This is a genomic window from Pseudomonas sp. C2B4 (assembly GCF_013359695.1).
Classification (GTDB): domain Bacteria; phylum Pseudomonadota; class Gammaproteobacteria; order Pseudomonadales; family Pseudomonadaceae; genus Aquipseudomonas.
The window spans coordinates 93,651-151,321 of the sequence record NZ_JABFMU010000003.1 but is presented as its reverse complement, the minus strand read 5'-3'; the positions used below and the strand labels follow the sequence as shown (position 1 = coordinate 151,321).

48 protein-coding genes, 2 tRNA genes and 1 pseudogene are annotated in these 57,671 nt (G+C 60.2%); 34 read left to right on the top strand and 17 right to left on the bottom strand.

The features are described 5' to 3' along the window. The first annotated feature begins 97 nt into the window (after window positions 1-97). Entirely contained in the window at window positions 98-709 is a 612-nt protein-coding gene (locus HNQ83_RS03775; RefSeq protein ID WP_175387730.1) for a trimeric intracellular cation channel family protein, read from the top strand. Here HNQ83_RS03775 and queG read toward each other — a convergent pair. Next, entirely contained in the window at window positions 691-1,770 is a 1,080-nt protein-coding gene (gene queG / locus HNQ83_RS03770; protein ID WP_175387729.1) for a tRNA epoxyqueuosine(34) reductase QueG, read from the bottom strand. The genes HNQ83_RS03775 and queG overlap by 19 nt on opposite strands. Window positions 1,771-1,833: 63 nt before the next feature. Here queG and HNQ83_RS03765 point away from each other — a divergent pair, with 63 nt between their 5' ends. From HNQ83_RS03765 to HNQ83_RS03710, 12 genes are all read left to right on the top strand, one after another. Further along, window positions 1,834-3,333 carry an NAD(P)H-hydrate dehydratase gene (locus HNQ83_RS03765; RefSeq protein ID WP_175387728.1) on the top strand — a complete coding sequence of 500 codons (1,500 nt, stop codon included), beginning with the start codon at window positions 1,834-1,836 and terminating at the stop codon, window positions 3,331-3,333. Next, the gene (tsaE, locus tag HNQ83_RS03760; RefSeq protein WP_175387727.1) at window positions 3,321-3,791 is read left to right on the top strand and encodes a tRNA (adenosine(37)-N6)-threonylcarbamoyltransferase complex ATPase subunit type 1 TsaE; all 471 of its coding nucleotides are present in this window, start codon (window positions 3,321-3,323) and stop codon (window positions 3,789-3,791) included. Before HNQ83_RS03765 ends, tsaE begins: the two co-directional genes overlap by 13 nt. Continuing rightward, entirely contained in the window at window positions 3,792-5,222 is a 1,431-nt protein-coding gene (locus tag HNQ83_RS03755) for an N-acetylmuramoyl-L-alanine amidase (RefSeq protein WP_175387726.1), read from the top strand. It abuts the gene before it with no gap. A gap of 8 nt (window positions 5,223-5,230) precedes the next feature. Continuing rightward, window positions 5,231-7,129, top strand: coding sequence for a DNA mismatch repair endonuclease MutL (gene mutL, locus HNQ83_RS03750; RefSeq protein WP_175387826.1), 1,899 nt, complete (start codon window positions 5,231-5,233; stop codon window positions 7,127-7,129). Next, complete coding sequence (miaA, locus tag HNQ83_RS03745; protein WP_175387825.1) at window positions 7,129-8,100, top strand: tRNA (adenosine(37)-N6)-dimethylallyltransferase MiaA; 972 nt, start codon at window positions 7,129-7,131, stop codon at window positions 8,098-8,100. The genes mutL and miaA overlap by 1 nt, the downstream gene beginning before the upstream one ends. A 95-nt stretch (window positions 8,101-8,195) precedes the next feature. Further along, entirely contained in the window at window positions 8,196-8,456 is a 261-nt protein-coding gene (gene hfq, locus HNQ83_RS03740) for an RNA chaperone Hfq (RefSeq protein ID WP_007902656.1), read from the top strand. A gap of 12 nt (window positions 8,457-8,468) precedes the next feature. After that, window positions 8,469-9,770, top strand: coding sequence for a ribosome rescue GTPase HflX (gene hflX / locus HNQ83_RS03735; protein WP_175387725.1), 1,302 nt, complete (start codon window positions 8,469-8,471; stop codon window positions 9,768-9,770). A 96-nt stretch (window positions 9,771-9,866) separates the two neighbouring features. Beyond that, window positions 9,867-11,039 (top strand): FtsH protease activity modulator HflK, encoded by a 1,173-nt coding sequence (gene hflK, locus HNQ83_RS03730; protein ID WP_175387724.1) that lies wholly within the window; start codon window positions 9,867-9,869, stop codon window positions 11,037-11,039. Continuing rightward, entirely contained in the window at window positions 11,039-11,908 is an 870-nt protein-coding gene (hflC, locus tag HNQ83_RS03725; RefSeq protein WP_175387723.1) for a protease modulator HflC, read from the top strand. The genes hflK and hflC overlap by 1 nt, the downstream gene beginning before the upstream one ends. A gap of 312 nt (window positions 11,909-12,220) precedes the next feature. Continuing rightward, window positions 12,221-13,408: an ATP phosphoribosyltransferase regulatory subunit gene (locus tag HNQ83_RS03720; protein ID WP_175387722.1), complete on the top strand. Its 1,188-nt coding sequence runs from the start codon at window positions 12,221-12,223 to the stop codon at window positions 13,406-13,408. Between the two features lie 54 nt (window positions 13,409-13,462). Then, window positions 13,463-14,755, top strand: coding sequence for an adenylosuccinate synthase (locus HNQ83_RS03715; RefSeq protein ID WP_095192127.1), 1,293 nt, complete (start codon window positions 13,463-13,465; stop codon window positions 14,753-14,755). Window positions 14,756-14,893: 138 nt separating this feature from the next. Continuing rightward, window positions 14,894-16,828, top strand: a complete 1,935-nt coding sequence (locus HNQ83_RS03710) for a methyl-accepting chemotaxis protein (RefSeq protein ID WP_175387721.1) — start codon at window positions 14,894-14,896, stop codon at window positions 16,826-16,828. Window positions 16,829-16,944: 116 nt separating this feature from the next. On the opposite strand, the gene HNQ83_RS03705 is transcribed toward HNQ83_RS03710, so the two are convergent. From HNQ83_RS03705 to HNQ83_RS03690, 4 genes are all read right to left on the bottom strand, one after another. Continuing rightward, window positions 16,945-18,513: an iron ABC transporter permease gene (locus HNQ83_RS03705; protein ID WP_175387720.1), complete on the bottom strand. Its 1,569-nt coding sequence runs from the start codon at window positions 18,511-18,513 to the stop codon at window positions 16,945-16,947. Continuing rightward, the gene (locus HNQ83_RS03700; RefSeq protein ID WP_175387719.1) at window positions 18,513-19,523 is read right to left on the bottom strand and encodes an extracellular solute-binding protein; all 1,011 of its coding nucleotides are present in this window, start codon (window positions 19,521-19,523) and stop codon (window positions 18,513-18,515) included. Before HNQ83_RS03700 ends, HNQ83_RS03705 begins: the two co-directional genes overlap by 1 nt. A gap of 281 nt (window positions 19,524-19,804) precedes the next feature. After that, window positions 19,805-19,891: transfer RNA gene (locus tag HNQ83_RS03695), tRNA-Leu, on the bottom strand. A 166-nt stretch (window positions 19,892-20,057) separates the two neighbouring features. Then, window positions 20,058-20,144, bottom strand: a tRNA-Leu gene (locus HNQ83_RS03690). A gap of 225 nt (window positions 20,145-20,369) precedes the next feature. Between HNQ83_RS03690 and rnr the strand changes: the two genes are divergently transcribed. The 11 genes from rnr (at window position 20,370) to HNQ83_RS03635 (ending at window position 37,280) form a co-directional block, all read left to right on the top strand. Further along, window positions 20,370-22,997 carry a ribonuclease R gene (gene rnr / locus HNQ83_RS03685; protein ID WP_175387718.1) on the top strand — a complete coding sequence of 876 codons (2,628 nt, stop codon included), beginning with the start codon at window positions 20,370-20,372 and terminating at the stop codon, window positions 22,995-22,997. Then, complete coding sequence (gene rlmB / locus HNQ83_RS03680; RefSeq protein WP_175387717.1) at window positions 22,994-23,761, top strand: 23S rRNA (guanosine(2251)-2'-O)-methyltransferase RlmB; 768 nt, start codon at window positions 22,994-22,996, stop codon at window positions 23,759-23,761. The genes rnr and rlmB overlap by 4 nt, the downstream gene beginning before the upstream one ends. A 306-nt stretch (window positions 23,762-24,067) precedes the next feature. Beyond that, on the top strand, window positions 24,068-24,490 hold the full coding sequence (gene rpsF, locus HNQ83_RS03675) for a 30S ribosomal protein S6 (RefSeq protein WP_095192121.1): 423 nt from the start codon (window positions 24,068-24,070) through the stop codon (window positions 24,488-24,490). 28 nt (window positions 24,491-24,518) lie between these two features. Continuing rightward, window positions 24,519-24,749, top strand: a complete 231-nt coding sequence (gene rpsR, locus HNQ83_RS03670; RefSeq protein ID WP_002551829.1) for a 30S ribosomal protein S18 — start codon at window positions 24,519-24,521, stop codon at window positions 24,747-24,749. Window positions 24,750-24,785: 36 nt separating this feature from the next. Further along, window positions 24,786-25,679 (top strand): hypothetical protein, encoded by an 894-nt coding sequence (locus HNQ83_RS03665; protein ID WP_175387716.1) that lies wholly within the window; start codon window positions 24,786-24,788, stop codon window positions 25,677-25,679. Window positions 25,680-25,698: 19 nt separating this feature from the next. Continuing rightward, complete coding sequence (rplI, locus tag HNQ83_RS03660; RefSeq protein ID WP_007939577.1) at window positions 25,699-26,145, top strand: 50S ribosomal protein L9; 447 nt, start codon at window positions 25,699-25,701, stop codon at window positions 26,143-26,145. Between the two features lie 133 nt (window positions 26,146-26,278). Beyond that, the gene (gene dnaB, locus HNQ83_RS03655) at window positions 26,279-27,676 is read left to right on the top strand and encodes a replicative DNA helicase (RefSeq protein ID WP_093227177.1); all 1,398 of its coding nucleotides are present in this window, start codon (window positions 26,279-26,281) and stop codon (window positions 27,674-27,676) included. A gap of 191 nt (window positions 27,677-27,867) precedes the next feature. Further along, a complete protein-coding gene (locus HNQ83_RS03650; RefSeq protein ID WP_175387715.1) occupies window positions 27,868-30,171 on the top strand; it encodes a YgiQ family radical SAM protein in 2,304 nt (767 codons plus the stop codon). A gap of 368 nt (window positions 30,172-30,539) precedes the next feature. Continuing rightward, window positions 30,540-33,815, top strand: coding sequence for a transglutaminase family protein (locus tag HNQ83_RS03645; protein ID WP_175387714.1), 3,276 nt, complete (start codon window positions 30,540-30,542; stop codon window positions 33,813-33,815). Between the two features lie 88 nt (window positions 33,816-33,903). After that, window positions 33,904-36,390 carry a circularly permuted type 2 ATP-grasp protein gene (locus tag HNQ83_RS03640; RefSeq protein WP_175387713.1) on the top strand — a complete coding sequence of 829 codons (2,487 nt, stop codon included), beginning with the start codon at window positions 33,904-33,906 and terminating at the stop codon, window positions 36,388-36,390. Beyond that, the gene (locus HNQ83_RS03635; protein ID WP_175387712.1) at window positions 36,390-37,280 is read left to right on the top strand and encodes a transglutaminase family protein; all 891 of its coding nucleotides are present in this window, start codon (window positions 36,390-36,392) and stop codon (window positions 37,278-37,280) included. The genes HNQ83_RS03640 and HNQ83_RS03635 overlap by 1 nt, the downstream gene beginning before the upstream one ends. An 11-nt stretch (window positions 37,281-37,291) precedes the next feature. Here the strand turns inward: HNQ83_RS03635 and HNQ83_RS31070 are convergent. The 3 genes and pseudogenes from HNQ83_RS31070 to HNQ83_RS03625 form a co-directional block, all read right to left on the bottom strand. Further along, window positions 37,292-37,369, bottom strand: a pseudogene (locus HNQ83_RS31070) (outer membrane lipoprotein carrier protein LolA); the annotation flags it as partial. Between the two features lie 131 nt (window positions 37,370-37,500). Continuing rightward, entirely contained in the window at window positions 37,501-37,680 is a 180-nt protein-coding gene (locus tag HNQ83_RS03630; protein ID WP_090328546.1) for a hypothetical protein, read from the bottom strand. A gap of 68 nt (window positions 37,681-37,748) precedes the next feature. Next, window positions 37,749-38,336: a TIGR00730 family Rossman fold protein gene (locus HNQ83_RS03625; RefSeq protein WP_175387711.1), complete on the bottom strand. Its 588-nt coding sequence runs from the start codon at window positions 38,334-38,336 to the stop codon at window positions 37,749-37,751. 345 nt (window positions 38,337-38,681) lie between these two features. On the opposite strand from HNQ83_RS03625, the gene azu reads away from it, so the two are divergent. Next, a complete protein-coding gene (azu, locus tag HNQ83_RS03620; RefSeq protein WP_175387710.1) occupies window positions 38,682-39,128 on the top strand; it encodes an azurin in 447 nt (148 codons plus the stop codon). Window positions 39,129-39,310: 182 nt separating this feature from the next. On the opposite strand, the gene nadE is transcribed toward azu, so the two are convergent. From nadE to HNQ83_RS03605, 3 genes are all read right to left on the bottom strand, one after another. After that, entirely contained in the window at window positions 39,311-40,138 is an 828-nt protein-coding gene (nadE, locus tag HNQ83_RS03615; RefSeq protein ID WP_175387709.1) for an ammonia-dependent NAD(+) synthetase, read from the bottom strand. Window positions 40,139-40,142: 4 nt separating this feature from the next. Beyond that, the gene (pncB, locus tag HNQ83_RS03610; RefSeq protein ID WP_175387708.1) at window positions 40,143-41,369 is read right to left on the bottom strand and encodes a nicotinate phosphoribosyltransferase; all 1,227 of its coding nucleotides are present in this window, start codon (window positions 41,367-41,369) and stop codon (window positions 40,143-40,145) included. A gap of 215 nt (window positions 41,370-41,584) precedes the next feature. Next, a complete protein-coding gene (locus tag HNQ83_RS03605; protein ID WP_175387707.1) occupies window positions 41,585-42,496 on the bottom strand; it encodes a LysR family transcriptional regulator in 912 nt (303 codons plus the stop codon). Window positions 42,497-42,671: 175 nt separating this feature from the next. On the opposite strand from HNQ83_RS03605, the gene HNQ83_RS03600 reads away from it, so the two are divergent. The 9 genes from HNQ83_RS03600 (at window position 42,672) to HNQ83_RS03560 (ending at window position 52,696) form a co-directional block, all read left to right on the top strand. Further along, window positions 42,672-44,162 carry an aldehyde dehydrogenase family protein gene (locus tag HNQ83_RS03600; protein ID WP_175387706.1) on the top strand — a complete coding sequence of 497 codons (1,491 nt, stop codon included), beginning with the start codon at window positions 42,672-42,674 and terminating at the stop codon, window positions 44,160-44,162. 187 nt (window positions 44,163-44,349) lie between these two features. Then, entirely contained in the window at window positions 44,350-45,633 is a 1,284-nt protein-coding gene (locus tag HNQ83_RS03595) for an FAD-binding oxidoreductase (RefSeq protein ID WP_175387705.1), read from the top strand. Between the two features lie 363 nt (window positions 45,634-45,996). Next, window positions 45,997-47,130, top strand: a complete 1,134-nt coding sequence (locus HNQ83_RS03590) for an ABC transporter substrate-binding protein (protein ID WP_175387704.1) — start codon at window positions 45,997-45,999, stop codon at window positions 47,128-47,130. A 171-nt stretch (window positions 47,131-47,301) separates the two neighbouring features. Next, entirely contained in the window at window positions 47,302-48,216 is a 915-nt protein-coding gene (locus HNQ83_RS03585) for a branched-chain amino acid ABC transporter permease LivH (RefSeq protein ID WP_175387703.1), read from the top strand. Window positions 48,217-48,219: 3 nt separating this feature from the next. Continuing rightward, window positions 48,220-49,503 (top strand): high-affinity branched-chain amino acid ABC transporter permease LivM, encoded by a 1,284-nt coding sequence (gene livM / locus HNQ83_RS03580; protein WP_175387702.1) that lies wholly within the window; start codon window positions 48,220-48,222, stop codon window positions 49,501-49,503. Beyond that, window positions 49,500-50,372: an ABC transporter ATP-binding protein gene (locus HNQ83_RS03575; RefSeq protein WP_175387701.1), complete on the top strand. Its 873-nt coding sequence runs from the start codon at window positions 49,500-49,502 to the stop codon at window positions 50,370-50,372. The genes livM and HNQ83_RS03575 overlap by 4 nt, the downstream gene beginning before the upstream one ends. Then, window positions 50,369-51,085 carry an ABC transporter ATP-binding protein gene (locus HNQ83_RS03570; protein ID WP_175387700.1) on the top strand — a complete coding sequence of 239 codons (717 nt, stop codon included), beginning with the start codon at window positions 50,369-50,371 and terminating at the stop codon, window positions 51,083-51,085. Before HNQ83_RS03575 ends, HNQ83_RS03570 begins: the two co-directional genes overlap by 4 nt. 327 nt (window positions 51,086-51,412) lie before the next feature. Then, complete coding sequence (locus HNQ83_RS03565) at window positions 51,413-51,634, top strand: hypothetical protein (RefSeq protein WP_256668847.1); 222 nt, start codon at window positions 51,413-51,415, stop codon at window positions 51,632-51,634. 291 nt (window positions 51,635-51,925) lie between these two features. Next, window positions 51,926-52,696 carry an SDR family oxidoreductase gene (locus HNQ83_RS03560; protein ID WP_175387699.1) on the top strand — a complete coding sequence of 257 codons (771 nt, stop codon included), beginning with the start codon at window positions 51,926-51,928 and terminating at the stop codon, window positions 52,694-52,696. Between the two features lie 93 nt (window positions 52,697-52,789). Here the strand turns inward: HNQ83_RS03560 and HNQ83_RS03555 are convergent, their stop codons facing one another. The 6 genes from HNQ83_RS03555 to HNQ83_RS03530 all read right to left on the bottom strand — a co-directional run bounded on the left by HNQ83_RS03555 (window position 52,790) and on the right by HNQ83_RS03530 (window position 57,396). After that, entirely contained in the window at window positions 52,790-53,917 is a 1,128-nt protein-coding gene (locus tag HNQ83_RS03555; RefSeq protein ID WP_175387698.1) for an AGE family epimerase/isomerase, read from the bottom strand. Window positions 53,918-54,084: 167 nt separating this feature from the next. Then, entirely contained in the window at window positions 54,085-54,657 is a 573-nt protein-coding gene (locus tag HNQ83_RS03550; RefSeq protein ID WP_175387697.1) for a HupE/UreJ family protein, read from the bottom strand. Window positions 54,658-54,684: 27 nt separating this feature from the next. Beyond that, window positions 54,685-55,299, bottom strand: coding sequence for an urease accessory protein UreG (gene ureG, locus HNQ83_RS03545; RefSeq protein WP_077045358.1), 615 nt, complete (start codon window positions 55,297-55,299; stop codon window positions 54,685-54,687). A 23-nt stretch (window positions 55,300-55,322) separates the two neighbouring features. After that, window positions 55,323-55,997, bottom strand: a complete 675-nt coding sequence (locus HNQ83_RS03540) for an urease accessory protein UreF (protein WP_175387696.1) — start codon at window positions 55,995-55,997, stop codon at window positions 55,323-55,325. Continuing rightward, entirely contained in the window at window positions 55,994-56,494 is a 501-nt protein-coding gene (gene ureE / locus HNQ83_RS03535; RefSeq protein ID WP_175387695.1) for an urease accessory protein UreE, read from the bottom strand. The genes HNQ83_RS03540 and ureE overlap by 4 nt, the downstream gene beginning before the upstream one ends. A gap of 269 nt (window positions 56,495-56,763) precedes the next feature. Next, a complete protein-coding gene (locus tag HNQ83_RS03530; protein WP_175387694.1) occupies window positions 56,764-57,396 on the bottom strand; it encodes a TetR family transcriptional regulator in 633 nt (210 codons plus the stop codon). Window positions 57,397-57,671: the final 275 nt, after the last annotated feature.

Sequence of the window (57,671 nt, the reverse complement as noted above, 5' to 3'; positions counted from 1 at the left end):
TCACGGCACAACCGCGCGAGATGAAGTGCTTGGGTGCGCTCTTTTGGTGCTTGGGTGAAGTGAGTAGACTGCGCGCCTTTCTGCAAGGACCGCCACCATGTTGCTGATGCTTTACCTGATCGCCATCACCGCCGAAGCCATGACCGGCGCCTTGTCTGCGGGCCGTCGCGGCATGGATTGGTTTGGCGTGGTGCTGATCGCGTGCGTCACGGCGTTGGGTGGCGGTTCCGTGCGCGACGTGCTGCTCGGTCACTACCCGCTGACCTGGGTCAAACACCCGGAGTATCTGATCCTCACGACCATCGCGGCGATGTTCACGGTGTTCACCGCCCGCTGGATGCGTCATTTGCGCTCGCTGTTTCTGGTGCTGGACGCCGTCGGTCTGGTGGCATTCACCCTGATTGGCTGCATGACCGCCCTGGAAATGGGCCACGGCATGCTCGTTGCGTCGGTCAGCGGCGTGATCACCGGCGTTTTCGGCGGCATCCTGCGCGATATTTTCTGCAATGACATTCCGCTGATTTTTCGCCGTGAGCTCTACGCCAGCGTCTCGTTCGCGGCGGCGTGGTGCTACATGCTGTGCCTTTGGCTGAACCTGCCGGGTGAGCAAGCGATACTGATCACACTATTTGGCGGTTTTCTGCTGCGCTTGCTGGCGATCCGTTTTCATTGGGAAATGCCCAAGTTCGTCTATAACGACGAGGCCTGACGGTCGGCATGTTGCTGCAACGCCCATTCGACATGTTCACGCACCATCTCGGATGGATAATCGCGCCGCGCTTTTAAAGCCTCCAGAACCGGAATCGTTGACGGCGCATTGCCCAGCCCGACCGCCAGATTGCGCAACCAGTTTTCATAACCTGTCCGCCTTAGGGGCGAGCCTTCAGTGCTGCTCAGAAACCTGGCCTCATCCCACATGAACAGCGCGGCCAGATCGGCGTTGTCCAGGTTGTGCCGTGGCTTGAAATCGCTTTCGCCGGACGGGCGGGCGAAGCGGTTCCACGGACAGACGATCTGGCAGTCATCGCAGCCGAACACCCGGTTGCCGATCAGCGGCCGCAGTTCTTCAGGAATCGCGCCCTTGAGCTCGATGGTCAGGTAGGAAATGCAGCGTCGGGCGTCCAGCACGTAGGGGCCGATGAAGGCATTCGTCGGGCAAATGTCGAGACAGGCGCTGCAACGACCGCAGTGTTCGGTGGCGTGGGGCGGGTCCACCGGCAGGGGCAGATCGACGAACAGTTCGGCGAGGAAGAAATAGCTGCCGGCCTTGCGATTCAAGACCAGGGTGTTTTTGCCGATCCATCCAAGGCCGGCCTGCTCCGCGATGGCTTTTTCCAGCACCGGGGCGCTGTCGACAAAGGCGCGGTAACCGAACGGACCAATTACGGCCTGAATTTTTTCCGCCAGTTGTTGCACGCGTTTACGGATCAATTTGTGGTAATCGCGGCCCAAGGCATAACGCGAAACGTAGGCTTTTTCCGGTTGGGCCAGCAACTGCGCCATTTTGGTGTCGCCCGACAGGTAATCCATGCGCAGCGAAACCACGCGCAAAGTACCGGGTACAAGCTCATCCGGGTGCGAGCGTTTGCTGCCATGGGCGCCCATGTAGTCCATTTCGCCGTGGTAGCCGGCGTCGAGCCAGCGCTGCAGGTGTTGCTCGTGCTCCCCCAGGTCGAGGCCGCTGATGCCGACTTGCTGGAAGCCCAGCTCACGGCCCCAGTCCTTGATGGATTGGGCGAGGGCGGGCAGGTCTGTGGTAATAGCGGGCATGAGGCGAGAGAAACCGGAGCTGAGGTGCGTATAATTCTGCCAGACATCGGAGCCCGAAGACGCATGCCGCACACTAAAGATGATTTACCCGACGCGCTGTACAGCGCTGCGCAGGTCCGAGGGCTCGATGCGAGCCTGATCGCGGCCGGAACAAAGGGTTTCGAATTGATGCAGCGGGCTGCGCGGGCCACCTGGCGTGCGTTGGTCCGCCAATGGCCGGCGGCGAGCGAATTGACAGTGGTTGCCGGTCACGGCAATAACGCGGGCGACGGGTATCTGGTGGCGGTGCTGGCCAAGCGAGCCGGATGGACGGTGCGGGTCCTGGCGGCGGGCGATCCGCAGCAGTTGCGTGGTGATGCAGCATCGGCCCATGCCGAAGCGGTGTCCGAAAACGTCTTTATCGACGCCTGGACGGCGAACTCCGAATTGCGCGGCCTCGTGCTGGACGCCTTGCTGGGCACCGGCCTGGCCGGTGACGTGCGTGAGCCGTATGCCAGTGTCATCGCCTCGATCAATGCTGGTGGGCTGCCGGTAGCTGCGGTGGATATCCCTTCCGGGCTGTGTGCCGATACGGGGCGAATCCTTGGTTGCGCAGTGCGCGCCGATCTGACCGTCACGTTCATCGGCTTGAAACTGGGTTTGTTCACCGGAGACGCGGCGGATGTGGTGGGGGCGCTGGTCTTCAACGACTTGCACGCTGATCCGCAGCTGCTGGAAGACGCGCCGACCAGCGCCCGTCGCCTGACGCCTGGCAATCTGCCGCGCCTGGCTTGCCGGGCCCCAACCTCTCATAAGGGAATGTTCGGCCATGTACTGCTGATCGGTGGTGATCGCGGACTGGGTGGCGCGATCCTGCTGAGTGCGCAAAGTGCACTGCGCGGCGGCGCCGGCATGGTCTCGCTGGCGACCCGCCCGGAACATGTTCCGGCGGCACTGGCGAGAATCCCGGAAGTCATGGCGCTGGGGACTTCGTCGGCCAATCAGCTCATGGGCTTGCTGGAAAAGGTTTCTGTAATGGTCGTCGGGCCGGGGCTTGGTCAGGGGGCTTGGGGGCGCAGCCTGTTGTCGGCCGCCGCCAATGCACCACTGCCGCAGGTTTGGGACGCCGATGCACTGAATCTGTTGGCCGAAGAGCATGTGAAGTTGCCCAAGGTCAGTGTGATGACCCCGCATCCGGGTGAAGCTGCGCGTTTATTGGGCGTGAGTACGGCTCAGGTTCAGGCCGATCGCCCGGCGGCGGCCCGTGCGTTGAGCAAAAAATATACAGCGGTCGTGGTGCTCAAGGGCGCCGGCAGCCTGATCGCCAGTCCCGACGGACGGCTGGCGGTGTGTCATCAAGGTCATCCGGCCATGGCCACCGCCGGTTTGGGCGATGTTTTGGCCGGTCTGGTCGGCGCATTGCTGGCCCAGGGCATGGGCCCGTTCGATGCGGCCTGCCTGGCGGTCTGGCTGCACGCCAATGCCGGTGAGCAACAAGGTAAATTCGGCCGCGGGCTGGCGGCCAGTGATCTGATACCAGCCATTCGTCAGTTGTTGGAGGAGCTCGCACCGTGTCTGAAGTAACCCTGTACCTGGCTGATGAAGAGGCGATGACCGCATTTGGCACACGCATCGCCCAAACCACGAAAGGGCACGGCCTGATCTTTCTCGAAGGCAACCTGGGGATGGGCAAAACCACATTGTCCCGGGGCATTATCCGTGGGCTTGGGCACGTTGGGGCGGTAAAAAGTCCTACCTTTACCTTGGTCGAGCCCTACGAGATCGGTGAGATCCGCGCCTTCCATTTCGACTTGTATCGCCTGGTCGATCCGGAAGAGCTGGAATTCCTCGGCATTCGCGACTATTTCGAAGATGACGCCCTGTGCCTGATCGAATGGCCTGATAAAGGTGCAGGCTTTTTGCCAAAGCCCGACCTGACCATTACCATTAGCCCGCAAGGCAGCGGGCGTTCGCTGAAAATTTTATCCCAGGGCTCGCGTGGCGAGTCGTGGTGTGCCGCATTGGCATTGGAATCCAAATAGATGATGGGGTTAGGTATGCGCTTTCGCGCGTTGGTTGCTGCCGTAGGGGTATTGTTTTTGGCGGTGACCGTCGACGCTGTGGCCGAGACGAAGGTCAACAGCGTTCGCCTGTGGCGGGCGCCGGACAACACACGGCTGGTGTTTGACCTGACCGGTCCCGTGCAGCACAGCGTCTTTACCCTGACAGCCCCGGATCGCCTGGTCATCGACATCAATGGCGCGACCCTGGGTGCACCTTTGAACGTCAATAGCGCGAATACACCGATCACGGCCATGCGCTCGGCCCAGCGCACGCCAACCGACCTGCGGGTGGTCATCGACCTGAAAAAGGCCGTCACCCCGAAAAGCTTCTCGCTGGCCCCTAATGCCCAGTATGGCAACCGATTGGTGGTCGACCTGTTCGATAACCCGTCCGACGCTGCACCGCCGCCTGCGCCGACGCCGTCGGTGGCCACGGTGCCGGCCGTACCGGTCACGCCGACGGAACCTGCAATCAAGCTGCCCCCGGCACCAGCAGGCAAGCGCGACATCATCGTGGTGATCGATGCCGGTCATGGCGGTGAAGACCCGGGTGCTTCCGGCTCTCGCGGTCAGCGCGAGAAAGACGTGGTGCTGCAGATCGCCCGCGAACTGCAGCGTCAGGTCAACGGCATCAAGGGCTTCCGCGCCGAATTGACCCGCACCGGTGATTACTTCATCCCATTGCGTGGGCGTACCGAAATCGCCCGCAAGAAGGGCGCCGACCTGTTCGTCTCGATTCACGCCGACGCCGCGCCTTCGGCCGCCGCTTTCGGTGCCTCGGTATTCGCCCTGTCTGATCGCGGCGCGACGTCTGAAACCGCCCGTTGGCTGGCGGACAGTGAAAACCGCTCCGACCTGATCGGTGGTGCCGGCAACGTCAGCCTCGATGACAAGGACCGCATGCTCGCCGGCGTGCTGCTCGATCTGTCGATGACGGCGTCCCTGACGTCCAGCCTGAACGTCGGTCAGAAAGTCTTGAGCAACATCGGTCGGGTCACGCCGCTGCACAAGCAACGGGTGGAACAGGCCGGGTTCATGGTGCTGAAGTCGCCGGATATTCCGTCGATCCTGGTGGAAACCGGGTTCATCTCCAACGCCAACGAAGCCTCGAAACTTGCAGCGGCCAGCCACCAGCAGGCACTGGCACGTTCCATCAGCAGCGGCGTGCGGCAGTTCTTCCAGCAAAACCCGCCACCGGGCACTTACATTGCCTGGCTGCGTGATTCCGGGAAGATCGCTCAAGGCCCGCGTGATCATCGCGTGAACCCGGGCGAGACGCTGGCAATGATCGCCGTGCGTTATCAGGTCTCGCCGGCCACGCTGCGCAGTGCCAACAACCTGGCGAGCGACGAGCTCAAAGTCGGTCAACATTTGACCATCCCTGGCACTGAACTGGCGGCCAAAGAATGAACCAGGTGCTGACCAACGCTGCTCGCATCGAGCTGCTCAGCCCGAGGCTGGCGAACCAGATTGCCGCTGGTGAGGTCGTTGAGCGCCCGGCGTCGGTGATCAAGGAGTTGCTGGAAAACAGCCTCGACTCCGGCGCCAAGCGTATCGATGTCGATGTCGAGCAGGGTGGCGTCAAGCTGCTGCGGGTGCGCGACGATGGCAGCGGTATCTCCGCCGACGACCTGCCGTTGGCCCTGGCGCGACATGCCACCAGCAAAATCCGTAATCTCGAAGACCTCGAGCAGGTCATGAGCCTGGGTTTTCGCGGTGAGGCACTGGCGTCGATCAGTTCCGTGGCACGCCTGACCCTGACTTCCCGTACCCGTGATGCCGATCAGGCCTGGCAAGTCGAGACCGAAGGTCGCGACATGGCGCCCCGCGTGCAACCGGCGGCGCACCCGGTGGGCACCTCTGTTGAAGTTCGCGACCTGTTTTTCAATACGCCGGCGCGACGCAAGTTTCTCAAGACCGAAAAGACCGAATTCGATCATCTCCAAGAAGTGATCAGGCGTCTGGCCCTGGCGCGCTTCGACGTGGCATTCCATTTGCGTCACAACGGCAAGACCATCCTCAGCCTGCATGAAGCCCGCGATGATGCGGCTCGTGCCCGACGGGTGTCGGCGATTTGCGGTCCCGGTTTCCTGGAGCAGGCGCTGCCGATCGAAATCGAGCGCAATGGTCTGCATCTGTGGGGCTGGGTCGGGCTGCCGACGTTCAACCGTAGCCAGGCGGACTTGCAGTATTTCTTCGTCAACGGCCGTGCCGTGCGCGACAAGTTGGTGGCCCACGCGGTGCGCCAGGCGTATCGCGACGTGCTGTTCAATGGTCGTCACCCGACATTCGTGCTGTTTTTCGAAGTCGATCCGGCGGGCGTTGATGTCAACGTGCACCCGACCAAGCACGAAGTGCGTTTCCGTGATGGACGCATGGTCCATGATTTCCTTTACGGCACCCTGCACCGCGCCTTGGGCGATGTACGGCCAGAGGATCATCTGGCGGCACCGGTTGCGACAGCCGTTGTTCGGCCTACAGGCCTCGAAGCCGGTGAGTTTGGTCCTCAGGGTGAAATGCGTCTGGCCGCCAATGCGCTGCTGGAGCAACCTCAGGCACAGCCATCCATTAATACGCCAGCCGGCTCGGGTGCAGGTGCGGGTTATCAGTATCAATACACGCCGCGTCCGCAGTCCGCTGTTCCGGTGGCTGAAGCCCAGGCGGCCTATCGCGAGTTCTTTGCGCCGCTGCCCGAGGCCAATGCGGCATCACTGCCGGCCGGACAGGGCGATATTCCACCGCTGGGTTATGCGCTGGCGCAGCTCAAGGGTATCTACATTCTTTCGGAAAATGCCCAGGGTCTGGTGCTGGTGGACATGCACGCCGCTCACGAGCGGATCATGTACGAACGGCTGAAGGTCGCGATGGCCAGTGAAGGTCTGAGCGGTCAGCCACTTCTGGTACCCGAGTCGCTGGCGGTCAGTCAGCGTGAAGCCGATTGCGCCGAAGAACACGTCGCCTGGTTCAAGCGCCTGGGCTTTGAACTGCAGCGTCTCGGTCCGGAAACGCTGGCGATCCGGCAGATTCCGGCCCTGCTCAAGCAGGCCGAAGCCAATCGACTGGTCGGTGATGTGTTGGCTGATCTGATGGAGTACGGCACCAGCGACCGGATTCAGGCGCACCTGAACGAACTGCTGGGGACCATGGCTTGCCACGGCGCGGTTCGCGCGAACCGGCGCCTGGCCCTGCCGGAAATGAACGCTCTGCTGCGCGATATGGAAAACACCGAGCGCAGCGGTCAATGCAACCATGGCCGACCGACCTGGACCCAACTGGGTCTGGACGATCTGGACAAACTGTTTTTGCGCGGTCGTTGATGAGCCAGCACCCACCTGCGATTTTCCTGATGGGCCCGACCGCGGCCGGCAAGACCGACCTGGCCATCGAGCTCACCAAGGTTCTGCCTTGCGAACTGATCAGCGTTGATTCGGCGCTGGTTTACCGTGGCATGGACATCGGCACCGCCAAGCCGTCGAAAGAGCTTTTGGCGCAATTCCCACACCGTTTGATCGATATTCTCGACCCGGCTGAAAGCTATTCGGCTGCGGATTTTCGTCGTGACGCCCTCGAAGCAATGGCCGACATCACCGCGCGCGGAAAAATTCCGCTGTTGGTAGGCGGCACAATGCTCTACTACAAGGCTTTGCTCGAAGGTCTGGCCGATATGCCGGCCGCCGATCCGGAAGTGCGCGCACAGATCGAAGAAGAAGCTGCACGCCTTGGTTGGCAAGCCCTGCACGATCAATTGGCGGCGATCGATCCGGTGTCTGCCGCGCGCATTCATCCGAACGATCCGCAGCGACTCAGTCGAGCGCTGGAAGTTTATCGCGTCAGCGGTCAAAGCATGACTGCCCTTCGTTTGCAACAATCTGCGCAAAGTACTGAAGCAGCCGCTTCGGGACGGCAACAATTGCCCTATACTGTCGCGAACTTGGCGATTGCTCCGGCAAATCGCCAGGTATTGCACGAGCGAATTAAACAAAGATTCACTTTAATGTTGGAACAGGGATTCATCGACGAGGTCGTAGCCCTGCGTAAGCGAAGTGACCTGCATGCCGGGTTGCCGTCTATACGTGCGGTAGGCTACCGACAAGTCTGGGATTACCTGGATGGCAAGCTGACGTCAGCCGAGATGCAGGAGCGTGGAATCATTGCCACGCGCCAATTGGCGAAACGCCAGTTCACCTGGCTGCGCAGTTGGGATGATTTACACTGGCTGGACAGCCTGGATTGCGACAATCTGCCACGCGCCTTGAAATACCTGGGGACCATCTCCATATTGAGCTGAGTCCTTGCAATTGCCGTCTATCCTTGGGGGTGTGACGGCCACAAGCCATTTGTTTACCTATTTTTTTATATTGAATCCTTAAAGGAGTGCGGCACATGTCAAAAGGGCATTCGCTACAAGACCCTTACTTGAATACTTTACGTAAAGAGAAAGTTGGGGTGTCCATTTACCTGGTCAACGGGATCAAACTGCAAGGTACGATCGAGTCGTTCGACCAGTTCGTTATCCTGCTGAAAAACACCGTCAGCCAAATGGTCTACAAACACGCTATCTCTACAGTAGTGCCGGTTCGTCCAATTCGTCTGCCTAGCGCAACCGAATCCGAAGCAGGTGATGCTGAGCCAGGTAACGCCTGATAGGAGTCTCCTTTGTTCTTTGAGCGCCACGGTGGTGGTGAGCGAGCCATTCTCGTTCACTTGGATGGTCAGGACCCTGAGGCGCGCGAAGATCCGCAGGAGTTTCAGGAGTTGGCAATGTCGGCTGGCGCCGAGACCGTCGCGTTTTTCAACGTGCCGCGTAATCGGCCAACCGCCAAATACCTGATTGGCAGCGGCAAGGTCGAGGAATTGCGCGACCTGGTCAAAGCCGAGCAGGTGGATCTGGTGATTTTCAATCACATCCTCACGCCCAGTCAGGAACGTAACCTCGAACGTGTTTTCGAGTGTCGCGTGATCGATCGCACGGGCTTGATTCTCGATATCTTCGCCCAGCGCGCCCGCACCCATGAAGGCAAGCTCCAGGTCGAACTGGCGCAGCTTGAGCACATGAGTACGCGGCTGGTTCGTGGCTGGACTCACCTTGAGCGTCAGAAGGGCGGTATCGGTCTGCGGGGTCCGGGTGAGACCCAGCTGGAAACCGACCGACGCCTGCTGCGGATTCGCCTGCGGCAGATCAAGGGCCGCCTGGAAAAGGTTCGCAGCCAGCGTGAGCAATCGCGTCGCGGCCGCAAACGGGCGGACATCCCGACGGTTTCACTGGTGGGTTATACCAACGCCGGCAAATCGACCCTGTTCAATTCGGTGACCGAGTCCGACGTGTTCGCCGCTGACCAGTTGTTCGCGACCCTCGACCCGACCCTGCGTCGACTCGAGCTCGATGACCTCGGGCCGATCGTGCTGGCTGATACCGTGGGCTTCATTCGCCACTTGCCGCACAAACTGGTTGAGGCATTTCGGGCTACGCTCGAAGAGTCGAGCAACTCCGACCTGCTGCTGCACGTGATCGACTCCCATGAGCCCGAGCGCATGGCCCAGATTGAACAGGTCATGGTGGTGCTCGGAGAGATCGGGGCCCAGGACTTGCCGATCCTGGAGGTATACAACAAACTCGATTTGCTCGAGGGCGTTGAGCCGCAGATCCAGCGCGATGCCGATGGCAAGCCGCAGCGGGTCTGGTTGTCGGCCAAGGACGGTACAGGCCTGGGCCTGCTCAAGCAGGCCGTGGCCGAGCTGCTTGGGGATGATTTGTTCGTTGGCACCTTGCGCTTGCCGCAACGTTTTGCTCGACTGCGTGCGCAGTTTTTCGAACTCGGTGCGGTACAGAAGGAAGAACATGACGAAGAAGGCCTCAGCTTGTTGGCCGTCCGTTTGCCTCGGGCCGAATTGAATCGGCTGGTGAGTCGCGAAGGTTTGCAGCCGCTGGAATTCATCGAGCAACACACTTTGCAATAAAAGCCTGAGAAAGCGGTTGTGCCGTGGTGACAGGCATTCTGTAGCATTGGTCGGCGCGCCGTGGGTGCGTCTTTGCTTTATCAGATGGAGAGCGCTATGGCTTGGAATGAGCCGGGTGGCAACTCGAATAATCAGGATCCTTGGGGTGGCAAGCGCCGTAATAACGGCGATCGCAAGGGACCACCAGATCTCGACGAGGCCTTCCGAAAGCTGCAGGAAAGCCTGAACGGGTTGTTCGGTGGTGGAAAGAAACGTGGTGATGACGGCGGTGGTCCGGGCAAGAGTGGCGGCTTCGGCGGCCTGCTCGGCATCGGCCTGGTCGTGTTGGCGGCCGTGTGGCTATACAGCGCGGTCTATGTAGTCGACGAGCAGGAGCAAGCCGTGGTGCTGCGCTTCGGCAAGTACTACGAAACCGTCGGCCCGGGCCTGAACATCTACTTCCCGCCGATCGACAAGAAGTACATGGAAAACGTCACGCGTGAGCGTGCGTACACCAAGCAGGGTCAAATGCTGACTGAAGACGAAAACATCGTCGAAGTGCCGCTGACCGTGCAGTACAAGATCAGCAACCTGCAGGACTTCGTGCTGAGCGTCGATCAGCCGGAAATCAGCCTGCAGCACGCGACCGACAGCGCCTTGCGCCATGTGGTGGGGTCCACCGCGATGGACCAGGTACTGACTGAAGGCCGTGAATTGATGGCCAGTGAAATCAAGGAGCGCCTGCAACGCTTCATGGATACCTATCGCACCGGCATCACCGTCACTCAGGTCAACGTGCAGAGCGCAGCGGCACCGCGTGAAGTGCAGGAAGCCTTCGATGACGTGATCCGTGCCCGTGAAGACGAGCAGCGTTCGCGCAACCAGGCTGAAACCTATGCCAACGGCGTCGTGCCGGAAGCCCGTGGTCAGGCCCAGCGCATTCTTGAAGATGCCAATGGCTACCGTGACGAAACCGTCTCGCGTGCCAAGGGTGAGGCCGATCGCTTCACCAAGTTGGTCGCCGAGTATCGCAAGGCGCCTGAAGTCACTCGTCAGCGTCTGTACCTGGACACCATGCAGGAAGTCTTCAGCAGCACCAGCAAGGTTCTCGTGACCGGCAACAAGAATGGCCAGAGCAACCTGTTGTACCTGCCTTTGGACAAGATGGTCGAAAGTGGTCGCAGCACCAGCACTCAGGTGACCAGTGCGGCAGCTACCAGCAATGAAGCGAATGCACGTGCGGCAGCTGATCTGCAGCAACAGCAAGCACGTACCAGGGAGAGTCGCTGATGAGCAATAAATCGCTGATCGCCCTTATTGTCGGCGTCGTCGTGGCGATCGCTGCCTGGAACTGCTTCTACATCGTGGCTCAGACCGAGCGTGCGGTGTTGCTGCAGTTCGGTCGTGTGGTCCAGACCGATGTTCAGCCTGGCCTGCATGTGAAGGTGCCTTACGTTAACCAGGTGCGTAAATTCGACGCACGCCTGATGACGCTGGATGCACCGACGCAGCGCTTCCTGACGCTGGAAAAGAAAGCCGTGATGGTCGATGCCTATGCCAAGTGGCGCGTGAAAGACGCAGAGCGTTTTTACACCGCGACTTCCGGTCTCAAGCAGATTGCCGACGAGCGTCTTTCCCGTCGCCTGGAATCGGGCCTGCGTGACCAGTTCGGTAAGCGCACCCTGCACGAAGTGGTATCAGGTGAGCGTGATGCGCTGATGGCGGATATCACGGCTTCGTTGAACAAGATGGCTGAAAAAGAGCTGGGCATCGAAGTTGTCGATGTTCGGGTCAAGACCATCGACCTGCCGAAGGAAGTGAACCGCAGCGTGTTTGAGCGCATGAGCACCGAGCGTGAACGTGAAGCTCGCGAACACCGCGCCAAGGGTAACGAGCTGGCAGAAGGCATCCGTGCCGACGCCGATCGTCAACGCCGCGTACTGCTGGCTGAAGCCTATCGTGAATCCGAAGAGATTCGCGGTGACGGTGATGCCCAGGCCGCTGCGATCTACTCCAAGGCCTACGGTCAGGATCAGGAGTTCTACGCGTTCTACCGTAGCCTGCGTGCCTACCGTGAAAGCTTCGCGAACAAATCCGACGTATTGGTCCTCGACCCAAGCAGTGACTTCTTCCACTACCTGGAAAAAGCCAAGCCTTGATGCAGCGTTGACCTGAATCATCCCGCCGGGCGGCTAAAATCGCTGGCGGGGTGATCCTTTGGGAAAACGTGTGTATGATGCGGCAGCCGGGAAATTCCCGGCTTTTTTGCGTCTGCACGTTTGATTGCTGTTTTTGTGCAGGTGTCTGAGCTCAATGGCTCGACAGGTTTTACGAGGAAAGTGCTTGGCGAAGCCTATTGCAGGCTGTTCGCTTCGTCGCTCATGCGCGTGGTTTGTGCTGGGCCGATCATTTTCTGCTTCACTCAAGGCTCGCCCAAAGGCTTGCCGCCCGGATCATAGGGGAATGGCGTAATGGCAACGGTAGACCGCTGGCTGCTGCCAGATGGCATCGAAGAAGTACTGCCACCGGAAGCGGCGCGCATAGAAGTCGCGCGTCGTCAGGTGTTGGATCTGTTCCAGAGCTGGGGTTACGAGTTTGTCGTGACTCCCCATATCGAGTACCTGGAATCCCTGCTGACCGGCGCGGGCCAGGACCTGGATCTGCGTACCTTCAAGGTCATCGACCCGCAATCGGGTCGGCAGATGGGGTTCCGGGCCGACATCACGCCGCAAGTGGCCCGCATCGATGCGCATACCCTGCGTCGCGAAGGTCCGAACCGTCTGTGCTATGCCGGCAGCGTATTGCATGCCCAGCCGCGCGCCTTGTCGTCCTCGCGCAGCCCGATCCAGTTGGGTGCCGAGTTGTATGGCGATGCCAGCCCGAGCAGCGACGTCGAAGTCATCAGCCTGATGCTGGCCATGCTGCAGCTGGCCGATGTGCCGGACGTGCACATGGACCTGGGGCATGTGGGTATCTATCGCGGTCTTGCTCGCGCCGCCGGTTTGTCCGGTGAAGTTGAGCAACAGCTGTTCGATGCATTGCAACGTAAAGCCATCGATGAGGTCATTACCTTGACCGAAGGCTTGCCGGCCGATTTATCGGCCATGTTGCGGGCGTTGGTCGATCTGTGTGGCGGTCGCGAAGTACTGGTGGCTGCCCGTGAGCGTCTGGCCAAGGCTCCGGCCCCGGTTCTGGCGGCGCTGGACGACCTGCTGGCGATTGCCGAGCGCTTGTCCGTGCGTTTCCCGGAGCTGCCGCTGTATTTCGACCTCGGTGAATTGCGTGGTTACCACTACCACACTGGCGTAGTGTTCGCCGCATTCGTGCCGGGTGTAGGCCAGTCCATTGCCCAGGGCGGTCGTTACGACGACATCGGTGCCGACTTCGGTCGCGCCCGTCCGGCAACCGGTTTCTCTACCGATTTGAAAACCCTGGTGACCCTGGGGCGTGCTGAGATCGAGCTACCGTCTGGCGGTATCTGGATGCCTGACAGTACGGATGCGGCACTCTGGCAGCAGGTTTGCCAGTTGCGCAGTGAGGGTCAGCGTGTCGTTCAGGCCTTGCCTGGACAACCTTTGGCCGCCGCCCGTGAAGCGGACTGCGACCGGCAATTGATTCAGCAGAACGGGCTTTGGCAAGTATCGCCACTGGCTTCTTGAGTTTTCCTGCCGGCCACCGCCGGCACCAAGTTTGCGCGAATGAGGACAAGTGTTATGGGTAAGAATGTCGTAGTCCTGGGCACCCAGTGGGGTGATGAGGGCAAAGGCAAGATCGTTGATCTGCTGACCGAACATGCTGCCGCCGTAGTGCGCTACCAGGGTGGCCACAACGCTGGCCACACCCTGGTGATCGACGGCGAAAAAACCGTCTTGCACCTGATCCCGTCGGGCGTGCTGCGCGAAGGCGTGCAGTGCCTGATCGGCAACGGCGTGGTGGTTGCACCTGACGCCCTGCTGCGGGAAATCAACAAGTTGGAAGAGAAAGGCGTGCCGGTGCGCGAGCGCCTGCGCATCAGCCCTTCCTGCCCGCTGATCCTGTCCTACCACGTAGCGCTGGACCAGGCCCGTGAAAAGGCCCGTGGCGAACTGAAGATCGGCACCACCGGTCGCGGCATCGGCCCGGCTTACGAAGACAAGGTTGCACGTCGCGGTCTGCGCATCGGTGACCTGTTCCATCGCGAGCGTTTCGCCGCCAAGCTGGGCGAGTTGCTGGACTACCACAACTTCGTACTGGTCAATTACTACAAAGAGCCTGCAATCGACTTCCAGAAGACTCTGGACGAGTGCATGGAGTACGCCGAGCTGCTCAAGCCGATGATGCTGGACGTCACCGCCGAGCTGCACCAACTGCGTCGCGCTGGCAAGGACATCATGTTCGAAGGCGCCCAAGGCTCCCTGCTGGACATCGACCACGGTACCTACCCGTACGTCACCAGCTCCAACACCACCGCGGGCGGCATCGCCACCGGTTCGGGTGTCGGCCCGATGTTCCTGGACTACATCCTCGGCATCACCAAGGCTTACACCACCCGCGTCGGTTCGGGCCCGTTCCCGACTGAGCTGTTCGACGACGTTGGCGCGTTCCTGGCCAAGCGTGGTCACGAGTTCGGTGCAACCACCGGCCGTGCCCGTCGTTGCGGCTGGTTCGACGCCGTCATCCTGCGTCGCGCCATCGACGTCAACAGCATCTCGGGCCTGTGCCTGACCAAGCTGGACGTGCTGGACGGCCTGGAAACCATCAACATCTGTGTTGGCTACAAGAACCAGGACGGTGCAGTCATCGACGCGCCGACCGACGCCGACAGCTACATCGGCCTGGAGCCTGTGTACGAAGAGATGCCAGGCTGGAAAGAGTCCACCCTCGGTGCCAAGACTCTGGAAGAGCTGCCACAGGCTGCGCGCAACTACATCAAGCGCGTCGAAGAGTTGGTCGGTGCGCCGATCGACATTATTTCGACGGGCCCGGACCGCAACGAAACCATCGTTCTGCGTCACCCGTTCGCTTGATAAGTCGTTGATGTAAAACACAAAGGCCCCTTAATCGGGGCCTTTGTCGTTTATGTCTGTAGGACGGCATGACCTTTGCTGTAAGAATTGCTTCTGGCGAGCCATCAATTTAATGGCGCTCATGCAGAGGGATTTCCAGTGTCGGCCGTTCTCTCACTGTTACAAAGCCGTCTTTTGCGGCCTGTGTTCGTTACTCTCGGTATCGCCCTTTTGGTGCAAGTGCTGGTGGCTGTTGCTCTGACCCGGAGCACGGTGACCGCGCTGGAAGCCGATCTGGGTGTGCGCCTGGGTGCTGACAGTCAAAAACTTTCCGGCGAACTCGAGCAGGCGGGGCGTGAAGTCACGTCGAGCCTCGACAGTCTCTCCACCAGCACGCGCCAACGCCTCACGGCCGGTTTGTCCTCGCGACTGGAGGAGGAGCAGGCGCAATTGCGCGCGACTCTGGAAAAGGACTTGAAGGACTCCGCCAACGATATGGCGCAGCTTCTGGCTTCGGTCGCGCCCCGCGCCATGTGGGACAGCGACGTCCCGACCCTCTCTGAATTTGCCCGCCGGGCGCAGCGCAATCCCAATGTTCTCTTCGTGGTCTACGACGATGCGACGGGCCAACACCTGACGCGCTATTTGAATCGGGAAAACCCGATCAACAAAGCCTTGCTGGAGAAGGGGCAGGGCGAGCGGGCGCTGGACAAGGTGCTGGACGCGGCGAAGAACGATCCTTCGGTCTACTACCTGGAAGCCTCAATCAATCCAAACGGCGTGGAAATCGGCAAGGTGTTGATGGGGGTCTCCACCGCCTCGGTGGAAACTGACCTGGCGGCCCTCGACAAGCGCTTCTCGGCCTTGATCGCCAGCAGTGATCAGTTGGTAGGTGACAGCCTCAAGGGTGCGGCGGCGGATAGCGCGACAGCCATGCGTGCGCGGCTGCAATCGGCGCAATCCACGGCGGCTGAAATGAAAGCCAACACCACCAGCACGGTGCAGGAAGCAGCGGCTACATTGCGCTGGCGCATCGGTATGGGCTTGGCGGTGGTGGGCGCCGGCGTGTTGCTGTTGCTCGCCGTGGTGCTGGGACGTCGGGTGGTCAATCGCTTGAAAATGCTGATTGGCGCCATGGATGACCTGGCGGCTGGCGAAGGCGATCTGACCAAGCGTGTGCAGATCAATAGCCAGGACGAAATCGGCGATATGGCCTCGGCGGTCAATCGCTTTGTGGATAAGTTGCAGCCGATTGTGCGTGAGGCGGGTGACGTGGCCCAGCGCACGGGTGTGGAAATCGGTGCCATGACCTTGCGCAATGCCGGGGCCGACGCGGCTGCGGGCATGCAGCGCGATGAAGTGGCCGAGAGTCTGCGTGCGTTGTCGCAAATGGCGGATGAGGCTCAGTCCGAAAGTCAGGCTATGCAGGCAGCGTTGAAACAGGTGGTGGATATTCGTCAGGCCACCGATGAAAACACTCGAACCTCGGCGAAAGTCGGCAGCCTGATCGAGGCCTTGGCCGGGCAGGTCGATACCGGTGCGCAGGTGATTGAGCGACTGGCGCAACAGAGTGAGCAGATTGAAGTGGTATTGACGGTCATCCACGGAATCGCCGAACAAACCAACCTGCTGGCATTGAACGCGGCCATTGAGGCGGCGCGAGCGGGTGAGACCGGTCGCGGGTTTGCTGTGGTGGCCGATGAAGTGCGGGCGCTGGCCAGCAAGACCCAGAGTTCTACGGGTGATATTCAGGCGCACATCGTGGCACTGCAGCAAGGTGCGCGTGAGGCGGTGGCGGCGATCGGGCAGGCGGGGCGCCAGGCCAACGAAGGTTTGCTGGTGTTGCGTGACAGTGCGCGGTTGCAGCAATCGGTGCAGGCGTCGGTGGAGCAGGTGCATGCGGCAATTGGTCTGGCGACCCAAGCCGCGGCGCATCAGGCGCAGGGGGCTCAGGCGGTGCGTGGCCGGGTCGAGACTATTCATGCGCAGGCCGAGAAAGCGGCCCGGGCGGTGGTGGAAACCACGGCCAGCGGCAAGGTGCTGGATGGGTTGGCGGCGCAGTTGAAGGCGAGCCTGGGGCAGTTCAGGGCTTAAGTCTTGCGTTGTCTCTGCTGACGCCTTCGCGAGCAAGCCCGCTCCCACATTCGACCGCGTTCCTTCAGAGGGAAATGCGATCAAATGTGGGAGCGGGCTTGCTCGCGAAAGCGCTTTCAGCGGCTCAGATACATCCGCGTCGTCAGCAGATAGACCGGCAACCCCGACACCAATATCAACAACGCCGCATAAGGCGCCGCTGCCGCAAATTCCACATTCGCGGTATGTGCCCAGACTTCCGTCGCCAAGGTGTTGAGCCCGGTCGGGCTCAACAGCAGCGTCGCCGTCAGCTCTTTCATTGCATCCAGAAACACCAGGGCAAAGGCTGCGCCCAGTGCCGGGAAAATGATCGGTAATGTGATCCGGCAAAATGCGCTGAACGAGGACGCGCCCAAGGTGCGTGCAGCCTCTTCCAATTGCGGTGCGGCCTTGTTCAGCGCTGTGCGGATCGGCGCCTGGGCCAATGGCAAAAACAGTAGCGCATAAGCGATCAGCAGCAGTGCCGATGTCTGGTACAGCGCCGGCAAATAGTGCAGGGCGAAGTACACCAGGGTCAGGGCGATCACCAGGCCTGGCAAGGCATGCAGCAGATACGGCAGGCGTTCAGCCCAGATTGCCAATCGGCCTTTATAGCGCACCACCAACAGTCCCACTGGCACCGCGAGTACCAGGCATAGCGCTGCGCCACCCAGCGATAAAGCCAGGGACGACAGCAGTGCCTCGCCAATGGCGGCCACCGGGAAAGCGGCCGATGAGCCCACGGCCAGCCAGTAAGCCAGCATGCCCAGCGGAATGCCGCTGCCGACGATTGCCAGCAACAGGCAATACAGTTGCCCTGCCACTGCCCAGGGCCCCAGTCGAACCTGCTCCGCCTGGCGCGCCGCACCCTGTCCGGTGCGCACGTGTCGGCCCTTGCCGCGAACCCGCAGTTCCAGCCACAGCAGCATCAGGCACAGCAACAACAGCACCGCCGAAAGCATGGCTGCGTTGGCGTTGCTGAACTCCAGTTCGAACTGTTGATAGATCGCGGTGGTGAAGGTTTGCAGGCCAATGATCGACAGCGCGCCGAACTCCACCAGCATGTGCAGGGCGATCAGCAGGGAGCCTGCGAGTAATGAGGGCCAGAGCAGGGGGAGGGTGACTTTGAAAAATACGCCCCAGCGATTCTGTCCCAGTGTGCGCGCGGACTCTTCCAGGGAGGGGTCGAGGTTGCGCAGCGTCGCCGCCACCGGCAAGAAAATCAGCGGGTATTTGGAAAGAGTCATCACCAAAATCGCCCCGCCCAGGCCTTCGAACTGTGCGCTGAGCGAAACCCATGTGAAGCTGCTGACAAACGCTGGTACGGCGAATGGCAAACATAGAATCACACCCCACAACCGCCGTCCTGGCAGGTTGCTGCGTTCCAGTAGCCATGCCAAAGACAGGCCGATCACGCCGCAGGCCAGCGTAACGCCGACCATCAGTGCCAGGGTGTTGCGCAGCAGGCCGAACACATATGGCCGCCACAGTAGGTGCAACGCTTCGGCCCAGCCCGCTTGCCAGGCCTTGAGCCCGACATAGGCCAGCGGCAGCAGGCTGAGCACCACCAACAGCAGTACCGGCAGCACCAGCCAGATTGACGGTCGCTTGCGTCGCGGCACGTAACCGCCGTGCGCGGCGGCTGGGGCGGGCAATGAAGTGCTCATCAGTTCAGGCCAACGTCGCGTTCCAGGTCCAGGGCCTCTTCGGCGTTGCCGAGGTCGGCTGGCGTGACCTTCGGTGCTTCCAGTTCACTGAAGGGCTTGAGACCGCGATCCGATTCCATGCCTTTGTGCAGCGGGTATTCGGCGGTGGTCTGGGTGATCACGCGTTGGCCCTCTTCGCTCGCCATGTAAGCAAGCAGTTGCTGGGCTTCTGTTGGATGTTTGCTGGATTTCAGCACGGCGGCACTGGACACGGTGATCAGTCCGCCGACGTCGCCACCAGTGAAGTAGTGCAGTTTCGAATCGAGCTGGCCTTTTTCGCGTTGCAGGGCGAACCAGTAGTAGTTGTTGACCAGTACGGTGGCCACTTCGCCATTTTCCACGGCTTTGAGCGCAACCATATTGTTGCTGTAGGTCTTGCCGAATGCGCGCAGCCCGGTGAGCCATTCTTCGGCGGCGTCCATGCCGTGCACCTTGATGATTGCGACCGCCTGTTCCTGGAAGGCGCCACTGGTGGGCACGAAGCCGACCTTGCCTTGCCATTTCGGATCGGAGAACTCCATGACCGACTTCGGCAGATCTTTTTCGTCGATCAGTTTCGGGTTAAAGGCGACCACCCGCACCCGGGCGGTCACGCCGATCCAGGTGCCATTACCGGCAACGTATTCCTTGGGTAATACCGCCAGGGTGGTGTCATCAGCCTGGGCGAGCAAACCTTGTTCGCCAAGTTTGTTCAGGGGTGGCGATTCTTCGGTGTAGATCACATCGGCAGGCGAGCGATCTCCTTCCTCGACGATCTGGCTGGCCAGCTGGTTGCTGCTGCCTTTGCGGACATTGACGTGAATGCCGGTCTTGGCTTCGAAGGCCTTGGCGACAGCGTCACCGACTTCTTTGTGTTGGCCGTTGTAGAGCGTCAGGGAAACCGGGTCGGCGGCTTGGGTGAGGGGAGTGGCGAGTGCCAGGCCGAGCAGGGTCATGGTCAGGCCGCGGCGCAGGGTATTTCGAAGCATCATTCGCAGGGTTCCTCACTGTCGCATTGCAAAAACTTGCAACAATGATAAACGATATTGTTTCTCAAATGCGCGCTGCAAGCCTGGCAAATGGTGCAGGAGCGAGCTTGCTCGCGATGGGCGTGAACGAAAACGAGGGGTGTCTGGAGAAGTGCGTTGCCTGTTCCTTTATCGCGAGCAGGGCTCACTCCTACAGGGAGGGGCGTTTTTTCGAACCCCGGAAACGCAAAAACCCGCTTTCGCGGGTTTCTGTGAAATTCAAGGTCGTAACCTTGAATTTGAATTGGTGCCCAGAAGAAGACTCGAACTTCCACGGCCGTAAGGCCACCAGCACCTGAAGCTGGCGTGTCTACCAATTTCACCATCTGGGCATTCATCTTCAGCGTTGCCGCTGTTGATGTGGCGCACTATACGGAGAGTATTTTTATCTGTAAACCCCTGATTTAAATTTATTAAATCAGAGGCTTAGAATGCAAAAAACCCGCTTTCGCGGGTTTTGTGTGAGCCTTGAAATTGAACTAATCTCAAGCTCGAAATTGGTGCCCAGAAGAAGACTCGAACTTCCACGACCGTAAGGTCACCAGCACCTGAAGCTGGCGTGTCTACCAATTTCACCATCTGGGCAGTATCGGCAACGTTGTCCGTCGTCGATGGCGCGCACTATACGGAGCGTCTTTTTAACTGTAAACCCCCGGCACCAAAAAAACCTGGAAAATTTCACCAGCGGTCTGCAAAACAGCTTTGAGGTGTCGATACAGGGCTTTAGATGGGTCGTCTTAGCCTGAAATTTCCCGTTTCATGATGCCTATGCCAAACTAACCCGCATATAGACAAGGTGAAAACTCTCTAATGGCCGATTGGCAATCCCTCGATCCCGAGGCCGCTCGTGAAGCGGAAAAATATGAAAACCCCATTCCTAGCCGCGAACTGATCCTTCAGCATCTTGCTGACCGGGGTTCGCCTGCTAACCGCGAGCAATTGGTCGAAGAGTTTGGTCTGACCACCGAAGACCAGATCGAAGCCCTGCGTCGCCGCCTGCGCGCCATGGAGCGCGATGCTCAACTCATCTATACCCGTCGTGGCACGTATGCGCCGGTGGACAAGCTTGACCTGATCCTGGGCCGCATCAGCGGTCACCGCGACGGTTTCGGCTTCCTGGTGCCGGACGACGGCAGTGACGACCTGTTCATGAGCCCGGCGCAAATGCGTCTGGTGTTCGATGGTGACCGTGCCCTGGCCCGTGTCTCCGGCCTGGATCGTCGCGGTCGCCGCGAAGGCATGATTGTCGAAGTGGTGTCCCGTGCTCACGAAAGCATCGTCGGCCGCTACTTCGAAGAAGGCGGTATTGGTTTCGTTGTTGCCGACAACCCGAAGATCCAGCAGGAAGTGCTGGTGACGCCAGGTCGTAACGCCAACGCCCAGATTGGTCAGTTCGTCGAAGTGAAGATCACTCACTGGCCGACGCCACGCTTCCAGCCGCAAGGCGACGTGGTTGAAGTCGTGGGTAACTACATGGCGCCGGGCATGGAAATCGATGTCGCCCTGCGCACCTATGACATTCCTCACGTCTGGCCTGATGCCGTGCTCAAGGAAGCCGGCAAGCTCAAGCCGGAAGTCGAAGAGAAGGACAAAGAGAAACGCATCGATCTGCGTCATCTGCCGTTCGTCACCATCGACGGCGAGGATGCGCGCGACTTCGATGACGCGGTTTACTGCGAAGCCCGGCCCGGCAAGCTGCGCCTGTTCTCCGGTGGCTGGAAGTTGTACGTGGCGATTGCCGACGTATCCAGCTACGTGAAACTCGGTTCGGCACTCGATGCCGAAGCCCAGGTTCGCGGTAACTCGGTGTACTTCCCTGAGCGCGTGATCCCGATGCTGCCAGAGCAGCTGTCCAACGGCCTGTGCTCGCTGAACCCGCAAGTCGATCGTCTGGCCATGGTTTGCGAGATGACCATCTCCAAATCCGGCGAAATGACCGACTACTGCTTCTACGAAGCGGTGATCCACTCCCATGCGCGTCTGACCTACAACAAGGTCAGCGCCATGCTCGAAACGCCGAAAGCCACCGAAGCGCGCAAGCTGCGTGGCGAGTACACCGACGTAGTGCCGCATCTCAAGCAACTGTACGCGTTGTACAAAGTGCTGCTGGCAGCCCGTCATGTGCGTGGCGCGATCGATTTCGAAACCCAGGAAACCCGGATCATCTTCGGCTCCGAGCGCAAGATCGCCGAAATCCGGCCGACCGTGCGCAACGATGCGCACAAGCTGATCGAGGAATGCATGCTGGCGGCCAACGTGGCCACCGCCGAATTCCTGAAAAAGCACGAAATTCCTGCGCTGTACCGCGTTCACGATGGCCCGCCACCTGAGCGTCTGGAAAAACTCCGTGCCTTCCTTGGCGAGCTCGGTCTGTCCCTGCACAAAGGCAAGGATGGCCCGTCGCCGAAGGACTATCAGGCACTGCTGGCCGGTATCAAGGATCGTCCGGATTTCCATCTGATCCAGACCGTCATGCTGCGTTCGTTGAGTCAGGCGGTGTACAGCGCCGATAACCAGGGCCACTTCGGCCTGAATTATGAGGCTTACACCCACTTCACCTCGCCGATCCGCCGCTACCCGGACTTGCTCACGCATCGGGCGATCCGCAGCGTCATCCATTCGAAGCAGGACACCCCGCACGTTCGCCGTGCCGGTGCGATGACCATTCCGAAGGCACGCATCTATCCGTACGACGAAGCGGCGCTGGAGCAACTGGGCGAGCAATGCTCGATGAGCGAGCGTCGTGCCGACGAAGCGACCCGTGACGTCGTGAACTGGCTCAAGTGCGAGTACATGAAGGATCGCGTGGGCGAATCGTTCCTGGGCGTCATCACGGCGGTCACCGGTTTCGGTCTGTTTGTCGAGCTGACGGATATTTACGTCGAGGGTCTGGTGCACGTCACCGCGCTGCCGGGCGATTACTACCACTTCGATCCTGTGCACCACCGCCTGGCCGGTGAGCGTACCGGTCGCAGCTTCCGCCTTGGCGACACCGTTGAAGTGCGGGTCATGCGCGTCGATCTCGACGAGCGCAAGATCGACTTCGAGATGGCCGAAAAAACCCTCACCGCGCCGATAGGTCGCAAGAAGCGTGGCAGCGAAACCGCCGCTCCTGCGGCAAAGACCGCTGCAGAGCCCGCGCCGGCGAAAACCGGTCGTCGTCCCGCCAAGGAGAAGGCTGTCGAGGCCTATCGCCCGAGCGATGCGGCGGCAAAAAACGCCGAAGTGCGCAAAAGTCGTGAAATGAAGAAGGCCTTGCTGGCCGACGCGAAAAGCGGCGGTAAAGCGGCGTCTGGGGGAAAGACCGGACGGTCGGCGCCTGACAAGGCCGTCGGCGGCAAGCCAGCCAAACCGAGCAAACATCGTAAAGGCCCGCCAAAAGCGGGCTCGGCCCCAGCCAAAAGCGGCGGGGCGCGTAAACCTAAGGCCAAGTCATGAGTCAGTTGGAAAAAATCTACGGCGTACACGCTGTCGAAGCGTTGCTGCGTCACCACCCGAAACGCGTCAAGCAGATCTGGCTGGCCGAAGGCCGCGGTGATCCTCGGGTGCAGACCTTGATCGAACTGGCCAACGAAAATCGTGTCCAGGTCGGCCAGGCCGAACGTCGTGAAATGGACGCCTGGGTCGAGGGTGTGCATCAGGGCGTGGTCGCGGATGTCAGTCCGAGCCAGGTCTGGGGCGAGGCGATGCTCGACGAGCTGCTTGATCGCACCGAAGGCGCGCCGTTGTTGCTGGTGCTCGACGGCGTGACCGATCCGCACAACCTCGGCGCCTGCCTGCGTTCTGCCGATGCGGCGGGTGCGCTGGCGGTGATCGTGCCTAAGGACAAGTCCGCAACCCTGACGCCGGTAGTGCGAAAGGTTGCCTGCGGTGCGGCGGAAGTGATTCCGCTGGTCGCCGTGACCAACCTGGCGCGCACCCTGGAAAAGCTCCAGCAGCGCGGCTTGTGGATCGTTGGCGCGGCAGGGGAGGCAGAGGTCAGCCTTTATGAGCAGGACCTCACCGGCCCGACCATTCTCATCATGGGTGCCGAAGGCAAGGGCATGCGCCGCCTGACCCGCGAACATTGCGATTACCTGGTGCATCTGCCGATGGCCGGTAGCGTCAGCAGTCTCAACGTGTCGGTGGCGACCGGCGTCTGCCTGTTCGAAGCGCAGCGTCAACGTGGCGCGAAGGCCGCAGCGGCAGCCAAGAAGTCCTGAGTCGGTTGTAGTCCCTGTGGGAGCGAGCCTGCTCGCGAAAGCGGAGTAACATTCAGCATCAATGTTGAATGTTATGCCCCCTTCGCGAGCGGGCTCGCTCCCATAGTGGTTTTGTATCTGGGTGATGATCGGTGGTTGTTCAAATAATCACCAATTACCTTGCGCCTCCCACGCCCCTTCTCTACAATTGCGCCCCTTGCTGTGACGGCAGGCGCGCATGTGCCTTACCCACGCAAGTCCATAAGTGTCATTCACTCCTTGTCTGACCGCTTTTGAGCGGCAGGCTACAACCCGTAAGGAGCATTCATGCGTCATTACGAAATCATCTTTTTGGTCCACCCGGATCAAAGCGAGCAAGTCGGCGGCATGGTTGAGCGTTACACCAAGCTGATCGAAGAAGACGGCGGCAAAATCCACCGTCTGGAAGATTGGGGCCGTCGTCAACTGGCCTACGCAATCAACAATGTTCACAAGGCTCACTACGTGATGCTGAACGTTGAGTGCACCGGCAAGGCCCTGGCCGAGCTGGAAGACAACTTCCGCTACAACGATGCAGTGATCCGTAACCTGGTCATCCGTCGCGAAGAAGCCGTTACCGGCCAATCCGAGATGCTCAAGGCTGAAGAAAACCGCAGTGAGCGCCGTGAGCGTCGCGACCGTCCTGAGCACTCCGACGCTGAAGGCGTTGAGGGTGATGACAGCGACAACAGCGATAACGCTGACGAGTAATCCACGGACCTTTTAAGGAGCCTATCAAATGGCACGTTTCTTCCGTCGTCGTAAATTCTGCCGCTTCACCGCTGAAGACGTGAAAGAGATCGATTACAAAGATCTCAACACTCTGAAAGCCTACGTATCCGAGACCGGCAAAATCGTTCCAAGCCGCATCACCGGTACCAAAGCTCGTTATCAGCGTCAGCTGGCCACCGCTATCAAGCGCGCCCGCTTCCTGGCCCTGCTGGCCTACACCGACAGCCACGGCCGCTGAGACCGGGTAGTCGACTCGTAGCAAAGGATTGAATGTATGCGTGCCTTGGCTGAGTTCATCATGCGGGGCCGTATGCAGGCCACTCTGGTAGTGGCTGGATGCGCGGCATTGCCGTTGTTGTATTGGTTGGGTGCTGCCGCCGGATGCCTTGTGCTCCTGCGGCGCGGATTGAAGGACGCCTTGGGCGTTCTTGCTCTGGGAATGCTGCCAGCTTTGATCTGGTGGCTTTACTCCGACGACCCACGGGCACTTCTGGTGCTGCTGGGGTCTGCGAGCCTTGCGTTGGTTTTGCGCGCAAGCGAGTCCTGGAACCGCGTGCTGCTGGTCAGCATAGCGATGGGAGTGGTGTTTTCAGTGGTGCTGGGGACGGCTTTTGGTCCCCAGATCGAGATGCTGGCGCAGGCTTTGATCAAGGTCATGCCGTCGCTACTCGGTGAGGTCTACCAGAAGATGTCGGTAGACGAGCAAGCGCGATTCGCGTCCCTGATTGCACCTATCCTGACCGGCCTGATAGCGGCCTTGTTGCAAATCGTCAGTGTGCTGAGCCTGATTGTCGGGCGCTACTGGCAGGCGTTGTTGTACAACCCCGGTGGTTTCGGTCGCGAGTTTCGCGCCGTCCGAATCCCGCTGGGGCCCGCGATGTTGCTGCTGGCGGGCATGGTTGTGACACCGAATCTCGGTGTCCAGATGTCCATGCTTGTGCCGTTATGCAGCGTACCGCTGGTTTTCGCCGGGCTGGCCCTGATTCACGGGCTGGTGGCGCAAAAGCGGCTGGCCAGGTTCTGGCTGGTGGGGTTGTACGTCACGCTGTTGCTGTTCATGCAGCTGATCTATCCGTTGCTGGTGGTCTTGGCCATCGTCGACAGCCTGATTGATTTTCGCGGTCGTCTGGCGCCGAAAGACGCCGATAACGCGAACGGTGAAGGTTAAAAGTTAAGAGGATTTTCACATGCAACTGATCCTTCTGGAAAAAGTCACCAACCTGGGCAACCTGGGTGACAAAGTGAACGTTAAGGCTGGTTACGGTCGTAACTACCTGCTGCCTTACGGCAAAGCTACCGCTGCGACCCCAGCCAACCTGGCTGCGTTCGAAGAGCGTCGCGCTGAGCTGGAAAAAGCTGCAGCAGACCGTAAAGCATCGGCTGAAAGCCGCGCTGCCCAACTGGCTGAGCTGGAAGTGACCATCACTGCCACCGCTGGTGACGAAGGCAAGCTGTTTGGTTCGATCGGCACCCACGACATCGCTGATGCACTGACCGCCTCTGGCGTTGAAGTTGCAAAAAGCGAAGTTCGTCTGCCGAACGGCACCATCCGCAACGTAGGTGAATTCGACGTAGCCGTGCACCTGCACGCCGAAGTTGAAGCCACCGTACGCGTTGTCGTGGTAGCAGCTTAAGCAGCACTTGTCGGCTGGCACCCTCGGGTGCTTGCCGGTAACATCGGGCACGATCCTGTTTACAGGTCGTGCCCTTTGTCTTTCTGGTAACTTCCGTTTTTAAACCCCTGCTTCCCCAAACAACCAAGTGGCCATGAACGAAATTTCCGCTCCCGAGCAATACGATCTGCAAACTGCCGCGCTGAAGGTGCCGCCGCATTCCATCGAAGCCGAACAGGCTGTGCTCGGTGGTCTGATGCTGGACAACAACGCCTGGGAGCGCGTGCTCGATCAAGTCTCCGACGGTGATTTCTATCGACATGACCACCGCCTGATTTTCCGCGCGATCGCCAAACTGGCTGATCAGAACATGCCGATCGACGTCGTGACCCTGTCCGAGCAACTGGACAAGGAAGGTCAGACGTCGCAGGTCGGCGGCCTCGGTTATCTGGGCGAACTGGCGAAAAACACGCCGTCCGTCGCCAACATCAAGGCCTATGCGCAGATCGTTCGCCAGCGCGCGACCCTGCGCCAGCTGATTGGTATCAGCACCGAGATTGCCGACAGCGCCTTCAACCCGGAAGGCCGTACCGCTGAAGAGATCCTCGATGAAGCTGAACGCCAGATCTTCCAGATCGCCGAGGCCCGGCCAAAAACCGGCGGCCCGGTGGGTGTGAATGAGCTGCTGACCAAAGCCATCGATCGCATCGACACCCTGTTCAACACCGATAACGCCATCACTGGCCTGTCCACGGGCTACACCGACCTCGACGAGAAGACCAGCGGCCTGCAACCGGCTGACCTGATCATCGTCGCCGGCCGTCCGTCCATGGGTAAGACCACCTTTGCGATGAACCTGGTGGAAAACGCCGTACTGCGCAGCGAGAAGGCTGTACTGGTTTACTCGCTGGAGATGCCAGGCGAATCGCTGATCATGCGTATGCTCTCGTCCCTCGGCCGTATCGACCAGACCAAGGTCCGTTCCGGCCAGCTGGAAGATGACGATTGGCCGCGCCTGACGTCGGCGGTCAACCTGCTCAACGACCGCAAGCTGTTCATCGACGATACCGCCGGCATCAGCCCGTCGGAAATGCGTGCGCGGACCCGACGCCTGGTGCGTGAACACGGCGACGTCGGCCTGATCATGATCGACTACCTGCAACTGATGCAGATTCCGGGTTCCAGCGGTGACAACCGGACCAACGAGATTTCCGAAATCTCCCGGTCCCTGAAGGCCCTGGCCAAGGAATTCAACTGCCCGGTGGTGGCCTTGTCCCAGCTCAACCGTTCCCTGGAGCAGCGGCCGAACAAGCGCCCGGTGAACTCCGACTTGCGGGAATCCGGAGCGATCGAGCAGGACGCCGACGTGATCATGTTCGTGTACCGCGACGAGGTGTATCACCCGGAAACCGAGCACAAAGGCATTGCCGAGATCATCATCGGCAAGCAGCGGAACGGTCCGATCGGGTTTATCCGGTTGGCGTTCATCGGTAAATACACCCGATTCGAGAACCTGGCGCCGGGTAGTTATAACTTCGACGATGATGAATAAAATATTTGTCGTCTGAGCTGGCCCCTTCGCGAGCAGGCTCGCTCCCACCCTGGAGTGCATTCCTATGTGGGAGCGAGCCTGCTCGCGATTGGGACGACTCCAATTTCCGACCATAGCCGTCGGAATTGATCAAAATTTGTGCTATATTCCGCGCCCGCGAAATTCAATGAAAGCCAACACCGGTTATCGACATGCAAGCAGCCAAGCCGTTATTTGACTATCCAAAGTACTGGGCCGAATGTTTCGGGCCAGCGCCATTCCTGCCCATGAGCAGGGAGGAGATGGATCAGCTCGGCTGGGATTCCTGCGACATCATCATCGTCACCGGTGATGCCTACGTCGATCACCCGTCGTTCGGCATGGCGATTATCGGCCGGCTGCTGGAGTCCCAGGGCTTCCGCGTCGGGATCATCGCCCAGCCGAACTGGCAGTCCAAAGACGATTTCATGAAGCTTGGCGAGCCGAACCTGTTCTTCGGCGTCGCTGCCGGCAACATGGACTCGATGATCAACCGCTACACCGCCGACAAGAAAATCCGTTCCGATGACGCCTACACGCCGGGTGGCCTGGCGGGCAAGCGTCCGGATCGCGCAAGCCTGGTCTACAGCCAGCGCTGCAAGGAAGCCTACAAGCACGTGCCGATCGTGCTCGGCGGTATCGAAGCGTCCCTGCGCCGCATCGCTCACTACGATTACTGGCAGGACCGGGTCCGCAACTCGATCCTGATCGACGCCAGCGCCGACATCCTGCTGTACGGCAACGCCGAGCGCGCCATTGTCGAAGTCGCCCAGCGCCTGTCCTACGGCCACAAGATCGAAGACATCACTGATGTGCGCGGCACTGCGTTCATCCGTCGCGACACGCCGAAAGACTGGTACGAAGTCGACTCCACGCGCATCGACCGTCCGGGCAAGATCGACAAGATCATCAACCCGTACGTGAACACCCAGGACACCCAAGCCTGTGCCATTGAGCAGGAAAAAGGTCCGGTTGAAGACCCGAACGAAGCCAAGGTCGTGCAGATCCTGGCCAGCCCGAAGATGACCCGCGACAAGACTGTGATTCGTCTGCCGTCGGTTGAGAAGGTGCGCAACGACGCGGTGCTCTACGCCCACGCCAACCGTGTGCTGCACCTGGAAACCAACCCGGGCAACGCCCGGGCGCTGGTGCAGAAGCATGGCGAAGTCGATGTCTGGTTCAACCCGCCACCGATTCCGATGACCACTGAAGAAATGGACTACGTGTTCGGCATGCCTTATCAGCGCATTCCGCACCCGGCTTACGGCAAGGAAAAAATCCCGGCCTACGAGATGATCCGTTTTTCGGTGAACATCATGCGTGGCTGTTTCGGCGGTTGCACGTTCTGCTCGATCACCGAGCACGAAGGCCGCATCATCCAGAACCGTTCCGAAGAGTCGATCATTCGCGAGATCGAAGAAATTCGCGACAAGGTTCCGGGTTTTACCGGCGTGATTTCCGACCTCGGTGGCCCGACCGCGAACATGTACCGTATCGCCTGCAAGAGCCCGGAAATTGAATCCGCGTGCCGCAAGCCGTCCTGCGTGTTCCCTGGCATCTGCCCGAACCTGAACACCGACCACTCGTCGCTGATCCAGTTGTATCGCAGTGCCCGTGCCTTGCCGGGTGTGAAGAAGATCCTGATCGCCTCCGGCCTGCGCTACGACCTCGCGGTGGAGTCGCCGGAGTACGTCAAGGAGCTGGTGACCCACCACGTGGGTGGCTACCTGAAGATCGCCCCGGAACACACCGAGGAAGGTCCGCTCAACCAGATGATGAAACCGGGCATCGGCAGCTATGACAAGTTCAAGCGCATGTTCGAGAAGTACTCCAAGGAAGCGGGGAAAGAGCAGTACCTGATTCCGTACTTCATCGCCGCCCACCCGGGCACCACCGACGAAGACATGATGAACCTGGCCCTGTGGCTCAAGGGCAACGGTTTCCGCGCCGATCAGGTGCAGGCGTTCTACCCGTCGCCGATGGCCACCGCCACCGCGATGTACCATTCGGGTAAGAACCCGCTGCGCAAAGTGACCTACAAGAGCGACGCGGTCACCATCGTCAAAAGCGAAGAGCAACGTCGCCTGCACAAGGCATTCCTGCGCTATCACGACCCGAAAGGTTGGCCGATGCTGCGTGAAGCATTGATCCGCATGGGCCGCAGCGACCTGATCGGGCCGGGCAAGAACCAGTTGATCCCGCTGCACCAGCCGTCCACCGACAGCTACCAGAGTGCCCGTCGCAAGAACTCGACGCCAGCTGGTAGCCATAAAGTGGCAGGGGAAAAGACCACCAAGATCCTGACTCAGCACACTGGCCTGCCACCGCGCGCCAGCGATGGCGGCAACCCGTGGGACAAGCGTGAACAGGCCAAGGCAGCGGCATTTGCCCGCAACCAGCAGGCGGCCAAGGAGCGCAAGGACGCTGCCAAAGGCAAGGGACCCAAGCCTGCACGCAAGCCTGTCGTACCGCGCTAAACCTCGCTTGAGCTGAACAGAACGCCAACCTTCGGGTTGGCGTTTTGCGTTTCTGGGCCTCGGAAACCGGGTATGGGATCGGACACTGTGTTAGGGCACCCGGCCTCTTCGCGAGCAGGTTCGCTCCCACATTGGAATGCATTTCCCTGTGGGAGCGAGCCTGCTCGCGAAAGAGCCGCTGCGGTCACCAAACAACCTCCTGGATGAACTCGCCGCCACAAATACGTGCAACTCCCGCCAACCATTTTCCCGCATTGCCCGAATTTGGTGCTGTACTGCCTCCTGTTACCGGAGAAAGCGCCATGACCGCTGGATGGCATAAGTCTTGCGCGCTTTCGAATACGCTCAAGGCTCGCAGGAGGCACGCCGTGTCGATTCATGTCGCATTGCACCACGTCACCCATTACCGCTACGACCGCGCCGTCGAGCTCGGTCCGCAGATCGTTCGCCTGCGCCCGGCCGCCCACAGTCGCACGCGGATACTCTCCTATGCGCTGAAAGTCTCGCCCGAGCAGCACTTCATCAACTGGCAACAAGACCCGCAGGGTAATTACCTGGCGCGGTTGGTGTTCCCGGAGAATACCGATGAGCTGCGGATCGAAGTCGATTTGCTGGCGGAAATGGCGATCTTCAATCCCTTCGACTTCTTCCTCGAACCCTACGCAGAAAAAATCCCGTTCACCTATGCCGCGGACGAACGCAAGGAACTGGCGCCGTACCTCGAAACCTTGCCCCTGACGCCCAAGTTCCAGGCCTATCTGGACGGTATCGATCGCACGCCCCTGCCTGCGGTGGATTTTCTCGTTGCACTCAACCAACGCCTTAGCGAAGACATCGACTATCTGATTCGCATGGAACCGGGTGTGCAAACACCCGAGTACACCCTCGAACAGGCCTCCGGTTCGTGCCGCGATTCGGCGTGGTTGCTGGTGCAACTGCTGCGCAACCTCGGGCTGGCCGCGCGTTTCGTCTCGGGCTATCTGATCCAGTTGACCGCCGATGTGAAGAGTCTCGACGGCCCTTCGGGCACTGAAGTGGATTTCACCGACCTGCATGCCTGGTGCGAGGTGTACTTGCCTGGCGCGGGCTGGATCGGCCTGGATGCGACATCGGGGCTGTTTGCCGGTGAAGGGCATATTCCGTTGGCCTGTAGTCCCGATCCGTCCTCTGCGGCACCCATCAGTGGTCTGGTGGAGCCTTGCGAGTGCGAGTTCAGCCACGAAATGTCGGTGGAGCGGATTTGGGAAGCACCGCGGGTAACCAAGCCCTACACCGAGGCGCAATGGCTGGCGATTCAGGGGTTGGGGCGGCAGATCGATGCCGACCTGCTGGAAGGCGACGTGCGCCTCACCATGGGCGGTGAGCCGACCTTCGTGTCCATTGATGACCCGGATGGTGCCGAGTGGAACACGGCGGCACTGGGGCCGAACAAGCGCCGGCTATCCGCCGAACTGTTCCAGCGCATGCGTCAACGCTATGCCCCTCAGGGGTTGGTGCACTTCGGCCAGGGCAAGTGGTACCCCGGCGAGCAATTACCGCGTTGGTCGCTCAATTGCTACTGGCGTCGCGACGGTGTGCCGATCTGGCGCAACGGTGCGCTGATCGCCGACGAACAGGAAGATTATGGCGCCAATGGCGAGTTAGCCGGACGTTTCCTGGCCAGTGTCGCCGAACGCCTGAAGATTCCGACACGTTTTGTCTTTCCAGCCTACGAAGACAATTTCTATTACCTCTGGCGCGAAGGTACGTTGCCGCTGAATGTCAGCGCCGAAGACTCGCGTCTGGAAGAGCCGATGGAGCGTGCGCGACTGCGCAAAGTCTTCAACCAGGGGTTGGACAAGGTCATCGGTCAGGTGCTGCCGCTGGCGCGTACTGCCAAGGGCGATCAGTGGCAAAGCGGACGCTGGTATCTGCGCGACGAACACTGCCGCCTGGTACCGGGGGATTCGCCGCTGGGCTATCGGCTGCCTCTCGGTTCACAACCCTGGGTGAAGGCGGCGGAATATCCGTTCATTCATTCGCAGGATCCGAATCAGGAATTCCCGTCGTTGCCCGACACTGCGCAATTGAACGAGCATGGCGAGCCTGTCGAGGCGCAGGAACGCACGCCGAAAATCGACGAGTCCGCCGACTGGCTGACCCGCACTGCGTTCTGTGCCGAGGCGCGGGAAGGTCGGTTGTATCTGTTCATGCCGCCGCTGGAACGGGTTGAGGATTATCTGGAGCTGGTCGCTGCCATCGAAGCCACTGCTGAGGAACTGCATTGCCCGGTGTTGCTGGAAGGCTATGAGCCGCCGAGCGATCCGCGTCTGAGCAATTTTCGCATCACCCCTGATCCGGGGGTGATCGAGGTCAACGTGCAGCCATCCGCGACCTGGGATGAACTGGTCGAGCGCACTGAATTTCTCTACGAAGAAGCCCGCCAGACCCGTCTGTCCACGGAAAAATTCATGATCGATGGCCGCCACACTGGCACCGGTGGCGGTAACCATTTCGTACTGGGCGGCGCGACACCGGCTGACTCACCGTTTCTGCGTCGGCCGGATTTGCTGCGCAGCCTGATCAGCTACTGGCACAACCACCCGTCGTTGTCCTACCTGTTTTCCGGTCTGTTCATCGGCCCGACTTCGCAAGCGCCACGTGTTGATGAGGCGCGCAACGACAGCTTGTACGAGCTGGAAATCGCCTTTGCGCAGATGCCGGAACCCGGTGAGGAGTGCCCGCCGTGGCGGGTCGACCGATTGCTGCGCAATCTGCTGATCGACGTCACTGGCAACACCCATCGTGCCGAGTTCTGCATCGACAAGCTGTATTCGCCGGATGGCGCGACGGGACGCCTCGGCTTGTTGGAGCTGCGCGCCTTTGAAATGCCACCCCATGCGCGCATGAGCCTTGCTCAGCAATTGTTACTGCGAGCGCTGGTCGCACGATTCTGGCGTGAGCCTTACGCACCACCGAAACTGGCGCGTTGGGGCACCGAACTGCATGACCGGTTCTTGTTGCCGCATTTTATCGAACAGGACTTCGCCGACGTGATCGTCGACCTCAATGCCGCCGGTTATCCGGTGCGGGCCGAGTGGTTTGCGGCGCATCTGGAGTTTCGCTTTCCCAAGGTGGGCGATTACGCCGTCAATGGCATCGCACTGGAACTGCGTCAAGCGCTCGAGCCGTGGCATGTGCTGGGCGAGGAGGGCGCGGTCGGTGGCACGGTGCGGTATGTGGATTCGTCCCTGGAACGCTTGCAGGTCAAGCTCAGCGGCCTGCCGCCTCAGCGCTATCTGCTGACTTGCAACGGCATTCCGGTGCCCTTGCAGCCCACTGGGCGTGTAGGTGAATTCGTCGCTGGCGTGCGATTCCGCGCCTGGCAACCGGCGAATTGTCTGCAGCCGACCATCCCGGTTCACGCGCCGCTGGTGTTCGACCTGCTCGACACCTGGATGGGGCGTTCGCTGGGCGGTTGCCAATATCACGTGGCCCATCCTGGCGGACGCAACTACGAGACCTTGCCGGTGAATGCCAATGAAGCCGAGAGCCGACGCATGGCGCGTTTTTTCCGTGTCGGACACACGCCGGGGAAACTTCCCATACCGCTGCTGGAAATTAACGACGAGCTACCGATGACGCTCGATTTACGACGTTTCTAAACCGTACGCGACGCTCGGATTTTTCGTATATCCGGGTGTCATGAGCCTGCGTTAGTCTGACCGTTCCTTGCTGTCTGCCGAGCTTTCCATGCCTGACCTGCTAGACCGCTACCCGCTGACGGCGGGCACTTATCACGAACTGCTCGACGACAGCGGCGCGGTACGTCCGCACTGGCGCCGACTGTTCGACCAATTGCAGCGCAGCACCCCGGCGCAACTGGTGCAGCGTCAGGCGCTGCTGACCCGGCAAATTCAGGAAAATGGCGTCACCTATAACGTCTATGCCGACCCCAAGGGTGCCGATCGGCCGTGGGAGCTGGACCTGCTGCCCCATGTGATTGCCGCTGACGAGTGGGAGCAATTATCGGCCGGCATCGCCCAGCGCGCCCGATTGCTCAATGCCGTGCTGGCCGACCTGTACGGGCCACAACGTCTGATTGCCGAAGGTCTGTTGCCCGCCGAACTGGTGTTCGGCCACAACAACTTCCTATGGCCCTGTCAGGGCATCAGCCTGCCTGACGAGGCCTTCCTGCATCTGTATGCCGTGGATCTGGCACGCACCCCCGATGGCCGTTGGTGGGTCACGGCGGATCGTACCCAGGCACCTTCGGGTGCCGGTTATGCACTGGAAAACCGCACCATCGTTTCGCGGGCTTTTCCCGAGCTGTACCGTGATCTGAAAGTGCAGCACCTGGCCGGTTTCTTCCGCACGCTCCAGGAAACCCTGGCCCGTCAGGCACCCAGCGATGAAGAGGTGCCACTGGTGGTGCTGCTGACGCCGGGGCGCTTCAACGAAAGCTATTTCGAGCACCTGTACCTTGCTCGCCAACTCGGTTATCCGCTGGTGGAAGGTGGTGACCTGACGGTGCGCGATGCCACGGTGTACCTGAAAACCCTGAGTGGTCTGCGCCGGGTTCACGCGATCATGCGCCGGCTCGACGACGACTTCTGCGACCCGCTGGAATTGCGGACCGATTCGGCGCTTGGCGTGCCGGGCCTGCTGGAAGCCGTTCGGCAAGGTCGGGTACTGGTGGCAAACGCCCTTGGCAGTGGCGTGCTCGAATCACCGGGACTGCTGGGCTTCCTGCCGAAAATCAGTCAGTTCCTGTTTGGTGAAGAACTGATAGTGCCGTCGATTGCTACCTGGTGGTGCGGCGAAGCGCCGGTATTGGCCCAGGCCTTGGAGAAACTGCCGGAATTGCTGATCAAACCGGCGTTCCCGTCCCAGAGTTTTGCACCGGTTTTTGGTCGCGACTTGAGTGAAAAACAGCGCCGTGAGTTGACCGAGCGCATGCAGGCGCGGCCTTACGCGTATGTTGCGCAAGAATTGGCGCAGTTGTCCCAGGCACCGATCTGGCAGGCAGAGGGTGGTCAGCTACAACCCCGGGCCATCGGTATGCGCGTATATGCGGTGGCCAGCCGCGATGGCTACCGCGTATTGCCCGGCGGCTTGACCCGAGTCGCCGCCGAGGCGGATGCCGAAGTGGTGTCGATGCAGCGTGGCGGGGCGAGCAAGGACACCTGGGTGTTGAGTGATCGCCCCCCTAGCGGCGAACAATGGAAAGCCCAGCGCAACATTGGCGTGCACGATCTGGTGCGGCGCGATCCCTACCTGCCGTCGCGGGTGGTGGAAAACCTGTTCTGGTTCGGTCGCTACTGCGAGCGTTGCGACGACAGCGCGCGGTTGCTGCGGATCATGCTGGCGCGCTATGTCGACGGCGATGACCCTCAGGCGCTGCAGGCGGCGGTCGAACTCGGTGAACGATTGATGCTGTTACCCGATGAAGGCGAGCTGCCGGAGCGCCTGCTTGCGGCGATACTCGGTGATGACTGGCCATTCAGCCTGCGCTCCAACCTTCAGCGGTTGCAATGGGCGGCTTCGCAGGTGCGCGGCAAACTCTCGCGGGAAAACTGGCAGGCGCTGGTGGAGCTACAACGCGAAGCCATGGAACTGGAAACCGATGAACCGGACTTCGGCGAATTGCTGGATTTCCTCAACCGTCTGGTGATGTCCCTGGCGGCGTTGTCCGGTTTTGCCCTCGACGACATGACCCGGGACGAAGGTTGGCGTTTCCTGATGATCGGTCGGCGGATCGAGCGCCTGCAATTCCTCAGTGGCAGCCTGGCAGCCTTCCTGCGTGGAGCCGGGGCGTTCGATCAGGCCGGTCTTGAGTGGTTGCTGGAGCTGGGCAACAGCAGCATTACCTACCGCTCACGGTATCTCGCGGTGGCGCAGTTGATCCCGGTGCTCGACCTGTTGCTGCTCGACGAACAGAACCCGCACGCTGTGCTGTTCCAGTTGAAACTGGTGACCCGTACCCTCAAACGCCTGAACGATGATTTTGATGCTCCGCGAGAAGCCGCGCTGCCGCAATTGGTGGAGCGACTGGCGCGTTTCGATCTGGGCTGTCTGGAAAATCCGCTGTTCGGCGAAACCAGCGTGCACGCGGCGCTCGAAGGTTTGGCTGATTTGCTGCAAGAGATTGCCGATGCCAGCGGGCAAGTGTCCGATCGCCTGGCCTTGCGCCATTTTGCCCATGTCGATGATGTCAGCCAGCGCACGGTGTCCGTCTGATGAGTGCCCGATACCAGATTTTCCACGACACCCATTATCACTACGACAGCCCGGTGTCCCTGGCCCAGCAACTGGCGCATCTGTGGCCACGCGCTTGCGACTGGCAACGCTGTACCGAGCGGCAATTGCAGATCAGCCCTGACCCCACGACCCGCCGTGATGAGCTGGATGTTTTCGGCAATCCGCTGACCCGGCTGGCGTTCGAGCGCCCTCATGATGAACTGCTGGTCAACGCCAGCCTCACGATCGAAGTGCTGCCCCGGCCTGCACCGGATTTCAATCTATCGCCTGCCTGGGAAGAAACCCGCAACGCATTGACCTACAGCAGCCACCCACTTTCGCCTGAATTGCTTGAAGCTTGCCGTTACCGGTTTCAGTCCCCCTATCTGCATTTGAAACGCAACTTCGTCGAGTTTTCCGAAAGCTGCTTTCCGGCGAACCGATCGCTGCTGCTGGGGGTGCAGGCATTGATGGAGAAAATCTTCAGTGAGTTCACCTTCGATGCCGAAGCGACCCAAGTGGCGACGCCGCTCGTGGAAGTATTGGAGCGTCGACGCGGCGTCTGTCAGGACTTCGCCCACCTGATGCTTGCTTGCGTACGCTCCCGAGGCCTGGCCGCGCGGTATGTCAGCGGTTACTTGCTGACTCAGCCGCCACCCGGTCAGCCCCGACTGATCGGCGCCGATGCGTCCCATGCCTGGGTGTCGGTGTATTGCCCGGTGTCGGGCTGGGTTGATTTCGATCCGACCAACAACGTGCAACCGGCACTGGAACACATCACCCTGGCGTGGGGCCGGGATTTTTCCGATGTGTCGCCGTTGCGGGGGGTGATTCTGGGGGGCGGTAATCACGACCCGGAAGTCCGCGTCACCGTGATGCCATTGGATTAACAACGATCCCCTGTAGGAGCGAGCCTGCTCGCGAAGAACCTGAGAGCGCCACGGGGTGCCAGGCAGCCAGCGTAATCGTTGACGACCATCGCGAGCAGGCTCGCTCCTACAGGGGGGGATGTGGTGAATTCTGGGATTGATCCGTGAGGGCCGGCAGCAACGCTGCCAACCCTGGACACAGATCCGGTGGGCCTGATCGGTGGATCCGGCCCGGAGGGTCTCAGGCGTCGGGCGCCTGGTCTTTCGGTGCATCAACATCATCTTCTGCCGCGACTTCACCGTCAGGGTTCAGTGCCGCGTCTTCAGCCATTGCTTTCTTGCGCTGAAGCTTTTCCTCTTTCTTCTGCTCCTTGGCCAAGTCACGCTGACGTTTGGCGAAGGAATAATTGGGTTTAGCCATGGGCGATCCTCTGGGGTCGAAGGTGAGGTTGAGCGGCGCGTATTCTGCCCTGTATCGGTGCCGAGTCGTTAGTCGGGTTTTTGCTCGACCCACTTCGGCGCCACGGTCGGTTGCCAGCTATCGAGGGCGTCGAGCAGCGTTTGTGGCGATTCGCTCACCTGCAGCATGTCACGGTGCGCCCCGCGAACGAAGCCTTCGCCGACGATGTGATCGAGAAAACCGGTCAGCTTGCTGTAGAAGCCGTTGACTTCCAGCAAGCCCAGCGGTTTGCCGTGGTAGCCCAATTGACCCCAGGTCCAGACTTCGAACAGTTCTTCCAGCGTACCCAGGCCGCCAGGCAAGGCGATGAACGCATCGCTGAGTTCGGCCATCCGCGCCTTGCGCGCATGCATGCCGTCGACGACTTCCAGGCGGGTCAGGCCGCTGTGGCCGATTTCCTTGTCCTTGAGGCTTTGCGGGATGATGCCGATCACCTCGCCACCGGCCGCCAGCGCAGCGTCGGCCACGATGCCCATCAGGCCCACGGCACCGCCGCCATAGACCAGGGTCAGCTTGCGCTCGGCCAATGCCTGGCCAAGGGCCACAGCGGCTTCACGATAAGCCGGGTTGGTGCCGGTGCTGGCACCACAAAATACGCATACGGATGCTAAAGACATGCCTTACTCCATGTTCGAACAAGAACCACAGAGTAAAGGCAGGCGCGCAGCGCACCAAGGGCTAAACTTCCCGCTTGGGCGTTTCGTAAGTACCGCTGGCGCCACAGGCATAGGCAGCAAGCAAGCTGCATAACAGGCTATTGAGGGACATGTCGGACGCTCCAGTCAGGGATGATGGACCGATCATAGGCCCGGGCCAGACGCCTGGCTGGTAGATTGTCTCGATCGGTGCCATAGCCCAAAAGTTGTATACAATTTTTGATTCAGGTCATATGAACTTGCGAAGTTTTCAGGCAGTCTTCTGTTCATTCGCATTTTTCAATAACCCTGCCTTGGAGATTCACCATGTTTGCCAAACTTGTTGCGGTATCCCTGTTGACACTGGCCAGCAGCCAATTGATGGCTGCGGAGTGCAAAGTCACCGTTGACTCCACAGACCAAATGTCTTTCGGCACGAAGGCCATTGAAATCGACAAGAGCTGCAAGACGTTCACCGTCGAACTGACCCACTCCGGCAGCCTGCCGAAGAACGTCATGGGCCATAACCTGGTGATCAGTAAAGAAGCCGACATGCAGCCGATCGCCACTGACGGCCTGAGTGCCGGCATCGACAAGAACTACCTGAAAGAAGGCGATGCCCGCGTCATCGCTCACACCAAGATCATCGGCGCCAAGGAAACCGACTCGGTGACCTTTGATGTGTCGAAGCTCGACCCGGCCGAAAAATACGGTTTCTTCTGCTCGTTCCCGGGCCACATCTCGATGATGAAAGGCACCGTCACTCTGAAGTAAGTCGATACACCGCGTTATCGTTCTTCGCGGGCAAGCCCGCTCCCACAGTGATTTGTGTCGATCACAAAACCTGTGGGAGCGGGCTTGCCCGCGAAGAGGCCAGTAGAATCAGCAAATGCCTTGGCCAAAGAAAAGCCCGCTGAAGATCAACGCTTCAGCGGGCTTTTTCATTCATTTACCAATCAAGGCGCGAACGGCATCACCCGCTTGTGATGGGTCTTGTTGAACGTGTCGACGATGATCTTGAACGCTTCCTCGCGCACCGGGTTGCCGTGCAGGAATGCGTCGATCTCGGCGTAGGTCACGCCGTGGGACGCTTCGTCCGGTTTGCCGGGCGAAAGGTCCTCAAGGTCGGCGGTCGGGACTTTTTCCACCAGTGATTCCGGTGCGCCGAAGCTGCGGGCAATCGCCCGGACCTGGTTTTTTACCAGGCCGCTGAGCGGGGCCAGGTCGCAGGCGCCATCACCGAACTTGGTGAAGAAACCCATTACCGCTTCCGCTGCGTGGTCGGTGCCGATCACCAGGCCATGAGCCGCGCCGGCGATGGTGTACTGGGCGACCATGCGCATCCGCGCCTTGGTGTTGCCGAGCACGAAATCCACCGACACCGCGTGCTTGCCTTCGAACGCCGCGACCTCGTTGGCCAGCGCTTTGACCGCCGGGCCGATGTTCACGGTGTGACGCTCGTCCGGAGCGATGAAGTCCACCGAAGCCTGGGCGTCGTGCTCATCGAACTGCGTTTCGTAGGGCAAGCGCACCGCGATGAACTTGTAGTTGCCATCGCCTGTGCGCTGACGCAGTTCGCGCATGGCACGTTGCGCCAGCAGGCCGGCGGTCAGGGAGTCGACCCCGCCGCTGATGCCCAGGACCAGGGTCTTGAGCCCGGAATTGACCAGGCAGTCCTGAATGAAGGTGATCCGCCGGGCGACTTCAGCGTCGAGGGCGGCCTCGTCGGCGAACGGCGGTTGAACCTTGAGCTGTTCAGCAATCTCACGCTGTACGGCTTGCATGAATTCACTCCTTGCTTGATGTGCCTGAAAGGGCGGCAGGTACTTGGAAAACGTGTCGCAAATAGGCGACGAAATTCGGGTCTTTGCAATGAGTCTTGCCTGGCTCGTCGGAGATCTTTGCCACCGGCGCGCCGTTGCAGGCAGCCATTTTAAGCACGATGCTCATGGGTTCGACACCCGGAATATCACACGTCAGGTTGGTGCCAATACCGAAGCTGACATTGATCCGACCACGCAGCGCCCGGAAAATCTCCAGGGATTTGGGCAGGGTCAGGCTGTCGGAGAAGGTCAGCGTCTTGCTCATCGGGTCGATGCCGAGCTTGTGATAGTGGGCAATGGCTTTTTCCGCCCAAACCACCGGATCGCCCGAGTCGTGGCGTAATCCGTCGAAAAGCTTGGCGAAAAACAGATCGAAATCGCCAAGGAAGGCATCCATGGTGATGCAATCGGTCAAGGCAATCCCCAGCAGGCCGCGGTACTCGCGGACCCAGCAATCGAGGGCGGCAATCTGGCTGTCGATCAGCCGAGGGCCGAGTTGCTGGTGGGCCATGATCCATTCGTGGGCCATGGTGCCCAGCGGCTTCATGTCCAGTTCCCGGGACAGGTGCACGTTGCTGGTGCCGACGAAACGCCCCGGGAAATCGTGCTTGAGCACGTTCACCACTTCTTCCTGTACGCGGTACGAAAAGCGACGACGGGTGCCGAAATCGGCTACCTGCAATTCGGACAACTCATCGCTGCTGGCGTTGGCGGTCAGCCAGTCGAACTTGCGATAGAGCTGCTCCCGGGCCTGTTCCAGAACAATTTCCCGATAGCGGTAGCGATTACGGACTTCGCTGACGATGGCCAGAATCGGCACTTCAAACAGGATCACATGCAGCCACGGGCCGCGCAGGCGGATGAACAGTTCGCCGTTTTCGATGCCGGTGTGGATGTAGCGCAGGTTGAAGCGGAACAGTCCGAGAAAACGCAGGAAATCCGGCTTCAGGAAGCTGATGCGCTCCAGAAAGCTCAACTGATCGGCGCTCAGGCTCAATTCCGCCAGGCGTTCGATCTGGAAACGGATTTCCGCGAGATAGGGGCGCAAATCCTCATTGTTACGGCAGCGGAACTCCCATTCGACTTCCACGTTCGGGTAGTTGTGCAGCACCGCCTGCATCATCGTCAGTTTGTAGAAGTCGGTGTCGAGCAGGTTCTGCACGATGCGATCGGCAAACACACTCTCGCTCATAACGGGAATCTCCAGGCAGGTCGCGGCCTTGTGCGGTTTCAATCATTGGCGCTAGTGGCGCATATCAGGGATGTGAATTGCCAGCGATTTTTAGACCGCAGCGGATCTTCTGTGGGAGCGAGCCTGCTCGTGAATGCGGTCTGTCAGTCACATTGATGCTAAGTGTGCCGACGCCTTCGCGAGCAGGCTCGCTCCCACAAGGAATGCGCCAAGGCTCAGTGTTGTGGAGTCTCCTGGCCGTCGATCTGCTCCAGCATCCACCTCACAAAATCTCGCACCTTGGGCACTTCCGCCGAATGCTCCGGGTACGCCAGGTAATAGGCATCGGTGCTCGGCATTGCATGCTGCCAGGGAATGACCAGCTTGCCTTCGGCCAGTTCCTCTTCCACCAGAAACCGTGGCAGCAACGCCACGCCGCAGCCGACTTGGGCGGCGCGGATACACATGTAAAAAGTTTCGAAGCGCGGGCCGTGGTAGCTGTGTTCGGTGTGGTAACCCTGGCTGTCGAACCAGTCATGCCAGGCCTGGGGGCGGGAGGCGTTCTGCAGCAGGACCAGGTCGGTGAGTTGCGTGGGATCGGTGAACGGCTCGGCGGGCAGGCTGCCGGGGGCGCAAACAGGTACCAGTTCCTCGCCGAACAGCTTCAGGCATTCCGTACCCGGACGGGAACCCTGGCCGAAGTAGAACGCCAGGTCGCTGCGGCCTTGCAGCAAGTCATCCGCTTCCTGCTCGCTGCACAGGTCCAGGTGAATCGATGGATGGCGCAGACGCCAGCCTTTGAGCCGTGGCACCAGCCAACGCGCACCAAAGGTGGGTGGCGTGGAGACGCGCAGGACTTCGGTTTCGCCGCCGTAGGAACGCAGGTAATGGGTCGACATCTCGACTTGCGTGAGGATTTTTCGTACTTCGACCAGGTACAAATCCCCCGCCGGCGTCATTTGCAGGCGGCGGCGCACCCGGCGAAACAACAAATGCTGCAACAGCTCTTCGAGTTGTGCGACCTGTTTGCTGACGGCGCTTTGGGTCAGGTTCAGCTCTTCGGCGGCCCGGGTGAAGCTCAGATGCCGGGTCACGGCTTCGAAACACTGCAAGGCAGCGATCGAGGGCAAGTAGCGTTTGTTCAGCATGGGCGGTCCTTTGTTCTTGTCTCTTTATTGCCAGCAATGCACAGCATGAATAAACGGAATGATATCTCTCTTAAAGGTCGTTTGTTGAGTAACCTCCGTGGCGCTAAAACTACAGGCCTGATCAGCCGTGATTGCGCGGCTGCGCCTGTTCCGTTTTTTGCTTGAGGAGTGACCCATGGTTGCCGCATTGCTTGATCGTCTTGGTGTGAACCCGGCCCTGTACCAGAACGGCAAAGTGCCCGTGCATTCGCCCATCGACGGCAGCCGCATCGCCGCCGTGAACTGGGAAGGTGCCGCTGAAGTCGAGCAGCACATCAGTCGCGCCGATCATGCGTTCGAACTGTGGCGCAAGGTTCCGGCGCCGCGCCGTGGCGAGTTGGTGCGTCAACTGGGCGACATCCTGCGTGAATACAAGGCCGATCTCGGCGAGCTGGTGTCCTGGGAAGCTGGCAAGATCACTCAGGAAGGCCTGGGTGAAGTTCAGGAAATGATCGACATCTGCGACTTCGCCGTCGGCTTGTCCCGCCAGCTGTACGGTTTGACCATCGCTTCCGAGCGCCCTGGCCACCACATGCGTGAAACCTGGCATCCGCTGGGCGTCGTTGGCGTGATCAGCGCCTTCAACTTCCCGGTGGCGGTCTGGGCCTGGAACGCCACGCTGGCGCTGGTCTGCGGTAACCCGGTGATCTGGAAACCTTCGGAAAAAACCCCACTGACCGCACTGGCCTGCCAGGCACTGTTCGATCGCGTGCTTAAGAACTTCAGCGACGCGCCTGCACACCTGAGCCAAGTCATCATCGGTGGTCGCGATGCCGGCGAAGCACTGGTCGATGATCCGCGTGTTGCGCTGGTCAGCGCCACTGGCAGCACCCGCATGGGCCGCGAAGTGGCGCCAAAAATCGCCGCACGATTCGCCCGCAGCATTCTGGAGCTGGGCGGCAACAACGCGATGATCCTCGGCCCAAGCGCCGACCTGGACATGGCTGTTCGCGCAATTCTGTTCAGCGCCGTCGGCACCGCCGGCCAGCGTTGCACCACATTGCGTCGTCTGATTGCCCACGAATCTGTCAAAGAAGAAATCGTCACTCGCCTGAAGGCCGCGTATTCCAAAGTGCGCATTGGCCATCCGCTGGAAGGCAACCTGGTCGGTCCGCTGATCGACAAGCAAAGCTTCGACAACATGCAGGATGCGTTGGAACAGGCGCTGAGCGAAGGCGGCCGGGTGTTCGGCGGTCAGCGCCAACTGGAAGACAAATTCCCGAATGCGTACTACGTCTCCCCAGCCATCGTCGAAATGCCGGAGCAGAGCGATGTGGTCTGCCACGAAACCTTCGCGCCGATTCTTTACGTGGTCGGTTACAGCGATTTCAACGAAGCCCTGCGCTTGAACAACGCCGTGCCGCAAGGCCTGTCGTCCTGCATCTTCACCACCGATGTGCGTGAGGCCGAGCAGTTCATGTCGGCGGTGGGCAGTGACTGCGGTATCGCCAACGTCAACATCGGCCCGAGCGGTGCCGAAATTGGTGGTGCGTTCGGTGGCGAGAAAGAAACCGGCGGCGGTCGTGAGTCCGGTTCCGATGCATGGCGCGGGTACATGCGCCGTCAGACCAACACCGTGAACTATTCACTTGAACTGCCTTTGGCGCAGGGCATCACCTTTGACTGATATTTCAGCCAGGCAGTGATCCTCTGTGGGAGCGAGCTTTTGTGGCGAGGGGATTTATCCCCGTTGGACTGCGCAGCAGTCCCATTATTTGGGGCCGCTTCGCAGCCCAACGGGGATAAATCCCCTCGCCACATAGATCATCCCCATTCAATAAATGTTTTTGTTAGGTTTCCGTTGGAGTCTGGCAATGCCGTTACGCGAAGAGTGTCTGTGGGAAAAACTGACGCCGCAAAGGCCTGATAATGCGTCGCTCAGAGGTGAGGTGACAGTCGATGTCTGCGTCATTGGCGCCGGTTTTACCGGGCTGTCGGCGGCGGTGCATTTGCTGGAACAGGGCAAGACGGTCTGTGTGCTGGAAGCCCATCGCGCCGGCCATGGCGGTTCGGGGCGTAACGTCGGGCTGGTCAATGCCGGAATGTGGATTCCCCCGGACGAGATCGAGGCGGGGTTTGGTGAGGCGGTCGGCAGTCAGCTCAACCGCATGCTGGGTGCGGCGCCATCCCTGGTCTTCAGTCTGATCGACAAGTACAACATCGATTGCCAGTTGCGCCGCGAAGGCACGCTGCACATGGCCCACAACGCCCGGGGTGAAGCCGATCTGCGCAGTCGCGAGGAACAATGGAAGCGTCGTGGCGCGCCGGTGGAACTGCTGACTGGACAAGCTTGCGAGCAAGCGACGGGCACCAAAAAAATTGCCGCTGCGCTGCTCGATCGACGTGCCGGCACCCTCAATCCAATGGCTTACACCACGGGACTTGCGAAAGCGGCCATCGGCCTCGGCGGTCAGCTGTTCGATCATTCACCCGTGACCCGGCTCGAACGCCAGGGGCAGCGTTGGTCGGTGCAGACCGACCAGGGTTCGGTACTGGCCGGGCAAGTGGTGATCGCCTCCAACGCTTACACCGAAGGCGACTGGACCGAGCTGCGACGCAATTTCTTCCCCGGCTATTACTACCAGGTGGCATCGGTGCCGCTGACCGAGGACGCCGCCCAGGAAATCCTGCCGGGCGGGCAGGGCTCGTGGGATACCCGGCAGGTACTGAGCAGCATTCGGCGGGACAAGGACGGTCGCTTGCTGTTGGGCAGCCTTGGCAACGGCAATCAGAAACCCACCTGGTTCCTCAAGGCTTGGGCTGATCGGGTGCAGCAGCACTACTTCCCCAACCTCAAACCGGTGGAGTGGGAGTGCACCTGGACAGGGCGCATTGCCTTCACGCCGGATCACTTGATGCGCTTGTTCGAACCGGCGCCCGGAATAGTGGCAGTCACCGGGTACAACGGTCGGGGCGTGACCACGGGGACGGTGGTGGGCAAGGCTTTTGCCGATTACCTGTGTAACGGTAATCCTCAGGCGCTACCGATTCCCTTCGCCCCCATGCAGCCATTGGCCGGGGTGGGCCTTCGCAGTTGCCTGTACGAAGCGGGATTCTCGCTGTATCACGCAGGCCAGTGCCTGCGGATCGTGATCTGATTGTTGAAATTTGTTACTGGAACGCAGCGCTTTCCGGCGTTGCGACTAGCCTGTAGTGGTGCGTGTTGTAGCAGTCCCGCACCAGCAGTGTGCAGTTCGGTGACGCACGTTGTTACAGGCTGGTTGCACGCCGTTTGGTGCCGCGGTTGCAATGATGGCGCAGACGGGTTGCGCCTCAAAAAAAATAAGGTTTTACCTTCCGCGGTTTAGACGGTTGCACGCTCAATGAAAATGGGCCCGAAACAGTCGAAATAACAATAAAGCAGCGACTTTTTTAAGAATAAAAAACCGATGGCACGGCACTTGCTCTGAGCATTCAGTGAAGTCGCAGTGCCAATTAAAAAAACCATGGAGCACCACCTCATGTCCCAGACGTTTTACAAGAAAGGCTTTCTGGCCCTCGCAGTGGCAACTGCGTTGGGTGTTTCTGCGTTTGCTCAGGCTGACATCAAGATCGGCGTAGCGGGTCCAATGACGGGCGCCAACGCGGCATTTGGCGAGCAGTACATGAAGGGTGCACAGGCAGCGGCCGATGCGGTCAACGCAGCTGGCGGCGTGAACGGGGAAAAAATCGTACTGGTCAAGGGCGACGACGCCTGCGAACCGAAACAGGCTGTGACGGTCGCCAAGGACCTGACCAACCAGAAAGTCGCCGGCGTGGTCGGTCACTTCTGCTCCTCGTCGACCATCCCGGCCTCCGAGATCTACGACGAAGCGGGCATCATCGCCATCACTCCAGGCTCCACCAACCCACAGGTTACCGAGCGCGGCCTGAGCGCCATGTTCCGTATGTGCGGTCGTGACGACCAGCAGGGCATCGTCGCCGGCGACTACATCGTCGACGTGCTCAAGGGCAAGAAGGTTGTCGTGCTGCACGACAAGGACACCTACGGCCAAGGCCTGGCAGATGCCACCAAGGCTCAACTGGTCAAGCGCGGCGTAACGCCAGTGCTGTACGAAGGCCTGACCCGTGGTGAAAAAGACTTCAGCACCATCGTGACCAAAATCCGCGGCGCGGGTGCCGATGTTGTCTACTTCGGTGGCCTGCACCCGGAAGCCGGTCCGCTGGTTCGTCAACTGCGTGAGCAAGGTCTGAAAGATGTCGTGTTCATGTCCGACGACGGCATCGTGACCGACGAACTGGTGACCACCGCTGGTGGTGCGCAGTTCACCAAAGGCGTGCTGATGACCTTCGGCGCCGACCCACGCCTGCTGCCAGACAGCAAGACCGTGGTAGAAGCATTCCGTAAAGCCGGCACCGAGCCTGAAGGCTACACCCTGTACGCCTACGCTTCGGTCCAGACCCTGGCAGCAGCCTTCAACGGCGCCAAGTCCAACAGTGGCGAAAAAGCCGCCGAGTGGCTGAAGAAAAACCCGGTCAAGACCGTCATGGGCGAGAAGACCTGGGACAGCAAGGGCGACCTGAAAGTGTCCGACTACGTGGTTTACGAGTGGGACGCGAACGGCAAGTACCATCAACTGGAAAAACAGAAGTGATATGAGCGGTTGACCTGCCCGGTGCCTTGCGCGCCGGGCAGTCCTGAAACATGTCCGTGCAGTACCTGTCTTTTCTTGTAGAGCTGCACACAACCGCATTGCGCCGGCGGCTGAACCCCGGTCCGTTGCATGCGGCTTCTGTGCAGTCTCTCAAATGCGTGAGATTGCGTTATGGATGGTATTTTCCTGCAGCAACTGGTCAATGGCCTGACCTTAGGGTCGGTCTATGGCCTGATCGCCATCGGCTACACAATGGTCTATGGCATCATCGGCATGATCAACTTCGCCCACGGCGAGGTTTACATGATTTCCGCTTACCTCGCGGCAATCAGTCTGGCTCTGCTGGCTTACTTCGGTATTGAATCCTTCCCTTTGCTGATGCTCGGCACGCTGGTCTTCACCATCGTCATCACGGCGGTGTATGGCTGGGTCATCGAACGCGTCGCCTACAAGCCCCTGCGTAACTCCACCCGACTGGCTCCGCTGATCAGCGCCATCGGTATCTCACTGATCCTGCAAAACTATGCACAGATCGCTCAGGGCGCGAAGCAACAAGGTGTTCCAACCTTGCTGACGGGTGCCTGGCGCGTCGAAGTCGGCACCGGTTTTGTGCAGCTGACCTACACCAAGGTCTTCATCCTGGTCGCTGCATTTGTCGGGATGGCCCTGCTGACCTACGTCATCAAGTACACCAAGCTCGGCCGCATGTGCCGCGCGACCCAGCAAGACCGCAAGATGGCCTCGATTCTGGGGATCAATACCGACCGGGTGATTTCCTACGTGTTCATCATCGGTGCGGCCATGGCGGCCCTGGCCGGTGTGCTCATCACCATGAACTACGGCACGTTCGACTTCTATGCAGGCTTTATCATCGGGATCAAGGCGTTCACCGCGGCGGTACTCGGTGGGATCGGCTCGTTGCCGGGTGCCATGCTGGGCGGGATCATCCTCGGGATTTCCGAATCGCTGTTCTCAGGCCTGGTCAACTCCGACTACAAAGACGTGTTCAGCTTCTCGCTGCTCGTACTTGTTCTGGTCTTCCGGCCTCAGGGCCTGCTGGGCCGTCCTCTTGTGTCGAAGGTGTAAGCGATGTCTTCAACCACTAAAAAAACCATTGATCTCAAAAAAAGTCTGGTTGACGCGATCCTTGCCGGGCTCGTCGCCCTGATCGTATTCGGACCGATTGTCGGTGTTGTGCTCGATGGCTACGGCTTCAACCTGGAATCCACCCGGGTGGCCTGGATTGTTGCCATCGTCATGGCCGGTCGCTTTGCCTTGAGTACGTTCCTGCAGACGCCCAAGGGCTTGAAAATCCTCGAGGGTTTTGAAACCACCGGCTCCGGGGTGCACGTACTGGCGCCCGATTACAAATCACGCCTGCGCTGGATCATCCCGTTGATGATCGTCCTCGCCGTCGTGTTCCCGTTCTTCTCCAACTCCTACGTGCTGGGCGTGGTCATCCTCGGGTTGATCTACGTGCTGCTGGGGCTGGGGCTGAACATCGTGGTCGGCCTGGCCGGCCTGCTTGACCTGGGCTACGTGGCGTTCTATGCCATTGGTGCCTACGGTCTGGCGCTCGGTTATCAGTACCTGGGGCTGGGCTTCTGGACAGTGCTGCCACTGGCGGCGATCACTGCCGGGCTGGCCGGTTGCATCCTCGGTTTCCCGGTGTTGCGTTTGCACGGTGACTATCTGGCGATCGTGACCCTGGGTTTCGGTGAAATCATTCGGCTGATCCTTAACAACTGGCTGACCCTGACCGGTGGCCCGAACGGCATGCCTGCACCGCTGCCGACGTTCTTCGGCCTGGAGTTCGGCAAACGGGCCAAGGACGGCGGCGTGCCGTTCCATGAGTTCTTCGGCATCGCCTACAACCCGGACGTGAAGTACTACTTCATCTACGCGGTGTTGTTCCTGGTGGTCCTGGCTGTGCTCTATATCAAGCACCGTCTGACTCGCATGCCTGTGGGCCGTGCCTGGGAAGCCCTGCGTGAAGACGAAATCGCCTGCCGCTCCATGGGCCTGAACCATGTGCTGGTCAAGCTTTCGGCGTTCACCATTGGTGCTTCGACGGCAGGTCTGGCCGGTGTGTTCTTCGCTACCTACCAGGGTTTCGTCAACCCGACGTCGTTTACCTTCTTCGAATCGGCACTGATCCTCGCCATCGTGGTACTCGGCGGCATGGGTTCGACCATTGGTGTGGTTATCGCTGCGTTTGTATTGACGGTGGCTCCGGAACTGCTGCGTGGCTTCGCTGAATACCGCGTTCTGCTGTTCGGCATCCTGATGGTGTTGATGATGATTTGGCGACCGCGCGGCCTGATTCGGATCAGCCGTACCGGTGTGACCCCGCGTAAAGGAGTAGCGCCATGAGCGAAGTCGTACTCAGTGTCGAAAAACTGATGATGCACTTCGGCGGCATCAAGGCGTTGAACGATGTCAGCCTCAAGGTCAAGCGCAACTCGATCTTTGCCCTGATCGGCCCTAACGGCGCCGGCAAGACCACCGTGTTCAACTGCCTGACCGGGTTCTACAAGGCCTCCGGCGGCAAGATCGAACTCAACTTGCGTGGCCAGCAGACCAACGTCATCAAGTTGCTGGGCGAGTCCTTCAAACCGACCGATTTCGTCTCGCCGAAATCGTTCGCCAGCCGGCTGTTCTACAAGGCGTTCGGTGGCACTCACCTGGTGAACCGCGCCGGGCTGGCGCGGACCTTCCAGAACATTCGCCTGTTCAAGGAAATGTCGGTGCTGGAAAACCTGTTGGTGGCCCAGCACATGTGGGTCAACCGCAGCATTCTCGCCGGGATCCTCAACACCAAGGGTTACCGCAAGGCCGAAAGCGATGCGCTGGACCACGCGTTCTACTGGCTGGAAGTGGTGGATCTGGTGGACTGCGCCAACCGCCTGGCCGGTGAGTTGTCCTACGGCCAGCAACGCCGCCTGGAAATTGCCCGGGCCATGTGCACCCGTCCGCAGATCATCTGCCTCGACGAACCGGCTGCGGGCCTCAACCCTCAGGAAACCGAAGCGCTGAGCGCGATGATCCGGCTGCTGCGCGACGAGCACGATCTGACCGTGGTGCTGATCGAACACGACATGGGCATGGTAATGAGTATTTCCGACCACATTGTGGTGCTGGACCACGGCGTCGTCATCGCCGAGGGCGGCCCCAATGACATCCGCAACGACCCGAAAGTGATTGCCGCCTACCTGGGTGCAGACGAAGAGGAGGTGGTATGAGTAAACCTATCCTCGAACTCAAGGGACTGGACGTGTTCTACGGGCCTATCCAGGCCCTGAAGAAAGTCTCGCTGCACATCAACGAAGGGGAAACCGTCAGCCTCATTGGCTCCAACGGCGCCGGCAAGTCGACCCTGCTGATGTCGATCTTCGGCCAGCCGCGGGCGGCGGACGGGCAGATTCTCTATCAGGGCGTGGACATCACCCACAAGTCGTCGCACTACATCGCGTCCAACGGCATCGCGCAATCGCCGGAAGGACGGCGGGTGTTCCCCGACATGACCGTCGAGGAAAACCTGCTGATGGGCACCATTCCGATCGGTGACAAGTACGCCAAGGAAGACATGCAGCGCATGTTCGAGCTGTTCCCCCGGCTCGAAGAGCGGCGTACCCAGCGTGCCATGACGATGTCCGGCGGCGAGCAGCAAATGCTCGCCATCGCCCGCGCACTGATGAGCCGGCCGAAGTTGCTGCTGCTTGACGAGCCAAGCCTGGGCCTGGCCCCGATCGTGGTAAAGCAGATCTTTGCCACCCTGCGGGAACTGGCGAAGACCGGCATGACCATTTTCCTGGTCGAGCAGAACGCCAACCACGCCCTCAGGCTGTCGGACCGGGCCTATGTGATGGTCAACGGCGAGATTCGCATGAGCGGTACGGGCAAGGAACTGCTGGTCGATGAGGATGTGCGTAACGCCTATCTCGGCGGGCACTGATTCTCTACTGATGTATCCACAGCCCCGACGAGCAATCGTCGGGGCTTTTTTACATCTTCACTCCGCAAAACCCTGTGAGAGCGAGCCTGCTCGCGAATGCGATCTGCCTGTCACATCAGTATTGGATCTGCTACCACTTTCGCGAGCAGGCTCGCTCCCACAGAGGATGGGTTGTGCAGTTTCCGGAAATTGTGGACAACAATCTTCGCAAGCTCCGAAAGCGCGACATAAAGCCGCTGCAAACAGTTGTTTTGTCACGGTTTTGACTTGTCCCCGTTTGCTGTGGAACCGGCTGTGAATAACGTGGGAGTAGCTGGCTGAGCGCCTTTGAATACGTGGCTTGCAGCGATGTGGTTGTTTTTTGATCAGGCTTTTTTACCTGGCTTCAGGCAGGGTTTGTCAACCATTTTCTTGAGGGTGAAACAGCTGCAGTTGGCTGTGAAGAAGCCTGTGGATAAGTCTGTGATTAAACTCTGGAAAGACCTGGCTGAAGGCCGTGGTTACTGGCTTGCGGCCATCGCGGATTTGACCGGCCGGTCGGGAAAATGACCATGGGCTACACGGCAGGCCGACCAGGGTCAAGCGAAAAAGTTTTCAAATCCCTCGCAAAGCCTTGTGGATAGCGGCTTGCAGCTTTTCCACTTGCCCCCGGAATGTGTGGATGGGGCTGTGGATAAGTTGCGTGCACATGGCTGCAAGGCACGGCTGATAAGGGGTTGTGAGATTTGGTTGTTTTTTGTACAGCTTGTGCGGTGGTTGCCGCTGTGGACAAGGCCGGGCATGCTGCCTGCTGATTTTCTATTCCAATGGCTGACCGTCAGCCGAAGCAAGGAGAACACGATGTCCAACACCCTGTTTATTACCGGCGCGACCTCCGGTTTTGGTGAAGCCTGCGCCCGTCGTTTTGCCGAGGCGGGCTGGAAGCTGGTGCTGACCGGCCGTCGTGAAGAACGCCTCAACGCGCTGTGCGCCGAGCTGTCGAAGCAGACCGAAGTGCATGGCCTGGTGCTCGACGTGCGTGATCGCAAGGCCATGGAAGAGGCCATTGCCAACCTGCCGCCAACCTTCGCCAAGCTGCGCGGGTTGATCAACAATGCAGGCCTGGCCCTAGGAGCAGATCCGGCGCCCAAGTGCAGCCTGGACGACTGGGACACCATGGTCGATACCAACATCAAGGGCCTGATGTACAGCACGCGCCTGCTGCTGCCGCGCCTGATTGCCCACGGTCGTGGCGCCGGTATCGTCAACCTGGGTTCCGTCGCCGGCAATTATCCGTATCCGGGCAGCCATGTGTATGGTGGAACCAAGGCCTTCGTCCAACAGTTCTCCCTGAGCCTGCGCTGTGATCTGCAAGGCACTGGCGTGAGAGTCAGCAACCTCGAGCCGGGTCTGTGCGAGAGCGAGTTTTCGCTGGTGCGTTTTGGCGGTGACCAGGAGCGTTACAACGCCACCTACGCCGGTGCCGAACCGATCCAGCCGCAGGACATTGCCGACACCATTTTCTGGATTCTCAATGCGCCGGCACACATCAACATCAACACGCTGGAGTTGATGCCGGTGAGCCAGAGCTGGGCGGGGTTTGCGATTGATCGCAGTGCTGGCAAGGCATAAGACCGCATAACGGCCATTCGCGAGCAGGCTCGCTCCCACAGGGATCGAGTTGAACCTGTGGGAGCGGGCTTGCCCGCGAAAGCGATTTATCAGTCAGCGAAGATAGTCGGCCAGCCCGCGATAACAGGTCGCCAGGTGATAAGGCGTGGTCGACGGCATGTCCCGACGACTCACCTCCCCATGCTCATCACGACACTCATACCAGCCACCCGCGTGCAGAGAGCGCTGCTGCAAACCCTGCAATTGGCGAAGAACCGAGGCCTCGCTGTCCGGGCGTAGCGTCAATGCGCGCAGGTATTCGGCCTGAGCCCAGATGCGTTGAGTCGCATCCTTGGTCTGGCCAGTCGGATCGAGCATCGCTGCCACAGCCCCCGTCTGTGGATCGACTCCCGTTTGCTGTGTGAAAGCAAACGCGCGCTCCAACGAAGCATGCAGTTTCGAACCGCGCAGCAGATCAGACGATTCCAGCAGGAAATACCACTCGAACTGATGCCCCGGTTCAAACCAGTTATCCACAGCGCCCAGCGGTTTTTCCATCAGCACGCCGTGTTGCGGATCGATAAAGCGCTTCTGCATGGCTGTGCATAACTCGATCAGCGCCCGTTGCACGGCGAGATCTTCACGCACCGATAGCGTGGCGAGGAAGGCTTCGGCCAAATGCATCAAAGGGTTCTGCAGCGGGCCGGATTCCAGGGTGTGCCAGTCGCGATCGAGGCTGGCTTCGTAAAGGCCGTCGCCGGTGGCGAAGCGTCGCGCGATCACTTCCAGGGCGGCATTGAGCACCGACTCCACCAGCGGCTCGCGGGACTTATCCCAGTAATGCGCGCAGGCGAACAGGATGAAGGCGTGGGTGTAGAGGTCCTTGCGCTGGTCCAGCGGCGCGCCCTGCGGGTCGATGCTGTAAAACCAGCCGCCATGCTCGGCGTCGTGGAAATGCCGCTGCAAAGAGCGGAACAGCGCCGCGGCACGTTCTTCGGCTCCTGGCACCTGGCCGATCAGACTGGCGAACAGGTACAACTGTCGCGCGCAGGCCATGGCCCGGTAACGCTGGGGAGGCAGCGGTTGGTGCCCGGCGTCCAGCGCCTCATAGGGTAGCGCCATGTCGGCATTCCAGCCGGGGCCTTGCCAGAGCGGCACGATCACGTTCAGGAAGTGCTGTTGCACCGAAATGAACAGAGCAGTCAGTTCAGGCTGGGAAGCGGAGCGAGGAACATGCGGCATTGGCTGGCGTCGTCACGGCAGGGTTGATTGCGCGACATGTTAGCAGGCCTGAGAGGTGCGTTGTCTGTCAGGCCGTCTTCGCGAGCAGGCTCGCTCCCACATTTGGAATGCGTCACCCCTGTGGGAGCGGGCTTGCTCGCGAAGAGGCCGGTTCAGGCGCTAGAGAATCAACCCGCCAGCAACCAGGCCCCGGTCGCCGCCGAAGCCGCTCCCGCCAGTCGAACCAACGGTGCAGCCGCCTGCGGCAATACCCGCACCACCGCGAAACCCGCTCCATGCAAGGCCACCGTCGCCGCTACGAATCCTGCGGCATACGCCCAAGGACTCGACATGTCCGGCAATTCCAGTCCATGGGCCACACCATGGAACAGCGCAAACAACGCTGTCGCCCCCACCGCCACACTCAACGGCGGGCGCACCGCCAAGGCCACCGCCAGGCCCAGCGCCAACACGGACGCGGCAATCCCGCTTTCCAGCGCCGGCAGGTCCAGCCCTTCGAAACCCAGCAGTCCGCCGAGCAGCATGGTGCCGACAAAGGTGCACGGCAGCACCCAACGGGCCGCACCGTTCTGTTGCGCCGCCCACAGGCCGACGGCAAGCATCGCCAGCAAATGGTCGAGGCCGCCGATCGGGTGGCCGATGCCGGCGATCAGGCCGTTGTCGCCATGCCCCGGGTGGGCAAAGGCGATGGCCGGGGTCAGCAGCAGCGCCGCGGCGCCCAGGATGCGATTCAGTGTCATGGATAAGCTTCCTTGTATAAAAGTGGATCAGGCTGCGGTCAGCAGGCCCTGGCGTTCGATGAAGGCGATGATCTCTTCCAGGCCCTGGCCGGTTTTCTGGTTGCTGAAGACGAACGGCTTGCCGTTGCGCATGCGCGTGGTGTCGCTGTCCATCAGGGTCAGCGAAGCTCCCACCAGCGGTGCCAGGTCGATTTTGTTGATCACCAGCAGATCGGATTTGCAGATTCCCGGACCGCCCTTGCGTGGCAGCTTGTCGCCAGCCGAGACGTCGATCACGTAAATGGTCAGGTCCGACAGTTCCGGGCTGAAGGTCGCCGAGAGGTTGTCGCCGCCGGACTCCACCAGAATCAGGTCCAGGCCCGGAAAACGACGATTGAGCTGATCCACGGCTTCGAGGTTGATCGAGGCGTCTTCACGGATCGCCGTGTGCGGGCAGCCACCGGTTTCCACGCCGATGATGCGTTCCGGGGCCAGGGCCTGGTTGCGCACGAGGAAGTCGGCGTCTTCACGGGTGTAGATGTCGTTGGTCACGACGGCCAGGTTGTAACGGTCGCGCAAGGCCAGGCACAGGGCCAACGTCAGGGCGGTTTTGCCGGAGCCGACCGGGCCGCCGATGCCGACGCGCAGAGGTTGTGTGTTCATGTGATTCTCCAAGATTACGGGCCCTAGGAACGGAACAGACGGCTGTACTGGCGCTCGTGGGCCATACACGCCAGGGACAGGCCGAAAGCGGCACTGCCATAGTGTTCGGGGTGGATGTGGGTGGCGTTGTGCTGGGCTTGCTGCAACAGCGGCAACAATTCGCTGGTCAGGCGCTGGGCGGCTTGCTGACCCAGGGGCAGGGTTTTCATCAGCACCGCCAATTGGTTTTCCAGCCAGCTCCAGAGCCAGGCGGCCAACGCATCCTGCGGGCTGATCTGCCAGGCGCGAGCGGCCAATGCCCAGCCCAGGGCCAGGTGGGGTTCGGAGCGTTGTTCGAGGAACGCGCGGGCCGCTGCATCCAGCTCCGGCAATCCGTTGAGCAGTTGTTGCAGGGAGTAGCCCATTTGCCGGCTCTCTTGATGCAGCTCACGGGTTTCCCGGCTGGCGCGGTGTTCTTCGCAGCGTTGCAGCAATTCGCACCAGTTTTCTTCCTGCGCCGCGACGCAATGGGCGAGCAGCAACGGGGCTTCGAAGCGGGAGAGATTGAGCAGCAATTGATCGCTGATCCAGCGCCGTGCACTGTCGGGGTCGTTGACGCGACCGTTCTCCACTGCCATTTCCAGGCCCTGGGAATAGCTGTAGCCGCCAATCGGCAGTTGCGGACTGGCCAGGCGCAGCAGCGCCCAGGCCGGGTTCACAGGCGCACGCCAAACTGATGCAGTTTGGGCGGGTAGTTGAAGTCTTCATCGCCGTGGCGCGAATGATGATGACCACCGCCGTAGGCACCGTGTTCCGGCTGGAACGGCGCTTCGATGGACTCAGTGGTCGCGCCGAGTTGTTCGAGCATGGCCTTGAGCACGTAATCATCGAGCAGGCGCAGCCAGCCATCACCCACTTGCAGGGCAACGTGGCGATTGCCCAGGTGATAGGCGGCGCGGGTCAATTCGAAGGCGTTGGCGCAGGTGACGTGCAGCAGTTGCTCGGGGCGGGCGCAAACGCGGACGATGCGCCCGTCTTCGGCTTGCAGGCATTCGCCGTCATACAGTGGCGATTGACCGCGCTCCAAAAACAACCCGACGTCTTCGCCCTCGGCACTGAAACAGCGCAAACGGCTTTTGCTCCGGGCTTCGAACGCCAGGTGCAATTCGGCGGCCCAGACGGGTTGAGGGTCGATTCTGCGATGAATCACCAGCATCGGAAAGCTTCCAGCAGTGGACAATACCGTGGCTAGAGCAAGGGGCTTGCCAAGCGGGGTGATGCGTAGGAAATGCCTGAAGGAGGCGTGGGGCGAGGCGTGGTAGTCGGTGGGTTTTGAATGATGTTGGTGCGGGAAGTTTTTGTATTGCACCAATGTGAAGCGATTTGGCTTTTCTGTGGGGGCGAGCCTGCTCGCGATTGGGGCAGATCATTCACATTGATATGGAGTGGACGACCGCTTCGCGAGCAGGCTCGCTCCCACAAGGGTTATTCGGTACTGCCGAGGCCTTGCCAGTGCTTGAGGCCAATGAAGATAAACCGCAATTGCTGGGTGATCTTCGCCTGGGGTGTCAGGTGTTCAGGCAGTGCCTCGGCCGGCGGGTCGATGATCTCCGGCAAGGTGGCGAACACGCTTTTTACGATCAGGTCCGCCATGACACTCAGGCCGGCGATGTCCAGATGCTGCAATTTGGGCATCAGTGACAGGTCGGCCGCCAGGTCCGAGCTGATATCTTCGCGCAAACGGCCAATGGCCAATCGTACCGGGAGCGAACCGCCATATTGCTCGCGGGCAAGAAACAGAAATTGCGAGCGGTTGGCGCTCACCACATCGAGAAAGATCCGCACGGAGGCATCAATGATGCCGCCCATGACGAACTCGTTGTGCCGCACCAGGCGAATGGTTTCGCGGAAGGTCTGGCCGACTTCGCTGACCAGCACCAGGCCCAGTTCATCCATATCCGCGAAATGCCGGTAGAAACCGGTAGGGACGATCCCGGCGGTTTTCGCCACTTCGCGCAGGCTCAGACTGCCGAATCCACGGCCGCCTTCCATCAAGTGGCGGGCAGCGTCCATCAGGGCGTTGCGGGTTTGTTGTTTCTGTTCGGCGCGGGGCAGCATTGCAAGGGCGTTTTCTGGAGAAGGAGAGCGGCGCACTCTAGCAAATCGGCTTTGCCGGCGTCGAACGAGGATGAGGAGATCAGGCGAGAAGTTGCAGTGTCTATAAAGCGAGGAACCAGAATGTCAAAAGCCCAATCCGGTGATTGGGCTTTTTTTCAGGGCCGCCATGGGCTTAGCTCATGGTGCTGTTGCGTTCGATCACACGGTCACCACCGCCTTCGGCAACGGTTTGACCTGGAGTGCGATCGGAGCCGTCAGCGGCAACGGTTTGACCT

Coding starts and splice junctions, on each gene's coding strand:
- HNQ83_RS03775 (WP_175387730.1), top strand. CDS start 98: ATGTTGCTGATGCTTTACCTGATCGCCATCACCGCCGAAGCCATGACC.
- HNQ83_RS03715 (WP_095192127.1), top strand. CDS start 13,463: ATGGGTAAGAATGTCGTAGTCCTGGGCACCCAGTGGGGTGATGAGGGC.
- miaA (WP_175387825.1), top strand. CDS start 7,129: ATGAGCCAGCACCCACCTGCGATTTTCCTGATGGGCCCGACCGCGGCC.
- pncB (WP_175387708.1), bottom strand. CDS start 41,369: ATGAGCGAGAGTGTGTTTGCCGATCGCATCGTGCAGAACCTGCTCGAC.
- HNQ83_RS03605 (WP_175387707.1), bottom strand. CDS start 42,496: ATGCTGAACAAACGCTACTTGCCCTCGATCGCTGCCTTGCAGTGTTTC.
- HNQ83_RS03720 (WP_175387722.1), top strand. CDS start 12,221: ATGGCAACGGTAGACCGCTGGCTGCTGCCAGATGGCATCGAAGAAGTA.
- HNQ83_RS03590 (WP_175387704.1), top strand. CDS start 45,997: ATGTCCCAGACGTTTTACAAGAAAGGCTTTCTGGCCCTCGCAGTGGCA.
- HNQ83_RS03560 (WP_175387699.1), top strand. CDS start 51,926: ATGTCCAACACCCTGTTTATTACCGGCGCGACCTCCGGTTTTGGTGAA.
- hfq (WP_007902656.1), top strand. CDS start 8,196: ATGTCAAAAGGGCATTCGCTACAAGACCCTTACTTGAATACTTTACGT.
- HNQ83_RS03665 (WP_175387716.1), top strand. CDS start 24,786: ATGCGTGCCTTGGCTGAGTTCATCATGCGGGGCCGTATGCAGGCCACT.
- rplI (WP_007939577.1), top strand. CDS start 25,699: ATGCAACTGATCCTTCTGGAAAAAGTCACCAACCTGGGCAACCTGGGT.
- HNQ83_RS03640 (WP_175387713.1), top strand. CDS start 33,904: ATGCCTGACCTGCTAGACCGCTACCCGCTGACGGCGGGCACTTATCAC.
- HNQ83_RS03625 (WP_175387711.1), bottom strand. CDS start 38,336: ATGTCTTTAGCATCCGTATGCGTATTTTGTGGTGCCAGCACCGGCACC.
- HNQ83_RS03600 (WP_175387706.1), top strand. CDS start 42,672: ATGGTTGCCGCATTGCTTGATCGTCTTGGTGTGAACCCGGCCCTGTAC.
- HNQ83_RS03650 (WP_175387715.1), top strand. CDS start 27,868: ATGCAAGCAGCCAAGCCGTTATTTGACTATCCAAAGTACTGGGCCGAA.
- HNQ83_RS03755 (WP_175387726.1), top strand. CDS start 3,792: ATGATGGGGTTAGGTATGCGCTTTCGCGCGTTGGTTGCTGCCGTAGGG.
- HNQ83_RS03555 (WP_175387698.1), bottom strand. CDS start 53,917: ATGCCGCATGTTCCTCGCTCCGCTTCCCAGCCTGAACTGACTGCTCTG.
- hflC (WP_175387723.1), top strand. CDS start 11,039: ATGAGCAATAAATCGCTGATCGCCCTTATTGTCGGCGTCGTCGTGGCG.
- rlmB (WP_175387717.1), top strand. CDS start 22,994: ATGAGTCAGTTGGAAAAAATCTACGGCGTACACGCTGTCGAAGCGTTG.
- rpsF (WP_095192121.1), top strand. CDS start 24,068: ATGCGTCATTACGAAATCATCTTTTTGGTCCACCCGGATCAAAGCGAG.
- livM (WP_175387702.1), top strand. CDS start 48,220: ATGTCTTCAACCACTAAAAAAACCATTGATCTCAAAAAAAGTCTGGTT.
- HNQ83_RS03700 (WP_175387719.1), bottom strand. CDS start 19,523: ATGATGCTTCGAAATACCCTGCGCCGCGGCCTGACCATGACCCTGCTC.
- ureE (WP_175387695.1), bottom strand. CDS start 56,494: ATGCTGGTGATTCATCGCAGAATCGACCCTCAACCCGTCTGGGCCGCC.
- dnaB (WP_093227177.1), top strand. CDS start 26,279: ATGAACGAAATTTCCGCTCCCGAGCAATACGATCTGCAAACTGCCGCG.
- HNQ83_RS03595 (WP_175387705.1), top strand. CDS start 44,350: ATGCCGTTACGCGAAGAGTGTCTGTGGGAAAAACTGACGCCGCAAAGG.
- nadE (WP_175387709.1), bottom strand. CDS start 40,138: ATGCAAGCCGTACAGCGTGAGATTGCTGAACAGCTCAAGGTTCAACCG.
- HNQ83_RS03635 (WP_175387712.1), top strand. CDS start 36,390: ATGAGTGCCCGATACCAGATTTTCCACGACACCCATTATCACTACGAC.
- HNQ83_RS03570 (WP_175387700.1), top strand. CDS start 50,369: ATGAGTAAACCTATCCTCGAACTCAAGGGACTGGACGTGTTCTACGGG.
- rpsR (WP_002551829.1), top strand. CDS start 24,519: ATGGCACGTTTCTTCCGTCGTCGTAAATTCTGCCGCTTCACCGCTGAA.
- HNQ83_RS03575 (WP_175387701.1), top strand. CDS start 49,500: ATGAGCGAAGTCGTACTCAGTGTCGAAAAACTGATGATGCACTTCGGC.
- hflK (WP_175387724.1), top strand. CDS start 9,867: ATGGCTTGGAATGAGCCGGGTGGCAACTCGAATAATCAGGATCCTTGG.
- azu (WP_175387710.1), top strand. CDS start 38,682: ATGTTTGCCAAACTTGTTGCGGTATCCCTGTTGACACTGGCCAGCAGC.
- ureG (WP_077045358.1), bottom strand. CDS start 55,299: ATGAACACACAACCTCTGCGCGTCGGCATCGGCGGCCCGGTCGGCTCC.
- HNQ83_RS03765 (WP_175387728.1), top strand. CDS start 1,834: ATGCCGCACACTAAAGATGATTTACCCGACGCGCTGTACAGCGCTGCG.
- rnr (WP_175387718.1), top strand. CDS start 20,370: ATGGCCGATTGGCAATCCCTCGATCCCGAGGCCGCTCGTGAAGCGGAA.
- HNQ83_RS03630 (WP_090328546.1), bottom strand. CDS start 37,680: ATGGCTAAACCCAATTATTCCTTCGCCAAACGTCAGCGTGACTTGGCC.
- queG (WP_175387729.1), bottom strand. CDS start 1,770: ATGCCCGCTATTACCACAGACCTGCCCGCCCTCGCCCAATCCATCAAG.
- HNQ83_RS03705 (WP_175387720.1), bottom strand. CDS start 18,513: ATGAGCACTTCATTGCCCGCCCCAGCCGCCGCGCACGGCGGTTACGTG.
- HNQ83_RS03550 (WP_175387697.1), bottom strand. CDS start 54,657: ATGACACTGAATCGCATCCTGGGCGCCGCGGCGCTGCTGCTGACCCCG.
- HNQ83_RS03530 (WP_175387694.1), bottom strand. CDS start 57,396: ATGCTGCCCCGCGCCGAACAGAAACAACAAACCCGCAACGCCCTGATG.
- HNQ83_RS03585 (WP_175387703.1), top strand. CDS start 47,302: ATGGATGGTATTTTCCTGCAGCAACTGGTCAATGGCCTGACCTTAGGG.